This is a genomic window from Brevibacterium sp. UBA7493 (assembly GCF_002479565.1).
Classification (GTDB): Bacteria; Actinomycetota; Actinomycetes; order Actinomycetales; family Brevibacteriaceae; genus Brevibacterium; species Brevibacterium luteolum.
Window position 1 is genome coordinate 1 of sequence record NZ_DLOD01000007.1, and the last position, 56,573, is coordinate 56,573.

The 56,573-nt window shown below is 67.3% G+C and carries 53 protein-coding genes (1 of these 53 running past the window's edge); 9 read left to right on the forward strand and 44 right to left on the reverse strand.

Annotated features, from left to right (window positions below):
* Positions 1–238, forward strand: a 238-nt coding sequence (locus B4E96_RS04680; protein WP_286956578.1) for a hypothetical protein, incomplete at its 5' end; no start/stop codon positions are given.
* Positions 239–515: 277 nt separating this feature from the next.
* On the opposite strand, the gene B4E96_RS04685 is transcribed toward B4E96_RS04680, so the two are convergent.
* On the reverse strand, positions 516–1,598 hold the full coding sequence (locus B4E96_RS04685; RefSeq protein ID WP_286956579.1) for a CPBP family intramembrane glutamic endopeptidase: 1,083 nt from the start codon (positions 1,596–1,598) through the stop codon (positions 516–518).
* Between the two features lie 160 nt (positions 1,599–1,758).
* On the opposite strand from B4E96_RS04685, the gene B4E96_RS04690 reads away from it, so the two are divergent.
* Positions 1,759–2,763 carry a TAXI family TRAP transporter solute-binding subunit gene (locus tag B4E96_RS04690; protein WP_286956580.1) on the forward strand — a complete coding sequence of 335 codons (1,005 nt, stop codon included), beginning with the start codon at positions 1,759–1,761 and terminating at the stop codon, positions 2,761–2,763.
* A gap of 70 nt (positions 2,764–2,833) precedes the next feature.
* On the opposite strand, the gene tyrS is transcribed toward B4E96_RS04690, so the two are convergent.
* The 10 genes from tyrS to argC all read right to left on the reverse strand — a co-directional run bounded on the left by tyrS (position 2,834) and on the right by argC (position 15,335).
* Positions 2,834–4,120 carry a tyrosine--tRNA ligase gene (tyrS, locus tag B4E96_RS04695; RefSeq protein WP_286956581.1) on the reverse strand — a complete coding sequence of 429 codons (1,287 nt, stop codon included), beginning with the start codon at positions 4,118–4,120 and terminating at the stop codon, positions 2,834–2,836.
* Positions 4,121–4,224: 104 nt separating this feature from the next.
* Positions 4,225–6,408 carry an aminodeoxychorismate synthase component I gene (gene pabB / locus B4E96_RS04700; RefSeq protein ID WP_286956582.1) on the reverse strand — a complete coding sequence of 728 codons (2,184 nt, stop codon included), beginning with the start codon at positions 6,406–6,408 and terminating at the stop codon, positions 4,225–4,227.
* A gap of 155 nt (positions 6,409–6,563) precedes the next feature.
* Positions 6,564–8,015, reverse strand: coding sequence for an argininosuccinate lyase (argH, locus tag B4E96_RS04705; protein ID WP_286956584.1), 1,452 nt, complete (start codon positions 8,013–8,015; stop codon positions 6,564–6,566).
* Positions 8,012–9,226: an argininosuccinate synthase gene (locus B4E96_RS04710; protein ID WP_102162668.1), complete on the reverse strand. Its 1,215-nt coding sequence runs from the start codon at positions 9,224–9,226 to the stop codon at positions 8,012–8,014. The genes argH and B4E96_RS04710 overlap by 4 nt, the downstream gene beginning before the upstream one ends.
* Positions 9,227–9,319: 93 nt before the next feature.
* On the reverse strand, positions 9,320–9,826 hold the full coding sequence (locus B4E96_RS04715; protein ID WP_102162667.1) for an arginine repressor: 507 nt from the start codon (positions 9,824–9,826) through the stop codon (positions 9,320–9,322).
* The gene (argF, locus tag B4E96_RS04720; protein ID WP_286956585.1) at positions 9,823–10,791 is read right to left on the reverse strand and encodes an ornithine carbamoyltransferase; all 969 of its coding nucleotides are present in this window, start codon (positions 10,789–10,791) and stop codon (positions 9,823–9,825) included. The genes B4E96_RS04715 and argF overlap by 4 nt, the downstream gene beginning before the upstream one ends.
* Complete coding sequence (locus tag B4E96_RS04725; RefSeq protein WP_286956586.1) at positions 10,788–12,029, reverse strand: acetylornithine transaminase; 1,242 nt, start codon at positions 12,027–12,029, stop codon at positions 10,788–10,790. Before B4E96_RS04725 ends, argF begins: the two co-directional genes overlap by 4 nt.
* On the reverse strand, positions 12,026–12,952 hold the full coding sequence (gene argB, locus B4E96_RS04730) for an acetylglutamate kinase (RefSeq protein WP_286956587.1): 927 nt from the start codon (positions 12,950–12,952) through the stop codon (positions 12,026–12,028). Before argB ends, B4E96_RS04725 begins: the two co-directional genes overlap by 4 nt.
* Positions 12,949–14,109, reverse strand: a complete 1,161-nt coding sequence (gene argJ / locus B4E96_RS04735) for a bifunctional glutamate N-acetyltransferase/amino-acid acetyltransferase ArgJ (protein WP_102162686.1) — start codon at positions 14,107–14,109, stop codon at positions 12,949–12,951. Before argJ ends, argB begins: the two co-directional genes overlap by 4 nt.
* 146 nt (positions 14,110–14,255) lie before the next feature.
* On the reverse strand, positions 14,256–15,335 hold the full coding sequence (gene argC / locus B4E96_RS04740) for an N-acetyl-gamma-glutamyl-phosphate reductase (protein WP_259828599.1): 1,080 nt from the start codon (positions 15,333–15,335) through the stop codon (positions 14,256–14,258).
* Between the two features lie 44 nt (positions 15,336–15,379).
* Between argC and B4E96_RS04745 the strand changes: the two genes are divergently transcribed.
* Positions 15,380–16,354, forward strand: coding sequence for a quinone oxidoreductase family protein (locus B4E96_RS04745; RefSeq protein WP_259828600.1), 975 nt, complete (start codon positions 15,380–15,382; stop codon positions 16,352–16,354).
* A gap of 167 nt (positions 16,355–16,521) precedes the next feature.
* Here the strand turns inward: B4E96_RS04745 and B4E96_RS04750 are convergent, their stop codons facing one another.
* The 8 genes from B4E96_RS04750 to infC form a co-directional block, all read right to left on the reverse strand.
* On the reverse strand, positions 16,522–18,531 hold the full coding sequence (locus B4E96_RS04750; protein WP_286956588.1) for an ABC1 kinase family protein: 2,010 nt from the start codon (positions 18,529–18,531) through the stop codon (positions 16,522–16,524).
* Between the two features lie 31 nt (positions 18,532–18,562).
* Positions 18,563–19,396 (reverse strand): SDR family NAD(P)-dependent oxidoreductase, encoded by an 834-nt coding sequence (locus tag B4E96_RS04755; protein ID WP_286956589.1) that lies wholly within the window; start codon positions 19,394–19,396, stop codon positions 18,563–18,565.
* A 1-nt stretch (position 19,397) separates the two neighbouring features.
* A complete protein-coding gene (pheT, locus tag B4E96_RS04760) occupies positions 19,398–21,917 on the reverse strand; it encodes a phenylalanine--tRNA ligase subunit beta (protein WP_286956590.1) in 2,520 nt (839 codons plus the stop codon).
* A complete protein-coding gene (pheS, locus tag B4E96_RS04765; RefSeq protein WP_286956591.1) occupies positions 21,917–22,960 on the reverse strand; it encodes a phenylalanine--tRNA ligase subunit alpha in 1,044 nt (347 codons plus the stop codon). Before pheS ends, pheT begins: the two co-directional genes overlap by 1 nt.
* A 201-nt stretch (positions 22,961–23,161) precedes the next feature.
* Positions 23,162–24,037 carry a TrmH family RNA methyltransferase gene (locus B4E96_RS04770; protein WP_286956592.1) on the reverse strand — a complete coding sequence of 292 codons (876 nt, stop codon included), beginning with the start codon at positions 24,035–24,037 and terminating at the stop codon, positions 23,162–23,164.
* 107 nt (positions 24,038–24,144) lie between these two features.
* Positions 24,145–24,534 carry a 50S ribosomal protein L20 gene (gene rplT, locus B4E96_RS04775; protein WP_102162653.1) on the reverse strand — a complete coding sequence of 130 codons (390 nt, stop codon included), beginning with the start codon at positions 24,532–24,534 and terminating at the stop codon, positions 24,145–24,147.
* Positions 24,535–24,596: 62 nt separating this feature from the next.
* On the reverse strand, positions 24,597–24,794 hold the full coding sequence (gene rpmI, locus B4E96_RS04780) for a 50S ribosomal protein L35 (RefSeq protein ID WP_286956593.1): 198 nt from the start codon (positions 24,792–24,794) through the stop codon (positions 24,597–24,599).
* Between the two features lie 99 nt (positions 24,795–24,893).
* The gene (gene infC / locus B4E96_RS04785) at positions 24,894–25,532 is read right to left on the reverse strand and encodes a translation initiation factor IF-3 (protein ID WP_165884732.1); all 639 of its coding nucleotides are present in this window, start codon (positions 25,530–25,532) and stop codon (positions 24,894–24,896) included.
* Positions 25,533–25,872: 340 nt separating this feature from the next.
* On the opposite strand from infC, the gene B4E96_RS04790 reads away from it, so the two are divergent.
* The gene (locus B4E96_RS04790; protein WP_259828610.1) at positions 25,873–26,256 is read left to right on the forward strand and encodes a DUF1844 domain-containing protein; all 384 of its coding nucleotides are present in this window, start codon (positions 25,873–25,875) and stop codon (positions 26,254–26,256) included.
* 19 nt (positions 26,257–26,275) lie between these two features.
* Here the strand turns inward: B4E96_RS04790 and B4E96_RS04795 are convergent, their stop codons facing one another.
* Both B4E96_RS04795 and B4E96_RS04800 read right to left on the reverse strand, forming a co-directional pair.
* On the reverse strand, positions 26,276–27,628 hold the full coding sequence (locus B4E96_RS04795; RefSeq protein ID WP_286956594.1) for a M20 family metallopeptidase: 1,353 nt from the start codon (positions 27,626–27,628) through the stop codon (positions 26,276–26,278).
* A gap of 132 nt (positions 27,629–27,760) precedes the next feature.
* Positions 27,761–29,341 carry an AbgT family transporter gene (locus B4E96_RS04800; protein ID WP_286956596.1) on the reverse strand — a complete coding sequence of 527 codons (1,581 nt, stop codon included), beginning with the start codon at positions 29,339–29,341 and terminating at the stop codon, positions 27,761–27,763.
* A 234-nt stretch (positions 29,342–29,575) separates the two neighbouring features.
* Here B4E96_RS04800 and B4E96_RS04805 point away from each other — a divergent pair, with 234 nt between their 5' ends.
* Entirely contained in the window at positions 29,576–30,055 is a 480-nt protein-coding gene (locus tag B4E96_RS04805; RefSeq protein WP_102162647.1) for a Fur family transcriptional regulator, read from the forward strand.
* 75 nt (positions 30,056–30,130) lie between these two features.
* The gene (locus B4E96_RS04810) at positions 30,131–31,654 is read left to right on the forward strand and encodes a catalase (protein ID WP_286956598.1); all 1,524 of its coding nucleotides are present in this window, start codon (positions 30,131–30,133) and stop codon (positions 31,652–31,654) included.
* Between the two features lie 105 nt (positions 31,655–31,759).
* On the opposite strand, the gene udk is transcribed toward B4E96_RS04810, so the two are convergent.
* The 8 genes from udk to B4E96_RS04850 form a co-directional block, all read right to left on the reverse strand.
* Positions 31,760–32,392, reverse strand: a complete 633-nt coding sequence (gene udk, locus B4E96_RS04815) for a uridine kinase (RefSeq protein ID WP_286956600.1) — start codon at positions 32,390–32,392, stop codon at positions 31,760–31,762.
* A 77-nt stretch (positions 32,393–32,469) separates the two neighbouring features.
* Entirely contained in the window at positions 32,470–33,279 is an 810-nt protein-coding gene (locus tag B4E96_RS04820; RefSeq protein WP_286956601.1) for an SseB family protein, read from the reverse strand.
* Positions 33,279–34,022 carry a bifunctional 1-(5-phosphoribosyl)-5-((5-phosphoribosylamino)methylideneamino)imidazole-4-carboxamide isomerase/phosphoribosylanthranilate isomerase PriA gene (priA, locus tag B4E96_RS04825; RefSeq protein WP_102162643.1) on the reverse strand — a complete coding sequence of 248 codons (744 nt, stop codon included), beginning with the start codon at positions 34,020–34,022 and terminating at the stop codon, positions 33,279–33,281. Before priA ends, B4E96_RS04820 begins: the two co-directional genes overlap by 1 nt.
* A gap of 11 nt (positions 34,023–34,033) precedes the next feature.
* A complete protein-coding gene (gene hisH / locus B4E96_RS04830) occupies positions 34,034–34,657 on the reverse strand; it encodes an imidazole glycerol phosphate synthase subunit HisH (protein WP_286956602.1) in 624 nt (207 codons plus the stop codon).
* On the reverse strand, positions 34,654–35,253 hold the full coding sequence (locus B4E96_RS04835) for a hypothetical protein (protein WP_102162641.1): 600 nt from the start codon (positions 35,251–35,253) through the stop codon (positions 34,654–34,656). The genes hisH and B4E96_RS04835 overlap by 4 nt, the downstream gene beginning before the upstream one ends.
* Positions 35,250–35,852, reverse strand: coding sequence for an imidazoleglycerol-phosphate dehydratase HisB (gene hisB, locus B4E96_RS04840; RefSeq protein ID WP_259844672.1), 603 nt, complete (start codon positions 35,850–35,852; stop codon positions 35,250–35,252). The genes B4E96_RS04835 and hisB overlap by 4 nt, the downstream gene beginning before the upstream one ends.
* Complete coding sequence (locus B4E96_RS04845; RefSeq protein ID WP_286956603.1) at positions 35,849–36,994, reverse strand: histidinol-phosphate transaminase; 1,146 nt, start codon at positions 36,992–36,994, stop codon at positions 35,849–35,851. Before B4E96_RS04845 ends, hisB begins: the two co-directional genes overlap by 4 nt.
* 9 nt (positions 36,995–37,003) lie before the next feature.
* Complete coding sequence (locus B4E96_RS04850) at positions 37,004–37,366, reverse strand: LysM peptidoglycan-binding domain-containing protein (RefSeq protein WP_165882608.1); 363 nt, start codon at positions 37,364–37,366, stop codon at positions 37,004–37,006.
* Between the two features lie 367 nt (positions 37,367–37,733).
* Here B4E96_RS04850 and lexA point away from each other — a divergent pair, with 367 nt between their 5' ends.
* Positions 37,734–38,384, forward strand: coding sequence for a transcriptional repressor LexA (lexA, locus tag B4E96_RS04855; protein WP_225210908.1), 651 nt, complete (start codon positions 37,734–37,736; stop codon positions 38,382–38,384).
* A gap of 84 nt (positions 38,385–38,468) precedes the next feature.
* On the opposite strand, the gene B4E96_RS04860 is transcribed toward lexA, so the two are convergent.
* Both B4E96_RS04860 and hflX read right to left on the reverse strand, forming a co-directional pair.
* Positions 38,469–40,442: an ATP-dependent DNA helicase gene (locus B4E96_RS04860; protein WP_286956604.1), complete on the reverse strand. Its 1,974-nt coding sequence runs from the start codon at positions 40,440–40,442 to the stop codon at positions 38,469–38,471.
* Positions 40,439–42,058 carry a GTPase HflX gene (hflX, locus tag B4E96_RS04865; protein WP_414632672.1) on the reverse strand — a complete coding sequence of 540 codons (1,620 nt, stop codon included), beginning with the start codon at positions 42,056–42,058 and terminating at the stop codon, positions 40,439–40,441. Before hflX ends, B4E96_RS04860 begins: the two co-directional genes overlap by 4 nt.
* An 84-nt stretch (positions 42,059–42,142) precedes the next feature.
* Here hflX and B4E96_RS04870 point away from each other — a divergent pair, with 84 nt between their 5' ends.
* Positions 42,143–42,763: a class I SAM-dependent methyltransferase gene (locus B4E96_RS04870; RefSeq protein ID WP_259797834.1), complete on the forward strand. Its 621-nt coding sequence runs from the start codon at positions 42,143–42,145 to the stop codon at positions 42,761–42,763.
* 36 nt (positions 42,764–42,799) lie between these two features.
* On the opposite strand, the gene dapF is transcribed toward B4E96_RS04870, so the two are convergent.
* The 3 genes from dapF to miaB are packed head-to-tail and all read right to left on the reverse strand — an operon-like array spanning position 42,800 to position 46,237.
* A complete protein-coding gene (gene dapF / locus B4E96_RS04875; protein ID WP_259797836.1) occupies positions 42,800–43,756 on the reverse strand; it encodes a diaminopimelate epimerase in 957 nt (318 codons plus the stop codon).
* Complete coding sequence (miaA, locus tag B4E96_RS04880) at positions 43,753–44,733, reverse strand: tRNA (adenosine(37)-N6)-dimethylallyltransferase MiaA (RefSeq protein ID WP_259797837.1); 981 nt, start codon at positions 44,731–44,733, stop codon at positions 43,753–43,755. Before miaA ends, dapF begins: the two co-directional genes overlap by 4 nt.
* A gap of 1 nt (position 44,734) precedes the next feature.
* Entirely contained in the window at positions 44,735–46,237 is a 1,503-nt protein-coding gene (gene miaB, locus B4E96_RS04885; protein ID WP_217007524.1) for a tRNA (N6-isopentenyl adenosine(37)-C2)-methylthiotransferase MiaB, read from the reverse strand.
* A 319-nt stretch (positions 46,238–46,556) separates the two neighbouring features.
* Between miaB and B4E96_RS04890 the strand changes: the two genes are divergently transcribed.
* A complete protein-coding gene (locus B4E96_RS04890; protein ID WP_259797839.1) occupies positions 46,557–46,748 on the forward strand; it encodes a hypothetical protein in 192 nt (63 codons plus the stop codon).
* A 21-nt stretch (positions 46,749–46,769) separates the two neighbouring features.
* Here B4E96_RS04890 and B4E96_RS04895 read toward each other — a convergent pair whose 3' ends face one another.
* The 10 genes from B4E96_RS04895 to dapA form a co-directional block, all read right to left on the reverse strand.
* Complete coding sequence (locus B4E96_RS04895; protein ID WP_286956606.1) at positions 46,770–47,402, reverse strand: regulatory protein RecX; 633 nt, start codon at positions 47,400–47,402, stop codon at positions 46,770–46,772.
* Positions 47,389–48,495 carry a recombinase RecA gene (recA, locus tag B4E96_RS04900; protein WP_259835861.1) on the reverse strand — a complete coding sequence of 369 codons (1,107 nt, stop codon included), beginning with the start codon at positions 48,493–48,495 and terminating at the stop codon, positions 47,389–47,391. The genes B4E96_RS04895 and recA overlap by 14 nt, the downstream gene beginning before the upstream one ends.
* A gap of 270 nt (positions 48,496–48,765) precedes the next feature.
* Entirely contained in the window at positions 48,766–48,996 is a 231-nt protein-coding gene (locus B4E96_RS04905) for a DUF3046 domain-containing protein (RefSeq protein WP_259797842.1), read from the reverse strand.
* A complete protein-coding gene (locus tag B4E96_RS04910; RefSeq protein WP_102162627.1) occupies positions 48,996–49,310 on the reverse strand; it encodes a helix-turn-helix domain-containing protein in 315 nt (104 codons plus the stop codon). The genes B4E96_RS04905 and B4E96_RS04910 overlap by 1 nt, the downstream gene beginning before the upstream one ends.
* 114 nt (positions 49,311–49,424) lie before the next feature.
* Positions 49,425–49,910, reverse strand: a complete 486-nt coding sequence (locus B4E96_RS04915) for a CinA family protein (RefSeq protein ID WP_259835859.1) — start codon at positions 49,908–49,910, stop codon at positions 49,425–49,427.
* Positions 49,907–50,515 (reverse strand): CDP-diacylglycerol--glycerol-3-phosphate 3-phosphatidyltransferase, encoded by a 609-nt coding sequence (gene pgsA / locus B4E96_RS04920; protein WP_259797851.1) that lies wholly within the window; start codon positions 50,513–50,515, stop codon positions 49,907–49,909. Before pgsA ends, B4E96_RS04915 begins: the two co-directional genes overlap by 4 nt.
* 34 nt (positions 50,516–50,549) lie before the next feature.
* Entirely contained in the window at positions 50,550–51,662 is a 1,113-nt protein-coding gene (locus B4E96_RS04925) for an Ldh family oxidoreductase (protein ID WP_257995180.1), read from the reverse strand.
* Positions 51,641–54,484 (reverse strand): DNA translocase FtsK, encoded by a 2,844-nt coding sequence (locus tag B4E96_RS04930; RefSeq protein WP_414632673.1) that lies wholly within the window; start codon positions 54,482–54,484, stop codon positions 51,641–51,643. The genes B4E96_RS04925 and B4E96_RS04930 overlap by 22 nt, the downstream gene beginning before the upstream one ends.
* Before the next feature lie 100 nt (positions 54,485–54,584).
* Positions 54,585–56,300 (reverse strand): ribonuclease J, encoded by a 1,716-nt coding sequence (locus B4E96_RS04935; protein WP_286956615.1) that lies wholly within the window; start codon positions 56,298–56,300, stop codon positions 54,585–54,587.
* 8 nt (positions 56,301–56,308) lie between these two features.
* On the reverse strand, positions 56,309–56,573 hold the 3' end of the coding sequence (gene dapA / locus B4E96_RS04940) for a 4-hydroxy-tetrahydrodipicolinate synthase (RefSeq protein ID WP_259856038.1). 656 nt of this gene lie beyond the right edge of the window; only the last 265 of its 921 coding nucleotides appear in the window; the start codon falls outside the window, past its right edge; the stop codon is at positions 56,309–56,311.

The window sequence follows — 56,573 nt, forward strand, 5'->3', positions numbered from 1 at the left end:
GGATCAAACTCTCCATAAAAATATGAAAAACAATCCCAGCCGAAATCAAAGAAAAAGACAAGAGACAAACCAAAAATGGTCATCAAATGTCATTACATCCTTGCTTCAACCAGAAACAAAAAACATTCTGGCATCACAAAAACAAACAAACACGCTATTGAGTTCTCAAAGAACAGACGCCATCCGCAACTACCAAAGCCGTTTTCGCTTTGTTCACCGCGGCGCGATCGGTTATTAACTTTAGACTCACACTTCCGTGCTTTGCAAATCGCTTTTCCGTGATCTGCGCCACACGTTTCTTCGCTCTGGATCCGCCGTGAACGACGGTCGTCGTGAAGTTTCAGTGTCAGCTGTTCTCGACTGCCGTTCCAGTGGTAGCGAGGCATCCAGCGGTTCGTATGCGACCGGGATGGCCTGCTCTCTTCGGTGTTTCCGTCGAGCAACAGGTACTAACTTACACAGGGCCTCCAGCGCTTTGCAACTCGAGAGGGCTGTGTTCTGGCTCACCGCTGATTTTAAGCCGCAGAACGGGCCTCAGTGGTGCCTGAGGGGCTCTTTCGGCGGGTGCTGAGGAACAGCACGACGGCACCCAATCCGATGACAATCCAGCCGGAGATGCCGAGCGGGTTCGCGATGATCGGTTTCTCCCACGTCCCGCCGGCGGCCACGAGGATGCTGATGCCTGCCACGGCGTTGAACCCGCCATGACCGATAGCAGCCGGCCAGATCGAACCGGATGTCTCGCGCAGCCAGACGAAGACTGCTCCAACGCAGATGCAGCCGATCATCATGATCGGGATCGAGATCGGCGAACGGGTCTCGAAGTTGTGGCCGAGCAGCAGCACCGGTGCATGCCACGCACCCCAGATCGCACCCGAGACGACGATCATCGCTACAGTCCCCAGGCCTCGGCGACGGAGAGCTGCCGTGAGATATCCGCGCCAGCCGAGCTCCTCCCCCAGCCCGAGCACGCCATTGGGGACGAAAGCAGCGATGACGACCTGCACGATCTGCAGCAGCACGAAGAGCACCATCGGCATCGCCATGCCGGATGCCTCGAGCTGCTCGCGGGCGGCGGTCATCTGCCAGTCCGGTTCGAAACCGCCGAGCAGCATCGCAACGAGACCGGCGAGAAGCGTGAGGACGAAGACGATGCCGGTCGCCAGAATGCTGAACAGCAGCACCCGAAGTGCAGGGTGGAGACGGCCGATGCGCCCGGCAGGACTGCCGTCGGGATTGCGCAGAGGTCCGGCGCCAAGGGCAGCGAACGTCTGCCGGAAGGGCACTTTCTCGACTACCCGCATGACGACGAGCGCGCTGATCGCAGGGGTGAACATCATGAGCGACATAAGCAGCACCGGCACAATGGCGGCGATGACGGCCGCACCGGTGGGCGGGTTGTCGGCATCGGCGTTCATGAGCTGGCCGGCAGGGCTGCCGGTGCCGAAGAAGGTGTCGTAGTTCAGCCACAGCGGGAGAACGGACAGCCAGGCGAGACCGTAGGCGAGAAGGCAGAAGATGACGATGCCGTGCCAGGAGCCGAACGCCGGACCTGCCGCAGCGGCACGGGACGGGGATGCAGGATGGGGAGTCGTCACTGATTCTCCTGTTCTCGATCACTGTGTCCCTCAGCACACTATCGCGCTCTGACCATGGCGGGGGTCCCGGCGCATCCAGCTCCCGGACATGCTCTTCCCGCAGATACCCCGGCCTGGTTAGTGTTCTTCTACGCCGGATGTGCGATTCAAAGGAGAACCTATGCACCTGCCGACCACCCGCCTCATCACTGCCGCTGCAGCAGCCCTCGCTCTCGTCCTGACTGGTTGCGGTCAGGGCTCGGATTCCGGTTCAGGTTCCGGTGAGAACGAGATCACTCGCGACCTGACCTTCGCCACCGGCGGCACAGCCGGTGTCTACTATCCACTCGGCAGTGAGTTCAGCCGGCTCTTCGCCGAAGACGTCGACGGCCTCAGCGTTGTCGCCGTGGAGACCGATGGCTCTGTCGACAATCTCGGCCGGATCGCCAAGGGCGAAGCACAGCTCGCGTTCTCTCAGACGAACACCGCCAATGACGCTAGGGATGCCACTGCGGAGTTCAGTGATCTCGACAAGGGCATCGACAACATCGGCTTCATCGGCCAGATCTACCCTGAGGCTGTCCACGTCATCACCCTGGCCGACAGCGGGATCGAGAAGTTCGAAGATCTCAAGGGCAAGCGGATCGCCATCGGCGCACCGGGCTCTGCGAACAAGGCCGTGGCCGGGCTGCTCTTCGAGGCCTACGGAATCGGAGAGGGTGACTACACCCCGTTCGAGGAGAGCTTCGCCGATGCGCGTTCGAAGCTGCAGGACGGTCATGTCGATGCCTCGATCGAGATCATCGGCGTGCCCGCCGCCTCGCTGAGTGAGCTCGACGCCTCTGCCGATGTCCGGCTCATCCCCCTCGATGAGGACAAGGCCAAGGAGATCTCGGCCGACAACCACTACGAGGCCTACACGATCCCCGGCGGTTCGTACGGATTCGCCGACGACGACATCACCACCGTCGCCGTCTTCGCCTCCATCGTTGCCTCGCTCAACCAGGTCAGCGAGGACGACGCCTACGGGATCACGAAGACGATCTACGAACGCGCCGAGGACATCTCGCTGGCGCAGAAGAGGTTCATCAAGCTCGAGGATGCGCTCTTCGGTCGCGGTGATGTGCCGTTGCACCCGGGTGCCAAGCGCTACTACGAAGAACAGGGCGTCGACACCGGCGAGTGAGCCGGCGTGAATGCCGAATAGGGCCGGAGTGCAGATCTGCACTCCGGCCGTGTTCGTCGGTTTGGGTCTGTCAGCGGGTGACGGACAGTGCGCCGAGGGTCTTCTTGCCGCGGCGCAACAGCACGACGCCGTGGCCGCCGGCGTCGAGGACGTCGTCGGTGGTGATCGTCTGCTCACCGTCGCTGACCTTGACGTTGTTGACGTAGGCGCCGCCGTCCTTGATCGCACGGCGCGCCTCGCCCTTGGACTTGACGATGCCCGAGGCGGCGAAGGCGTCAGCGACCGGCATCCCGGCCGAGACCTCAGCGGCCGGCACCTGGGTGCCGGGCAGCTCGGCGGTAGCCGATCCCAGGGTTCCCGGGTCGAGAGCTGCCAGTTCGCCGGAACCGAAGAGCGCCTTGGCGGCGGCGAAGACCTGACGGGTGGTCTGCTCACCGTGGACGAGAGTCGTGACGTCCTCGGCCAGGGCCCGCTGCGCGATCCGCTTGTGCGGGGCGGCTGCGAACTCCTCACCGATCTGCTCGAGCTCCTCAAGAGAGCGGAACGAGAAGACCTTGAGGAACTTCATGACATCCCGGTCATCGGCGTTGAGCCAGAACTGGCTGAACGCGTACGGGCTGGTGAGCTCGGGATCGAGCCAGACGGTGCCCGATTCGGTCTTGCCGAACTTGGTGCCGTCGGCCTTCGTCATGAGCGGGGTGGCCATGGCGTGCACGCTTGTGCGCTCGACGCGGCGGATGAGATCAGCACCGGCGGTGAGGTTGCCCCATTGGTCGGATCCGCCGTGCTGCAGCGTGATGCCGTAGCGGCGGTAGAGCTCGAGGTAGTCGTTGCCCTGCAGGATCTGGTAGGCGAACTCGGCGAAGGAGATTCCGTGTTCGCTCTGCAGGCGGGCGGCGACGGTCTCCTTCGCCAGCATCCGGTTGACCGAGAAGTGCTTGCCGATATCGCGCAGGAAGTCGATCGTCGAGATCTCACCGGTCCAGTCGAGGTTGTTGACCAGCTGGGCCGCGTGCGGGCCGTCGACGTCGAGGAAGCGCTCGATCTGAGCGCGGATCTTCTCCACCCAGCCCTCGACGACATCGCGCTCGTTCAGAGTGCGCTCACCGGACATCCGCGGATCGCCGATGAGGCCGGTGGCCCCGCCGACAAGGGCGTATGGATTGTGGCCGGCCAGCTGCAGCCGCCGGGCGAAGAGCAACTGGACGAGGTTGCCCATGTGCAGGCTGGGCGCGGTCGGATCGAAACCGATATAGAAGCTGACCGGACCTGCGTTGAGCGCCTGCTGCAGCGCCTCCTCATCGGTGGACAGCGCCACCAGGTCGCGGGCCTTCAGCTCACGGAAGATATCAGTCACGATTCACCTTTTCTCATCGGGTCTGCGCGGCGCCGGAATCCGTGGCCGTCACCGCGCTGGTGCCGGGCGGATTCTTCCCGGCAGCACCACAATGCATATCTTACTCAGACGCGCAGGCCAGACGGGGCGGGGTCCGCATCCCGTCCCGGGAACTCCGCCCCGAGCAGTCGCAGCAGCGGTTCGGCTTTGACCGCAGTCTCTTCGAACTCGGCTGCCGGGTCCGACAGGGCGGTGATCGCACCGCCGACTCCGTAGCTGAACCCCTTGGCAGTAATGACAAGCGTGCGGATGACCATCGACAGGTCAACAGCACCCGACAGCGAGAAGTAGCCGAGCGCCCCGGAGTAGATGCCGCGCGGCCCGGATTCCAGGTCGTCGATGATCTCCATCGTCCGCAGCTTCGGCGCCCCGGTCATCGACCCACCGGGGAAGCAGGCGCGCAGGCAGTCCACGACGCTGGCGTCATCGGCCAGCTGGGAGCGCACAGTGCTGACGAGCTGATGGACGGTGGCGTAGCTTTCGACCTCTAAGAACTGCGGAACCTCGGTGCTGCCGGGCACCGCGGTGTGCGCCAGATCGTGGCGGACCAGGTCGACGATCATGAGATTCTCCGCCCGCTCCTTCTCACACGCCTGCAGCTCAGCGCGCAACCGCGCATCAGTCTGCGGGTCCGCTGCCCGCGGCCGGGTGCCCTTGATCGGCTTCGATATCGCCTGCCGGTCAGCGGTGATCGCAAGGAACCGTTCGGGAGAGGTCGAGAGCACCCCGGTCTCCCCGAAGCGCAGCAGCGCGGCACGCGGGCTGCGGCTGGCCGAGCGCAGCCGCCGGTAGGTGTCGACGATCGGCAGTCGGGCCGCACCGGTGATCTCGTTGGTCAGGCAGATCTCGTAGCTCTCCCCCGCCCAGATGTGCTCATGACACCGGTCGATGAGCCGCTCGTATTCGGCCCGGTCGTGGCGCAGCGTCAGCTCGCCGGTCGTTGGTGGAGCGCTGGCTGGTGGCACCGGGTCCGAGGTGGTGAGCGCGCGGGCCGCGGCAGCGAACCAGTCCTCGGTGCTGGCTTCGTGTTCGGGTGTCGTGAGTGCGAGCAGGTGGGCGGTGCCGGTGTGGTGGTCGACGATGAGCGCGCGGTCGGCGAAGATGAGCTGCGCATCCGGCAGCGGTGAAGGGTGGGCGGCACTGGCGCCGCATTCGGCCTTGAGCTCATAGCCGAGGCTGCCGATCCAGCCGAGGGCGAATCCGCAGCCGGTCTCCGGCAGGTCCACGGTGCTGCGGATCGCCTGCATCCCGGCTTCTTCACCGGTCAGCCAGTCGAAGATCCCGGACTCGACCGTCTGCTCCCCTGACCCTCCGAAGACGGTCAGCGTCCCCGCGGTGACATCTGCGGTGACCCGGTGTGCCAACGGCCCGGACGCGTCACCGAGGATGCTGAAGCGCCCATCGGGGTGGGCCGGGTCGCGGCTGTCGAGCCAGAAGGCATACGTGCTGGAGGCGAAGAGACCTGAGAAGACGGCCTCAGGCTGCACGGTCAGAGGATGTGTCTGATGGGCCAGGCGCAGACCAGGCGTCGCGGCGAGCACGCCGGCGACCGGCACACCGGAATCGTGTGTCGCCAGGCCGGTCAATGCCCCGAAAACCGCTGCGCGCTCAGGTGACGGCAAGGGATCCGCAGCGCGATCCGGATCGTGTGCGGGCCGGTGCGTGGCGTTCCAGTCCGAGGCGAGGGAGAGAAAGTTCGCAAGCATCTGCCGGCCGGCGGCGGTGGCGATGGATTCGGGATGGAACTGCACGCTCCAGGCCGGTTTGCTGCGGTGCGCCAAACCCATGATGGTCGCGTCTTCGGCGCGGGCGGTGACGTTCAGGCGCGGGCCCGGGTCGGTGACGGCCAGGGAGTGGTAGCGGACCACCTCGGTGTCGGCGGGCACGCCTGCGAAGAGACCGGTGGACGTGTGCTCGAGCGTTGAGATGCGGCCGTGGCGGGGTTCTGTGGCCGGGCCGATCGCACCATCGTGGGCGAGCGCGAGGGCTTCGTGGCCGAGGCAGACACCGAGCAGCGGGATCGGCACCTCAGCGAGCACCCGAGAGCTGATACCGATGTCGAAGGTGTTCTCCGGGGTGCCGGGACCCGGTGAGATGACGACGGCGTCGTAGCTGGTGAGATCATCGAGCACAGCGGGATCGCTGCGGTGGGAGATGACCGTCGGGGTGGTGCCGGTGAGGGTGGCGATGAGGTCGACGAGGTTGTAGGTGAAGGAGTCGTCGTGGTCGATGATGAGGATCCGGCTCACCGCTCACCTGCCTTCGGGTTCTGTGCCTGCTGGGCCGGTGCGGCCCGCAACTGAAGTAAAGCACATGCCGGTGCGTAGGCGTCGGGACGACGACGCCCGCCGTCTCGCCCGAGGTGTGGGCGAAGCGGCGGGCGATCCGTCGTGGTGCGCTGGGCTCAGCGGGTCGTCGCGGAGGCGAACTCGCGCAGGCGGATGAGTTCCGCCTCGGCGTTGGCCAGCTGCTGGGCGACGGCGCTGCGGGCGGTGCCGCCCTTGGCGCTGCGGGCGTCGATCGAACCGAGGGTGGTGAGCACCTCGCGCATCTCAGGCGTGAAGTGCTCGGAGATCTCGGCGTAGTCGGCATCGGATAGATCCCACAGTTCAACCCCGCGGGCCTCGGCCTTGGCCACTGCTGCCCCGGAGAGCTCGTGGGCGACGCGGAATGGCACGCCCTGGCGGACGAGCCATTCGGCGACGTCGGTGGCCAGTGCGAAGCCGCGCGGAGCAAGATGGGCCATGCGTTCGGTGTTGAACGTCAGCGTCTGCACCATCCCGGCGAAGGCCGGCAGGACGAGAGCCAGGGTGTCGACGGCGTCGAAGACCGGTTCCTTGTCCTCCTGCAGGTCGCGGTTGTAGGCCAGCGGCATCGCCTTGAGGGTGGCGAGCAGGCCGGTGAGGTCACCGATGAGGCGGCCGGCCTTGCCGCGGGCGAGCTCGGCGACGTCGGGGTTCTTCTTCTGCGGCATGATCGACGAGCCGGTCGAGAACGCGTCATCGAGGGTGATGAAGGAGAACTCGGCGGTCGCCCAGGCGATGATCTCTTCGCTCAGCCGCGACAGGTCGATGCCGGTCATCGCCGCCACGAACGTGAACTCAGCGAACACGTCACGGCTGGCGGTGCCGTCGATGGAGTTCTCGACCGAATCGGAGAACCCGAGCTCAGCGGCGACCGCCTGCGGGTCGAGCCCGAGGGAGGATCCGGCGAGGGCGCCGGAGCCGTATGCCGAGGCGTCGGCGCGGGCGACGAGATCGCGCAGCCGGTCGACGTCGCGCATGAGCGGCCAGGCGTGGGCGAGCAGGTGGTGGGCCAGCAGCACGGGCTGGGCGTGCTGCAGGTGGGTGCGCCCGGGCATCGGTGCTTCCGGGTGGGCCTTCGCCTGCGTGATGAGTGCTTCGACGACGTCGAGGACGAAACCGGCGATGATGCGGGCGGAGTCGCGGATGTACATCCGGCCCATCGTCGCGATCTGGTCGTTGCGTGAGCGCCCGGCGCGCAGCTTACCGCCGAGTTCGGGCCCGGCGATCTCCAAAAGCCCGCGTTCGAGTGCGGAGTGGACGTCCTCATCGGATTCGGCTGCGGTGAACTCACCGGAGGTCACGCGGCGTTCGAGCTCGTCGAGGGCGGCGATCATGCCTTGGAGCTCGCTCTCATCGAGCAGTCCGGCCCGGTTGAGCACGCGGGCGTGGGCCCGGGAGCCGGCGAGATCATAGGCGGCCAGCCGCCAGTCGAAGTGCGTCGACTTCGACAGCAGCGCCACGGCATCCGAGGGTCCCGAGGCGAACCGGCCGCCCCACAGGGCCAGCCGCTCAGGCGTCTCGGGACCGGGGGTGGTGTTCTCGCTGCTCACAGCCGGATTCCCTTGCCGAACTTGTGGTCGCGGGCTGCGGCCTGCTTCGAGGAAAGACCATAGATGTCGATGAAGCCGCGGGCCGAGGACTGGTCGAAGGTATCGCCTTCGTCGTAGGTGGCCAGGCCGAAGTCGTACAGCGAGGACTCCGAGCGCCGGCCGGTGACGGTGGCGCGGCCGCCGTGGAGCTCCATGCGGATCTCGCCGTTGACGTACTCCTGGGTGTCGTCGATGAACGCGTCGAGGGAGCCCTTGAGCTCGGAGAACCACTGGCCGTCGTAGACGACCTCGGTCCAGCGCTGGTCGACGGTGCGCTTGAAGCGGGCCTGTTCGCGCTCGAGCGTGATGTTCTCCAGCTCCTTGTGCGCGGCGATGAGGGTCATCGCGCCGGGGGCTTCGTAGATCTCGCGGCTCTTGATGCCCACGAGCCGGTCCTCGACGATGTCGATGCGGCCGATGCCCTGGGCGCCGGCGCGCTGGTTGAGCTCTTCGATCGCCTGCAGCGGGGTGACGTCGCGGCCGTCGATCTTGACCGGGATGCCCTTTTCGAAGGTGATGGTGACCTCGTCGGCCGGCGGCGGGAAGGTCGGGTCGTCGGTGTAGTCGTAGACGTCCTTGGTCGGGCCGTTCCAGATGTCTTCGAGGAAGCCGGTCTCAACGGCGCGGCCCCACACGTTCTGGTCGATGGAGAACGGGTTGGACTTGGTTGTGACGATCGGCAGGTCGTTGCGCTCGGCGTATTCGATGGCCTTCTCGCGGGTGAGCGCGAGGTCGCGGACCGGGGCGATGCACTTCATGTCCGGGGCCAGGGAGGTGATGCCGACTTCGAAGCGGACCTGGTCGTTGCCCTTGCCGGTGCAGCCGTGGGCGACGGTCTTCGCACCGTACTTGCGGGCGGCGGTGACGAGGTGCTTGACGATGACTGGGCGCGAGAGCGCCGAGACGTTCGGGTAGGCGTCCATGTACAGGGTGTTGGCCTTGAGCCCGGGCATGCAGTATTCGTTGGCGAACTCGTCGCGGGCGTCGGCGACATAGGCCTCGACGGCGCCGCAGTCGAGGGCGCGCTGGCGGATCGTCTCCAGGTCCTCGCCTCCTTGGCCGACGTCGACGGCCATGGCCACCACCTCGGCACCGGTCGCCTCCTGGATCCAGCCGATGGCCACCGAGGTGTCGAGGCCGCCTGAGTAGGCGAGCACAATGCGTTCAGTCATGTCGGGACTCCTTTTCGGAAAGGTCGTTACTGTTCAGAATATGGGTTCGGGTCCGCCGGGTGCACGTGTACCCGGCCGGCCCTCAGGTCTGGGTTATGCGTCGCCGGCCAGCTCGTGCAGCTTCTCGGCCAGGGCCTCCCCGCTGGTGGACTCGGCGGCGATGACGAGGACGGTGTCGTCGCCTGCGATCGTGCCGAGCACCTCGGGGATGACGGATCGGTCGAGCGCTGAGGCCAGGTACTGGGCGGCCCCAGGCGGGGTGCGCAGCACGACGAACTGGCCGGAGCTGGTGGCGGTCACGAGCAGCTCTTCGAGCAGTCGCTGCAGCTTCGCATCGAGCAGGTCGGTGGCCTGCGCGGACTGCAGGCTGCGGTCCCCTCCCTCGCCGGGCACCGCGTAGACGGAGCCCTTGGCGGTGCGCACCTTGACCGCGCCGAGATCGACGAGGTCGCGTGACAGGGTCGCCTGGGTGACGGAGAAGCCGCGGCCGGTCAGCAGCCCGGCAAGCTCGGTCTGCGAGCGGATCGTCTCCGTGCGGATGAGCTCGATGATGAGCTGCTGGCGGGCGGCCTTGGTCGTCGGGGTCAGCTGTTCGCTCATGCGCGTGCCTCCAGCCAGGCCATCAGCCCCATCTGGGCGTGCAGCCGGTTCTCGGCCTCGTCGAAGACGACCGACTGCGGCCCGTCGATGACCTCGGCGGTGATCTCCTGGCCGCGGTAGGCCGGCAGGCAGTGCATGACGAGTGCGCCCTCAGCTGCGACATCGAGGAGTGCAGCGTTGACCTGGTAGGGCATGAACGGCGAGTCGGCGCCGTCGCGGCCCTCGGCGTCCTGGCCCATCGACACCCAGGTGTCGGTCACGAGCACATCGGCGCCGGTGGCCGCCGCCTTAGCGTCATCGGTGATCTCGATCGACCCGCCGGTCTCAGCGGCCAGCGCGGTGGCGCGTTCGACGATCGCGGCGGCCGGCTGATGGCTGTCCGGTGCTGCGATGCGCACGTGCATGCCGGCGTTGGCGCCGGCGAGCAGGTAGGAGTTGGCCATGTTGTTCGCCCCATCGCCGAAATAGGCAAGCGTCGTGCCGGCCAGTCCCCCGGGTGCCTCGGTGGGTCGGTGTTCGCGGATGGTGAGCAGGTCGGCGAGCAGCTGGCACGGGTGGTAGTCATCGGACAGGGCGTTGATGACCGGCACTGAGGAGGTCGCGGCCATCTCTTCGAGACCGGCTTGCGCGTAGGTGCGCCAGACGATCATCGAGACCATCCGCGACATCACCTGGGCGGTGTCGGCGATCGACTCCTTGTGCCCGAGCTGCGCCTCGCCGGGGTTGATGATGAGCGGGCTGCCGCCGAGTGCGGCGATGCCTGCGGCGAACGACACGCGGGTGCGGGTGGAGGTCTTGTCGAAGATGACCGCCACGGTCTTGCGAGCCGCGCCCGAGGCGGCGGTTCCCGGGCCTGCGAAGGGCACCTGGGTGCCGGGATCGGCTTTGAGTTCGGCTCCCAGGTCGAGGACCTCGAGCAGTTCGGTGGGGCTGAGGTCGGTGTCGGTGAGGAAGTGTCGGGTCATGACTGTGCCTTCACGGTCTCGGCGATGAGTGCTGGCAGGGCGTCGAGGAAGTCCTGCAGCTGTGCGGGGGTGATGATGAGCGGGGGTGCCAGGCGGATCCGGTCGGGGGTGACCGGGTTGATGATGAAACCGGCCTCCTGCGCGGCTGCCGCAAGTGCTCCGGCGACCGGTAACTCGCCGGCGTCTGCCTGCTGCGGGTCGGTGATGGCGAAGGAGCGCAGCAGCCCTGCCCCGCGCGCCCCGGTGACACCGGGGACTGCAGTGAGCTGTTCGGCCAGCCAGTCGCCGGTCTCGCGGACATGGGCGAGAAGGCCGTCTGTCTCGATGGTGTCGAGCACGGCGAGTGCGGCGGCGGCGCTGACGGGGTTGCCCCCGAAGGTGGTGCCGTGCTGGCCGGCACCGAGCAGTGCGCTGACCTTCTCACCGATGGTGATGAGCCCGCCGATCGGGATGCCGCCGGCCAGTCCCTTGGCCACGGTGATCGCATCGGGCATGATGCCCTCGCCGATCTCCGGGTGCTGGAAAGCGAACCAGTGGCCGGTGCGGCCGATGCCGGTCTGCACCTCATCGAGAATCATGAGCGCCCCGGCAGCGCTCGTCGCCTCGCGCACCGCTGTGAGATAACCGTCCGGGTGCAGGCGCACGCCGCGCTCCCCCTGGATCGGTTCGATGATGACCGCGGCGACCGTCTCATCGACCGCGGCTCGCAGTGCCTCGATGTCGCCGAAGGGCACATGGGCGACCTCCGGCATGAGTGGGGCGAAGGGCGCGCGGTAGACTTCCTTGGCCGTCAGCGACAGGGCGCCGACGGTCCGGCCGTGGAAGGCCCCGTCGACGGCGATGATCTTCGACCGGCCCGGGCTGCCGGCATCAGGCGCGCCCACCCGGCGGGCCAGTTTGATGGCCGCTTCATTGGCTTCGGTGCCGGAGTTGGCGAAGAACACACGGGAGCCTGCCGGTGCTCCGGCGATCTCCAGCAGCTTCGACGCCAGGTTCAGCTGGGGGTCGGTGGTGAAGAAGTTCGAGACGTGGTCGATCGTCGACAGCTGGCCGGTCACCGCCTCGGTGATGGCCGGGTGGCCGTGGCCAAGCGTGTTGACGGCGATGCCGCCGAGCAGGTCGAGGTAGTCCTTGCCTGCATCGTCGGTGACGGTGCAGCCGTGGGCTGCGACGAGCTTGGCCTTCGGGGTGCCGAAGACCGGCAGCATCGTCTGGGCGTAGCCGTCCTGCCAGCTCATGCCTGTCCTCCCGTCGTGTGGTCGTCGTGGACCATGGTGCCGATGCCTTCGGTGGTGAAGACCTCCAGCAGCAGCGAGTGGGCCATCCGGCCGTCGATGATGTGTGCCTGCCGCACGCCGGCTTCGACTGCTTCGAGCGCTGCGGTCATCTTCGGGATCATCCCGGAGTCCAGGCGCGGCAGCAGCTCGCGCAGCTCGGCCGGGGTGATCGCTGAGAGCAGTGAGTCCTTGTCCGGCCAGTCGGCGTAGAGGCCGGGCACATCGGTGAGCATGACGAGTTTGTCGGCACCGATCTGCCGGGCGATCGCGGCGGCAGCGAGGTCGGCGTTGATGTTGAGCGGCTTGTTGACGGCTCCGCCTGCTTCGGCGGCGATCGAGCAGATGACCGGGATGCGGCCGGCGGCCAGCAGCTCGTTGATGAGCTCGGTGTTGACCGAGACGATCTCGCCGACCCGGCCGAGGTCGATCTCCTCACCGTCGACGGTGGCGGTTGTGCGCTTGGCCAGCAGCAGGTCGCCGTCCTCGCCGGAGAGACCGACGGCGGCGTCGCCGTTCTGGTTGATGCGGGCGACGACTTCGCGGTTGACCTGCCCGGAGAGCACCATACGCACGACCTCGGCGGCCTCTTCGCTGGTGACGCGCTGGCCGGCGCGGAATTCGCTTTCGATGCCGAGACGATCGAGCATCCGGGAGATGTGCGGGCCGCCGCCGTGGACGACGATCGGGCGCAGGCCGGCAAACCGCAGGAAGGCGATGTCGTCGGCGAAGGACTGCTGCAGCTCCGGGGAGACCATGGCGTTGCCGCCGTACTTGATGACGATGGTCGCGCCCTTGAAGGTCTTGATCCACGGCAGCGCCTCGGTCAGGGTCTCGGCTTTGGCCTGAGCCTGGACGAGCCGGTGGGCAGAGGATGTCTCGGTCATGATGAGTAGGCGCTGTTCTCTTCGACGTAGTCATGGGTCAGGTCCGAGGTCCACACGCTGGCTTCGAAGTTGCCTGCGTGCAGGTCGATCTCGACGACGACGCGGCGGTCGAAGAGCACCTCGGCGGGGTCGGCGGCCGGGGCGGAGCCGACGCAGACGGGCACGCCGTTGAAGGTCACGTCGATGGCCTGCGGGTCGAACTCGGCATCGGTGGTGCCGACCTGGGCGACGACGCGGCCCCAGTTGGGGTCCTCGCCGAACACGGCGGCCTTGAAGAGGTTCGAACGGGCGACTGCGCGGGAGACGTCGACGGCCTGCTGTTCGGAGAACGCTCCGCGGGTGGTGATGGTGATGTCGTGGCCGGCGCCCTCTGCGTCCGTGTGCAGCTGGGCGGTGAGCTCGCCGCACACCTCGGTGAGCAGGCGGGTGAATTCGACGAGGTCGGCCTGGTGCTCGGAGGCTCCCGAGCTCATGACGATGACGGTGTCGTTGGTCGACATGCAGCCGTCGGTGTCGAGCCGGTCGAAGGTCTTCTGGGTCGCCGCCCGCAGGGCGATGTCGAGGTCGCCCGATTCGACGACGGCATCGGTGGTGATGACGACGAGCATCGTCGCCAGTCCCGGTGCGAGCATGCCCGCACCCTTGGCCATGCCGCCGATGCGGTAGGCGGTGCCCTCGCGGGTGGCGGTCTTGGCCACGGTGTCGGTCGTCATGATCGCCTCGGCTGCTGCGGCACCTGCCTCCGGGGTCTCGGCAGCAGCCTCAAGGGCAGCGGGGAGGGTGTCGAGGATCGGTTCGCGGAACTCCGGTCCACCGACGCCGATGAGCCCAGTCGAGCACACGAGCACGTCGCTGGCATCGGTGCCGAGCAGTTCGGCGGTGCGGGTGGCGGTGAGTTCGGTGGTCTCGTAGCCGTAGTCGCCGGTGTAGCAGTTCGCACCACCGGAATTCAGCACGACCGCGCGTGCGGTGCCGTCGGCGGAGGCCTGCTGGCTCCACAGCACCGGGTTGGCCTTGCAGCGGTTGGCGGTGTAGACGGCAGCAACCGCATCGGCAGGGCCGTCGTTGACAACGACGGCGAGGTCGGTCTTGCCGCTGGGCTTGAGTCCGGCGGTGGTGCCTGAGGCGCGGAAGCCGCGCGGGTAGGTCACGCTCATGATGCGACTCCATTCGGCTGACGAGTCGGCGGTGGCAACGGCCACCGCCCTTCAATATGCATAACAATACATCAGAAGTGAACTTTATTCATCCCCTGCGATGTCATGGTGAGGGAAGTCACGACCGCCTGGCCGGGCGTCCACCCTCAGGGAGCCAGTCCCCCGGTCGGCAGCCCGGTCGCCTCAGGCAAGCCGAGGGCGAGGTGGGCCGACTGCAGCGCCTGGCCGGCGGTGCCGCGCACGAGGTTGTCGAGGGCGACGACGGTGACGATCCGGCCGGCACGCTCGTCGATGCCGAACTGGAGGTGGGCGGTATTCGACCCGGTCGCCGCCGACAGCTGCGGCCAGGTGCCTTCGGCGAGCATGTGCACAAAGGGCTCATCGGCGTACGCGGCGGCATACACCTCGGCGACGGCCTCGCGGGTCAGCCGCGCACCACCGGCCGGAACGGCTGAGAGGGTGGCGAGGATGCCGCGGCTGACGGGAATGAGGGTGGGGGTGAAGGAGATGCGCACCGGCCCCTCTGCGGGATCGGCGCCGAGGGCGAGGTTGAGGTTCTGCTCGATCTCGGGCACATGCCGATGAGTGCCGGCAACGCCGTAGGGTGAGGCGTTGCCGAGGATCTCGGCTGCCGTCAGGTGGGGTTTGAGTGCCTTGCCGGCTCCGGAGACGCCGTTGGCCAGCACGGCATTCAGCCCGGTCGGCTCGATGAGCCCGGCCTGCAGCAGCGGGCCGAGGCCAAGCGTCACCGCGGTGACGTTGCAGCCGGGCACTGCAATGCGGCGGGTGCTGCGCAACTGCTCGCGCTGTTTGGTGCCGTCGGCCAGCAGCATCTCGGGCAGCCCGTAGGTCCAGGTGCCCGGATGATCGCTGCCGTAGAAGGCCTCCCAGGCGGCTGGGCTGATGAGGCGGTGGTCGGCGGCGAGGTCGATGATGAGGGTCTCACGTGAGGTCTCGGCGAGTGCGGCTGCGATCTCGCCCGAGGCGCCGTGCGGCAGGGCGAGGACGACGACGTCGTGGCCGGCGAGCACTTCGGCGGTCGAGGGCTTGACGATCATGTCGCCGTAGGCGAGCAGATGGGGTTGGTGGACCGCCAGCCGGTCACCGACGCTCGAATGGCCGCAGGCCGTTGTAACGTGAAGTTCCGGGTGACTGCTCAGCAGCCTGAGGACCTCACCGCCGGCGTAGCCGGTGGCGCCTGAGACTGCGACTGACATTCGCGACATATGCATAATCATACCGCATCATCGAACTTTATTCAGGAGGGGTTGTGGCCCACGTTGTACAGGCGATCGAAGCCGGCGGACCGGAGGTGCTGCGCTATACCGAGATCGACGACCCGCAGGCAGGTCCCGGCGAGCTCCTCGTCGAGGTCGCCGCTGCAGGCATCAACTTCATCGACACCTACCGGCGCAGCGGCCTGTATCCGATGGAGTTCCCGCACATCGTCGGCAGCGAAGGCGCCGGACGCGTCATCGCTGTTGCCGATGATGTCACCGGATTCTCAGTCGGCGACCGGGTCGCCTGGCACAACGCGCCCGGCTCCTATGCCACCCGTGTCGCCGTTCCGGCTGACGGCGTGCTGCGGGTGCCCGAAGGTGTGTCCGATGAGGTCGCTGCCGCGATCCCGCTCCAGGGCCTGACCGCCCAGTACCTGGCGACGGGTTCGCACCGCCTCGAGCCGGGCCAGACCGCACTCATCCACGCCGGTGCCGGCGGAGTCGGACTGCTGCTCACCCAGCTGGCCAAGCACCTCGGCGCCCGTGTCATCACAACGGTCTCCACTGAGGAGAAGGCCGAGCTGTCCCGCGGTGCCGGCGCTGATGAGGTGTTCCTCTACGGTGAGGGCATCGACATCGCCGCCACCGTCCGCGAGCTCACCGACGGTGAGGGTGTCGATGTCGCCTATGACGGAGTCGGCAGGGACACCTTCGACGCATCGCTGGCCTCGCTCAAGGTGCGCGGTTCGCTCGTGCTCTTCGGCGCCGCCTCCGGGCCGGTCGAGCCCTTCGACATCCAACGGCTCAACTCCTCCGGCGGGCAGTTCCTCTCCCGCCCCTCACTGCAGTGGTTCGTCCGCAGCCCCGAGGAACTGGCCGAGCGTTCGGGCATGCTCTTCGACGGGCTCTCGACCGGCTGGCTCGACTTCCGCGTCGGCCACGAGTTCCCGCTCGCGGAGGCTGCCGAGGCGCATCGTGCGCTCGAGGGCCGCAAGACAACCGGCAAAGTCATCCTCAAGCCCTGATCCCGGCACTGTTCTTCCCGGCGGCGCGTACGCACGAGGTGCCGTCGGGAAGGGCGTCGATGATCACCTCGATCACGGTTTTCGGCTCCCGCCGCAAGATCGTGCGCTGTCCGGAGACGTTCAACCCGTCAACAGGCTGATGAGCCTGGCCTCGAACCGGGGTCGCGCTACTTGAATCTTCTCGTCGCCAGCGCCGGCGCCAACACCACTGCGGCGAGCACGAAGCCGCCGAGCAGCACCCACGCGCCGAAGTAGGTGAACAGCTTGAGATCCGGTGCCAGCGGCGGGCCGAAGTCAGCAGACATCATGACGACGCCTCCGAGGATGAGGGCGGTGGCGATGATGACCTGAACCAGCTGATCGACCGTCGTGCGCACGAGGTTCTTAATGAGGTCGATGTTGAGGCCGCTGGTGCCGATGTCGAGGGTGCCGTCCTCCAGGTGCTGGGCGATCCGGCTGATCTGGGCCGGCAGCGAGGCGAGCATCGGGGCGTTCGCGGTGAAATACAGGTCGGCATGGCCGAGGCTGTCGCGGAAGCTCACTGCCCCGCGCATGAGCGTGTCGCTGTGAGCGCGCACCAGATCGAGCAGGTCGATCGTCGGGTCGAGCTTCTTGAGGCTGCCCTCCAGCGTGGAGATCGCCCGGAATGCATCAGCAACGGCGGCTGGCAGTTCGAAGCCGTTGTCGACGACGAAGGACAGCAGTTCGGAGAACATCGCCGATGAGCTTCCGGAACCACCGTCGAACTGCAGCATGATCTGGCCGATCTCGCGCTGCAGCAGCCGGATGTCAACACCGACGGGGGCCCCGAACAGGTCGAGGATCGCGGTGGTGGCGGCCTGCGAGTTCTGCCGTTCGAAGGCCATGAGCAGCAGGGCGATGTCGCGGCGGTCGCGCATGTCGAGGCGGCCGACGTTGCCGAAGTCGATGAGCCCGAGGCGTCCGGCCGGGTCGATGAGGATGTTGCCGGCGTGCAGGTCGGCGTGGAAGACGCCCTTATGCAGCACCTGGCGGGCGACGGTCATGAAGAGCTGGTCGGCTGCCTCACGGCGGGCGATCATCGACAGCTTCTCCACCAGGTCGCCTGCCTTGGACAGCGGGATGCCGTCGACGCGTTCGAGGACGATGACGCGTTCGCTGCTGAGTTCGGGGTACACGCGCGGGACGTCGACGAGCGGCTGTCCGTCGGGGCCGTGCGGCCAGCCCTTGCCGTGGTGCTGGGCGGCCTCACGCAGCAGCTGGGTGTTGCGCACCTCGGTGCCGTAGTCGAGCTCTTCATTGAGCGATTCGATGAAGCCGCGCGCGATCGAGCGCACGCCGATCTTCTTTGCCCACCCTGTCCGGTTGTGGGCCTGGTCGGCCAACGCGCGGATGATGTCGGAATCAGCGCGGACCTGTTTGCGCAGGTGCGGGCGCTGGACCTTGACGACGACCGGGGTGCCGTCGGGCAGCTTGGCCGCGTGGACCTGGGCGACCGAGGCGGCAGCCAGCGGGGTTTCATCGAAGGAGGAGAACACCTCGTCGACGGGCCTGCCGAAGGAGCGCTCGAGCACTGGGCGGATCTGGTCGAAGTCGACCGGCGGCACATCGGACTGCAGCTTGGAGAACTCCTCGACGAACTCCTGGGGCACGACATCGGAGCGGGTGGCGATGAACTGGCCGAGCTTGACGAAGGTGACACCTGCGGCGGCGAACGCCTCGGCGGTGGTGCGCGCGATCTCGCGCATGGAGACCTTCAGGGTCGGGATTCGCGGGCGCAGGTAGCGGGCGAGTCCGTAGCGCAGCAGGATGCGCTGGATCTGGGACACGCGGCTGACCCGCCGGTAGAGCACCGGCAGGCGCACGATCTGGCGCATGACCGAGGAGAAGGTGCCGGTCGGCAGCACGAGTTCGATGGCCAGCAGCAGGAACATTTGGATGACGATGAGCCAGGCGAAGATGAGCAGGAAGACCATGACGGCCGGGAAGCTCATCTCGATCCACGGGATCTGCCCGCCCTGGGAGATGCCGAGCAGCTCGTAGCCCTGCAGGGTGATCGGCCACAGCGACATGCCCATGACGAGCGAGACGATCGTGTTGCGCAGCGTCCCGGTGCCGACGGTGATCGTCCGGCGCACGAGCACGCCGACGATGACGGCATTGAGCAGACCGAGGAGGATCGAGTAGAGCACGTTCATGTTCGTCTGCCTTCCCCGTGTCGGCCCAGCTTCAGCGGATCTCCATCTCCGTGATCAGCTTACGGGCTTGTGATCCGGCTGCGGGGATCTGCTGGCTGAGCGTTTCTGCAGTGTCGTGACCTGCGCGGATGTAGCGGCCGGTCCACCCGTCGAGCTCACCGGAGGCTGCTGCGAGCGCCAGCGCGGCGAGCTCGGCAGGCGAGGTCCAATCATCGTCGGTGCGCCAGTCGTGCATCGGCATCGAGGCGGTCATGTCCGAGCGGATGACGCCGGGTGCCAGTTCGAAGATCTTCAACCCCTTCTCGTCGCCGAAGTGGACGACGGAGTCGGCGATCCGGAACAGCGCAGCCTTCGATGCTGAGTAGGCGCCGTAGGCCGGGGTGCCCTGCGCGCCGGATCCGGAGTTGAGGTCGATGATGCGGCCCGGCTGCCCGGTCGCCTCGGCCGTGGCGATGAGGACCGGGGCGAAGGCGTTGATCATGAGCAGTGGCCCGATGACATTGGTGCCGATGACCCCGACGAGGGAGGCCGGGTCGGCTTCCCACAGCGGTCCTTCGCTCGATTCGACCCGTCCGGCGTTGTTGATGAGCACCCCGAGACGCGCTCCAGTGGCCTGGGCATGTGCCTCGATGTCACCGCGCAGCGCGGCAACGGAGTCCGGCTGGGAGACGTCGACGCCGAATCCGGTGACCGTGCCCGAGGTCTCGGCGGCGATCTCAGCGGCAGCCGCCTGGGCACGGTCGGCGTCGGTGGCGGTGATCACCACCGGGTAGCCGGCTTCAGCGAACCCGGTTGCCAGGATCCGGCCGATGCCGCGTGATCCCCCGGTGATGAGGGTCAGCGGGCGGGTGGTCTCAACAGTCATCTCAGCTCCTCACCTCGGCGCCGAAGCGCTCGGCGGCCACGGCGGTGGCGGCCTCGCGCAGCGCGGAGGCCTCGTCGGCGGTCATCGTGCGGTCCGGGGCGCGGAAGGTCAGCCGGAAGGCCAGCGACTTCTTGCCCTCGGGCACCTGGTCGCCTGCGTAGAGGTCGAAGAGCTCGACGTTCTCCAGTTCGGTTCCCGCACCTTCGCGCAGCGCGTCGGCCACCGCCGAAGCAGGGGTCGACTCGTCGACGAGCAGGGCGACGTCCTGCCGGGAGACCGGATAGGTCGAGAGCACCCCGGCCCAGGCGCGGGTGTCGGACTGGGTCAGCAGCGCATCGAGGCTGACCTCGAAGGCGACCGTGCGGGCGGGCAGGTCGAGGGTCTCGCAGACCTTCGGGTGCAGCTCCCCGGCGTGGCCGAAGTGGGTACCATCGGCGAAGTCGAAGCGTGCGCAGCGTCCCGGATGGTACGGGGCGATCTGGTCAGCGGTCACGGTGAGCTCGAGTCCACACGAGGCGGCGATCCGGTGCACCGTGTCGATGACATCGGAAACATCGGCCTTCCGGCCGGCGCCGAGCACTCCGGGGGGTTCGACGTAGCCTGCCATGACGCCGGCGAAATGGTACGGCTGGGCCGGCACCGAGGCGAAGATCGCCTCAAGCTCGTCCTCGCTCGGGTGGTAGCCCGGGGCATAAGACTCGACTGCTGAGAGCTCGGTCCTCTGCGGCTGGGTCACGAGCCCGGCTTCGAAGATCGCAATGTCCTTGAAACCGCGGCCGAGGTTGCGGGCGGCGGCATCGACAAGGGTGGCGAGCAGGTGGGTGCGCATGAGCGGCTGGTCCTCGGCCATCGGGTTGGCCAGCCGGATGTTGGCACGGCGCGCATCGCCTTCCGGGATCCGCAGGGCGTCACTGCGGGCATCCGAGGTGAACGGGTAGGTCAGCACCTCGGAGTAGCCCAGTGCGGTCAGCAGGTTCGAGATACGCCGGCGTGCCGCCTGGGCGGCGTTGAGGCCCTTGCCGCCGGGGGCCACCGGCAGCACCGACGGGATCCGGTCGTAACCGCCGGCCCGGGCGATCTCCTCGACGAGGTCGACATCGTCGGTCAGGTCGGCCCGCCACGTCGGGACAGTGACATCCAGGACCTCGGCCTCAGGGTTGGTGACCTGGCAGCCGACGGCGCCGAGCAGCCGGACGATGTCCGCGCGGCTGTCCTCGGTGCCCAGCCGCCGGTTGGGCAGATCGGCTGCAAGCCTGACGGTGCGGGCCTGCGGGGCGTCCCCGGCGATGGTGACGGCCGGTTCGAGGATGCCGCCGCCGAGTTCGACGAGCAGGTCTGCGCAGCGCTTGGCTGCGACCGGCCCGAGGGCGGGGTCGACGCCGCGTTCGAAGCGGCGGGCGGCCTCGCTCGGCAGCCGGTGTCGGCGGGCGGTGCGGGCGATCGAGATCGGGTCGAAGTGGGCGGCCTCGATGAGGATATTGCGGGTCTCGGGGCCGACTTCGAGCTCGGCCCCGCCCATGACGCCGGCCAGGCCGATGATCCGGTTCTCGCCTGCCACGCCGCCTTCGTCGGTGATGAGGAGGTCCTCGGGATCGAGGGTGCGGGTGACATCGTCGAGGGTGGTGAGCTTCTCCCCTGCCTGCGCGCGGCGCACGACGATCTTCTCACCGAGAGCGTCGCGGTCGTAGGCGTGCAGCGGCTGGCCGAGTTCGAGCATGACGTAGTTGGTGACGTCGACGCTCAGGCTGATCGGGCGCATGCCGGCTTCGGTGAGCCGGCGCTGCATCCAATACGGGGTCTGGGCGCTCGGGTCGATGCCGGTGACCTGCAGGGCAGTGAACCGGTCGCAGCCGGGCACGCCGTGGATCGGTGCGTCATCAGCCAGTTCGACCGGGTATCCGTCATCGGTGGGCTCCGGTGCCGGCTGGTCGGCTGGATCAGTGAAGTCCTGGCCTTTGAGCATCGCGAATTCGCGGGCGATGCCGCGCATCGACAGTTGGTATCCGCGGTCGGGGGTGACGTTGACGTCGAGGGTGACTCGGTCGAGGCCGAGCAGTTCCCGTGCGTCGTCACCGGGTTCGCCGGTCAGCCCGAGCCGGGTGAGGACGATGATGCCCTCGTGGTCCTCGCCGAGGCCGAGCTCCTTCGATGAGCAGATCATGCCGTCGGAGATGTGTCCGTAGGTCTTGCGGGCGCTGATGGCGAAACCGCCGGGCAGCACCGCGCCGGGCAGGGCTGCGACGATGAGGTCGCCGGCTTCGAAGTTGTGGGCACCGCAGATGATGCCGCGCGGTTCGTCCTCGCCGACGTCGACCTGGCACCAGTTGACGGTCTTGCCGTTGGAGTGGGTCTCCTTCTCCAGTTCGAGAACCCGGCCGACGACGAGCGGGCCGGTGACCTCGGGGGCGATGAAGTCCTCTTCCTCCAGGCCGATGCTGGCCAGTTCGGCAGCGAGCACCCGCGGGTTGTCGACGACGGAGAGGTCGACGTAGTCGGCGAGCCATTCGAGTGGGACGAGCATCAGGCATTCACTCCAAACCGTGCTGAGAACCGCAGGTCGCCTTCGACCATGTCGTGCATATCGTTGATGCCCTCCTGGAGCATGAGCGTGCGCTCGATGCCCATGCCGAAGGCGAAGCCCTGGTAGACGTCGGGATCGATGCCGGCTGAGCGCAGCACGTTCGGGTGCACCATGCCGCAGCCACCCCATTCGATCCAGCCGGGCCCGCCGACCTTATTGGGGAACCAGAAGTCCATCTCCGCGCTCGGCTCGGTGAACGGGAAGAAGCTCGGCCGCAGGCGGGTACGCGATTCGGGCCCGAACATCGCGCGGGCGAATTCGTCGAGGGTGCCCTTGAGGTGGGCCATCGTGAGGTTCTTGTCGATCGCGATGCCCTCGACCTGGTGGAACACCGGGGTGTGGGTGGCGTCGAGCTCATCAGTGCGGAAGGTCTTGCCCGGGCACACGACGTACAGCGGGGCGCCGCGTTCGAGCAGCGAGCGCGACTGCACCGGGGAGGTGTGGGTGCGCAGCACGAGGCCGGCCTCGGCGGGCTCGACGAAGAAGGTGTCCTGCATCTGGCGGGCCGGGTGGTCGGGGCCGAAATTCAGGGAGTCGAAGTTCAGCCACTCGGATTCGACCTCGGGGCCTTCGGCGACCTCCCAGCCGTGGCCGATGAAGTGGTCGGCGATGCGCTCCTGGATGAGCTGCAGCGGGTGGCGGGCACCGCCTCGGCGGCGGGCCGAGGGCAGGGTGACGTCGATCGCCTCGGCGACGAGCACCTCGGCGTCGCGCTGCTCTTCGAGCGCGGCCAAGCGTGCGTCGTGAGCCTTCTTCACCTGTCCGCGGGACTGGCCGACGAGCTTGCCGGCAGCGGCCTTCTCGGACTTGTCGAGCCTGCCGATCTCCCGGTTCGCCAGCGCCAGCGGCGCTTTGTCGCCCATGTGGGCCAGGCGGGCGGTCTTGAGCTCATCGAGGTTCGAGGCGGAATCGAACGCCGTCAGCGCTGCCTCGACGGCGGCGGAGACGGCGGACTCATCGCGCGGATCGACTGGCGCAGACATCTGCCTTCTTTCTGTTAGCGGACTCTCCATCGCATCCCGCGCATCCTGGCGCAGGAGCAGACCACGAGCCAGTCTAACGAACCGGGCACCGGTGCGTAGCCGCGTCCCACTGGTGTTGCCTGATCGCGCAGGCGTCAGGGATGCAGCGATCCGCCGGTGGTAGTGGACGTTGTGGTTCCGGCTGCCGGCGCCCATGCCGGCTCACAGCAGCTGGCTGCGGGCGGATTCGTAGATGCAGATGCTCGCGGCTGTGGCGAGGTTGAGGCTTTCGGCCTGACCGTAGAGCGGGATCGCGACTGCGGCGTCGCACAGTGCGCGGTCGGCCTCGGGCAGGCCGTGGGCTTCGCTGCCGAAGACCCACAGGGTCGGGCGGCTGAGGTCGAGACCGGTGTCCCAGGGCACGTGCAGGTCGTGTGCCGGCGGGTGGGCATCAGCGGCGAGCACCTGCTGGCCGCGGGCGCGGGCCAGCTCAGTGACCTCGGACAGGCCGACGCCGGTGACGATGGGCAGGTGGAAGATCGATCCGGCAGTCGAGCGGACGACCTTCGGGTTGAACGCGTCGACGCTGTTGGAGGTGATGATGACCCCGTCAGCGCCGGCGGCATCGGCGACCCGGATGACGGTGCCGGCATTGCCGGGATCGCGGACCTGGGAGAGGACGACGAGCAGCTTCGCGTCGGCATTCACCACTGAGGTGAGCTCAGCGGTGCGCTGTTCGCATACGAGCACCACGCCCTGGCTGGCGACCGTGTCGGAGATGAGCGGCAGAAGGTCGGCGGCAATCTGGCGCAGCCGCACCCGTCGCTTGCCCGCCAGTTCGATGAGATCCGGGTTGCGTTCGGCGGACTCAGCGGTCATGAAGGCGTCGACGATCGGGGCATCCCCGGCCAACGCCTCGCGCACGGTCTGGGGTCCTTCGACGAGGAAGTGGCCGGTCTTGTTCCGCCACTGGCGCTTGAGCAGCTTGCCTGCGTCCTTGATCCGCTTGGACTGCGGGGAGGTGAGCACAGGTCCGGTGAGACCGGGATGGACGGGCAGATCGGCAGGCTGCGGGGAGCCGGGGTGCGTGGGGGCCATGGCTCAACCCTACCTGCAGACAGAACTCAGCCCCGGGGGTTTCCCGGGGCTGAGTGGGTGCGGTCTGTCACCGCTGCGGCCTCAGGCGGCCGCTGAGTTCAGCTGCGTCAGGCTGCCGACGTCTTGGCGGCGTTGACGTCGGAGGGCAGAGCCTCCTTGGCGACCTTGACGAGCGAGGCGAAGGTCGCTGCGTCGTTGACCGCGAGCTCGGCGAGCATGCGGCGGTCGACCTCGACTCCAGCGGCCTTGAGGCCCTGGATGAAGCGGTTGTAGGTCATGCCGTTGGCGCGGGCACCAGCGTTGATGCGCTGGATCCAGAGGCGACGGAAGTCGCCCTTGCGGGCCCGGCGGTCACGGTAGCTGTAGACCAGCGAGTGGATGACCTGTTCTTTGGCCTTGCGGTACAGGCGCGAACGCTGACCGCGGTAGCCGGACGCACGGTCGAGAATGACCTTGCGCTTCTTCTTGGCGTTGATCGCCCTTTTCACACGTGCCACGTGTACTCCTTATGAAATCGGTGCGCGCACAGCGGTGCGCTCGGGCAGCGAGCCCGGTGTCGTCAGGCCTTGCCCAGAAGCTTGCGAGCCTTGGCTGAGTCGCCGCCGGTCATGACCTGGTCGACGGACAGGCGGCGCTTGCGCCGCGAGGACTTGTGCTCAGCCAGGTGGCGCTTGTTCACGCGCTCACGCATGACCTTGCCGCTGCCGGTGATGCGCATGCGCTTCTTGGCACCGCTGTGGGTCTTCTGCTTCGGCATAGTGCCGTCTCCTTATCGTTCTCTAGCGCAGCCGTGCCCGAGGTGGGGGCTGGCGCTGCACGGTGTGCTTCCTGGCCGTGGGGCCGGGAGGCACCAAACTTACGCGTCGGCCTCGGTGTCGCGTTTCTCTGCCTTGGCCTGTGCTTCGCGCTCGCGGCGGGACTTCACCTCGGCGCTGGCACCCTTGGCTCCGCGGGATGCCTTGCGGGATTCCGCCTTGGCATCTGCCTTGGAGCGCACGGGTGCGATGACCATCACCATGTTGCGGCCGTCCACCCGGGGGGCGGATTCGACCGTGCCGAGATCGGAAACATCCTCAGCCAGCCGGTTGAGCAGTTTGATGCCCATCTCGGGGCGGGACTGCTCACGTCCGCGGAACATGATCATGACCTTGACCTTGTCACCGCCGTTGAGGAAGCGGGAGACATGGCCCTTCTTGGTCTCATAGTCGTGCTCATCGATCTTCAGTCGGAACCGGATCTCCTTGAGAGCCGTGTTGGCCTGGTTCTTCCGGGCCTCGCGTGCCTTCTGCGCCGATTCGTACTTGAACTTGCCGTAGTCCATGAGCTTGACCACAGGCGGCTTGGCCTGGGGCGCAACCTCTACAAGGTCGAGATCGGCTTCGCGGGCGAGGTCGAGCGCCTTGCGGATGGCGACGATTCCGACCTGTTCCCCGTTGGGTCCGACGAGACGGACCTCGGGGACCCGAATCCGATCATTGATACGCGGCTCGCTGATGTGCTCGCTCCTTCTTCAGCAGATGATGATCACAACCGCTGAAAGGGAAAAGGCCCCCTTCAGCGCATGCCAAGGGAGCCCAGACGAACGAACTGCGGGTACGACGCCGCATCGGCCAGCGAAACGCCAACCGTCATTCGAACCCGATCACCAGTGATGATCCAGGTGGGAGCTGAGCTCCACTTTGCACGAAGTCCAGTGTACTACCCGATGCGGCGAAGTGCACATCGGGCTGTGGACACAGCGTGTTACATGAGCGGCTCGCGCGCGTGGGCGTGCCGGTATATCTGTGGGAGGGCTCATGTTGGCCGGCCGGTACCCGTGTGGGAAGCTGGTGGGCATGACCGACGCATCTTCGCATTTCGAGTTCCACCCCGAGTCTGCCCATGAGCAGGCTGCCCGCGACATCGCCGAGGTGCCGGCGCTGGAGATCATCTCCTCTGCCGCACTGCACCTCATGAGTGCTGCGGCGATCAAGTGCGGGCTGAGCGAGGACACCGAGACCCAGAAGGCCGCTGACCTCATCGACCTCGATGAGGCGCGCAAGCTCATCACCTCGCTGGCCGGCCTCGTCACCGCTGCCGCTCCGGAGATCGGCAACCACCATGCTCGCCCGCTGCGCGATGGACTGCGCAGCCTGCAGCTGGCCTTCCGTGAGGCCTCGGCGATTCCCGATGCGCCCGGCCAGGGACCCGGTGAGAAGTTCACCGGCCCGGTCTCCTGAGCTTCAGTCTCCCTGCGTCTCAGCCGAACATCTCTGAGACCCGCAGCACTCCCCCGGCGTCCTCGAACTCCTGCCTGACGGCCTCGGCGAGCGCGTCGTCGAACAGGTAGTCGAGCGCGACTCCGGCCAGCCCGTAGGTGCCGTCGAGCACCCCGGTCTCGGCCGCCTCGGACGCGGCTGCCTGGGCGAACCCGCGGGTGTGCAGGGCGGTCTCAGCATCTGCGATCCGCAGCATCGGGTGGATGCCGGGGACGAGATAGCTGACATTGCCGAAGTCCGTCGACGCCGCCAGGCTGTCACTGACGACCCCGCGCGGCAGGGGTGCCCGGCCGCGCTCCTGCTGGCGGACCGACCAGCGGCCGGTGAGCGCCTGATTGGCCCGCACCGGCATGCTCGGCGGGTGCTTGTCCCAGCGCACCTCGACCCCGCAGCCGGTCATGAGCGCAGCCCCGCGGGCGATGTCCTCGACCCGCTGGGAGAGGTCCATGAGCGTCGCCGGCTCTGCGGAGCGGACGTAGATGCTCACCCGGGCAGATTCGGTGATGATCGACGGCCGGTCCCCTCCCTCGGGGATCGCAGCATGCACCCGGTCGATCGGCAGCATCTGCTGACGTACGAGCCCGATGCCCTGGTACAGCAGCGAGGCGGCGTCGAGTGCATTGCGGCCCATGAACGGCTGGGCCGAGGCGTGGGCGGCCACACCGGTGAATTCGACGTCGAGGAGGCGCCGGCCGATCCACAGCACATCGGCGGCATCGTATCCGGCCGGGTGGAGCATGATCGCAGCGTCGAGGTCCTCGAACGCCCCAGCTTGGGCCATGTACTCCTTGCCGGTGTGGCCCTCCTCGGCCGGGGTGCCGAGCAGCACCACCTGGCCGGGCAGCTCGTCCTCACGCCCGGCATAGGCGCGCGCGATGGCGAGGAACGCCCCGACGCCGGTGGCGGCGATGACATTGTGCCCGCAGGCGTGGCCGATATCGGGCAGGCCATCGTATTCGGCGCAGATGCCGATCGTGCGGCCGGTGGACGGGCCGAAGCGGGCGCACAGTGCGGTGTCAAGGCCGTAGGCGCCGCGTTCGACGTCGATGCCGGCGGCCTCGATCTGGGCGGCGATGCGGCCAGCGGAGCGATACTCCTCGAAGGCGAGCTCGGCATAGCCGTAGATGTCTGAGGCCAAGCTCAGCAGCTGCGGGGCGAGCGCGTCGACGGCGGCACGCACCTCTGCGGTCGCTTCAACCGGGGCGCCGGTGAAGGCGCTGCCCGGTGGGTTGGCGGCAGCAGCGCGGGCGGCCATATCGGCTTTGAGCAGGTTGAGGTAGGTGGGGTCGGGGACGGTCGGCTGGCTGCCGGGTGCGGGGTGCGGGCCGGGCATGGGCTGTGCTTCTCCTCTTCGTGCCATCGGGGTGTGGGGCGGCAGCGGGTCGGGCAGGCGGCTGTCATCCCAGGCTACCGAGGCGGTGGTGCGGCGGCGAGGCCACCGGCACCACCGCCCCGGGACCGGGGATCAGAGCTGGATCGGGTTGCCCGGGCCCAGCGGCAGGTCAAGGAAGAACCACAGGGCGAGCATGCCGAGCCAGGCGAGCCAGAACGGGATGACGAAGGGCAGCATGCGCGACATGAGGGTGCCGATGCCGGCGTCGGGCTGGTAGCGGCGCATGAGCCCCAGCAGCACGATCATGTACGGGTTGAGCGGGGTGATGATCTGGGTGGCGGAGTCGCCGACGCGGAAGGACGCCTGGGTGAAGGCCGGTTCGTAGCCGATGAGCGCGAACATCGGGACGAAGACGGCGGCCATGAGCGTCCACAGCGAGGATCCGGAGATGATGAGCAGGTTGAGGCAGGAGGCGAGCGCGACGAAGCCGATGATCGCCACGAAGCCGGTCAGCTCCATCGCCTCGAGTGCCGCAGCGCCCTTGACGGCGGTCCAGGAGCCGATGCCGGTCCAGTTGAACAGGGCGATGAACTGGCCGAGGATGAACGCCAACACGAGGAAGGACATCATGTCCTTGAGTGCCTGGCCCATCATCGTGACGATGTCGTTCATCTTCGTGATCGCCTTCGAGACGATGCCGTAGACGACGCCGTTGGTGAAGAAGACGATGAAGACGATGAACACGATCGAGTCGAGCAGCGGCGAAGTCGGCAGGAAGCCGCCCTCCTCGTTGCGCCACGGCGAGTTCGGGATGAGGAAGGCGAAGAGCAGCAGGGCTGCCAGCAGCACAGTCGCGATGCCGGCGGCGATGAGGGCCTTCTTCTCATTCGCGTCGAGGTAGGGCGAGAGCTCGTCGTCGCGGGCGTGGACGTTGCCGTCCTCGTCGACCTCAGTCTCCTCGCGCGGAGTCTTGGTGCGCTCGAGCTGGGGTTCGAGGATCTTGTCGATGATGAAGCCGGCGATGAGCGAGAGCACGATGGCCGAGCAGACGTTGAAGAAGTAGTTCGAGACCGGGTTGACTGCCGCGTAGTCCTGGCCGGGCAGGGATTCCATCACTGCGGTGGTGATGCCGGCGAACAGGGCGTCGAGAGAGGTCGGGAAGATCGAGGTCGAGTAGCCGGCGCCGGTGGCGGCGAAGCCGCCGAGGAGGCCTGCGACCGGGTGGCGGCCGGCGGCCTTGAAGACGAGGGCGGCCAGCGGCGGGATGATGATGAACGCCGAGTCGCCCATGACAGAGAAGCTCACGCCGACGAAGGCTACGGCGTAGGGCAGCATCCAGCGCGGGGCGGAGCCGAAGGTGATGCGCACGAGCGCGGCGAGCATGCCGGTCTTCTCAGCCACGCCGACGGCCAGCAGCAGGGGCAGCACGGTGGCCAGCGGCGGGAAGCCGACGTAGTTGGCGCCGATGTTGGCGGTGAACCACGCCATGCCCTCGCCGGTGAACAGGCCCTTGATGACGACTTCCTCATCGCTGCCGGGCAGGGAGACCTTGACTCCGGAGAGGGCCATGAAGGTCGAGATGATGCCGGTGATGACGAAGAGGCCGAGGAACAGGGTGAAGGGTTCGGGCAGTTTGTTGCCGATGCGCTCGACGGTGTCGAGGAAGCGCTGGCCGATGCCCGGCTTCTCAGGCGTCTGGGTGGACGTGGACATGGGGGCTCCTGGGGTGAGCGGGTGAGCAGCGGACTGTGTTCCCAGACACGCTAAACGAGTTCATCTGCGAAGACATGTCCGAGGCGGCATATTCCGGGCCTGCCGGCTAAAACGTCCCGGTGTATCTCACACCGTGAGAGGAAACCCGGAGACCAGGCGGATTTCACGTCCTCGACACGCAGAGTTCGGCAGACCATTTCTTGAGTCATTCCAAAAAATTGTTAGACTGAGGGCATGTCTTCACCGACACCTGCTGAGACGATCCGGGCGGCTGGCCTGCGGGTGACCGCACCGCGTCAGGCGGTCTTCGAAGTGCTCGCCGAACGGACTGATCATCCTGACGTCGAACAGATCACGACGAACACCCGGGCGCGCATCGGAAAGGTCTCCCACCAGACCGTCTACGACGTGCTCTCAGCTTTCGAGCGTGCCGATCTGGTGCGCTGCATCGATCCTGCTGGGTCGGTCGCTGCCCGCTATGAGCTGCAGCGGCACGACAATCACCATCACCTCGTGTGCCGGAAGTGCCATCACATCCAGGATGTGCCGTGCCGGACCGAAGGTGTGCCGTGCATGCACCCTGCTGAGGACTTCGGCTTCTCCGTAGAGCTGGCCGAGGTTGTCTACTGGGGCCTGTGCGATCGGTGCCAGGCAGCTGCTGCGGAGTCTGATCAGCCCGCAGCGAAGGCGTCCGTCGAGCAGTCGGCTGGCTAGAACAAGCAACCACTCCACCGCAACCCCATGTGCGTCGGCGTGCACACGCGCAGGCGCTTCACTTCAGGAGGACGTGTGACTGAGAAATTCACGACCAATGACTTCGGCATCCCGGTCGGCAGCGATGAGCACTCGCTGACCGTCGGCCCGAACGGCCCGATCCTGCTGCAGGATCACTACCTCATCGAGAAGCTCGCCCACTTCAACCGCGAGCGCGTCCCGGAACGCGTTGTGCACGCCAAGGGCGGCGGTGCCTTCGGTAAGTTCACCGTGACCAACGACGTCTCGAAGTACACCCGCGCTGCTGTCTTCCAGCCGGGCACCGAGACCGAGGTGCTCACCCGCTTCTCGACCGTTGCCGGTGAGCAGGGCTCGCCTGACACCTGGCGCGATCCCCGCGGTTTCGCCGTGAAGTTCTACACCACCGAGGGCAACCTCGACATCGTCGGCAACAACACCCCGATCTTCTTCATCCGCGACGCCATCCAGTTCCCGGACTTCATCCACTCCCAGAAGCGGATGAGCGATTCGGGTCTGCGCGATCACAACATGCAGTGGGACTTCTGGACCCAGGTTCCGGCCTCGGCCCACCAGGTCACCTACCTCATGGGCGATCGCGGCATCCCGCGGTCGTGGCGCGAGCAGAACGGCTACGGCTCCCACACCTTCCAGTGGGTCAACGCCGAGGGCGAGCGCTACTGGGTGAAGTACCACTTCAAGTCCAACCAGAAGGACGAGTTCATCCAGAAGTACGGCCACGAGGGCTTCTCGGCTGAAGAAGCCGATGAGATGGCCGGCATCGATGCAGACTTCCACCGTCGCGACCTGTTCGAGGCCATCAAGGCCGGCAACTTCCCGTCGTGGCGCCTGATGGTCCAGATCATGCCGTACGAGGATGCCAAGACCTACCGCATCAACCCGTTCGACGTCACCAAGATCTGGCCGCATGAGGACTACCCGCTGACCGAGGTCGGCGTGATGGAGCTCAACCGCAACCCGGAGGACTTCTTCTCCGAGATCGAGCAGGCTGCCTTCGCACCGTCGAACCTGGTTCCCGGCACCGGCCTGAGCCCGGACAAGATGCTCATGGGACGCATCTTCGCCTACGCCGATATCCACCGCTACCGCATCGGTGCGAACTACGCACAGCTGCCGGTCAACCGTCCGAAGGCCGCTGTCAAGCACAGCTACTCCAAGGACGGCAGCATGTCCTACGAGAACTACCCGAAGGACCGGCCGGTCTACGCGCCGAACTCCTACGGCGGCCCGCACGCCGACGCCTCCCGCACCACCGAGAACAACCTTCTCGATGTCGACGGCGACGTCATGCGCTCGGCCCCGACGCTGCGGAAGGATGACGACGACTTCTCGCAGGCAGGCGCACTCGTGCGCGAGGTGATGGACGATGCCGCCCGCGACCGCATGGTCGGCAACATCTCCGGTCACCTCCTCAACGGAGTGAGCGAAGAGATCCTCGTGCGTGCCTTCCAGTACTGGAAGAACGTCGACGCTGACCTCGGCGTTCGGGTTGAGAACGTCGTGCGTGCTGCGCAGAAGGAGAACGCCGGCACCGACGGCACCATCAACAAGCCGAGCTGATCAGCTCACCGCGCAGGCGCTGACGGCCTGCGGTGAATGACGGCGGGGCCGGTGTCCAGGAGAGATCCTGGCACCGGCCCCGCTTCGTGTGTCCCGGCAGCCGCCTCAGCTGGCCGGGGCTGACGATCGGACGTTGCTGTCGATGTGCCGGATGAGCATGTCGAGGGCGACGAGGTTGTGTCCGCCTTCGGGCACGATGAGGTCAGCACGGCGCTTGGCTGGTTCGACATAGAGCTCATGCATCGGCTTGACCGTCTTGAGGTACTGCTGTTCGACCGATTCGAGGGTGCGTCCGCGTTCGATGACATCGCGCTTGATGCGGCGCAGGATCCGCACATCGGCATCGGTGTCGACGAACAGCTTGATGTCGAGCAGGTCTGCCAACTCAGGTTCGGAGAAGATGAGGATGCCTTCGACGATGAGCACCGGTGCCGGTTCGATGCGGATGGTCTCGGCCGAGCGGTTGTGGTCGGCGAAGTTGTAGACCGGGCAGTCGACGGCCTGCCCGCTGATGAGGGTGCGCAGCTGCTCGATCATGAGCGCGGTGTCGAATGCGTCGGGAGAGTCGAAGTTCAGCGCGGCCCGCTCGTCGTAGCTGAGCCCGTCATGCTGCTTGTAGTAGTTGTCGTGATAGATGACGGAAGTCTGTCCGGCGAAGCGCTCGACGAGAGCGCGTGTCAGCGTGGTCTTGCCGCTGCCGGTGCCGCCTGCAATACCGATGGTGAATGCTCGGCTCACGATTCTTCTCCCCTGGCCTGTCCGATGATCCGTCCCAGCCTATCGGCTGCTGGGTGTGCGCTTGTGTGCCGATCAGCTCAGTTCCGGCTGGGTTCGGCTTCGGCAAGTGTGATCGCCAGCGAGTCGACGAGGCTGACGAACTCCTCGTGTGCGCTCAGCTTCTGCTGGAAGGCGGCCAGCTCCGCCTGCTCGGGCCGTCGGCTGATTTTGAGGACGAGCCGGATCTCCGGGCCGGAGACATGGACGCTGCCGCTGCCGGGCTGCACGCCGATAGCCGAGATGAAGTCGCTGCCTGCAGCTGCCGCTCCTGCGGCTTTGGCCACTCGCTGATCGGCCCACGCCGGATGCCAGTCGTGTCCTTGGACGAAGGACCACAGTGCGGTGCGGCGCAGCAGGAAAGCATGCGGGCTGCCGGGGTCGATGACCACGAGCTGGGAGTCCTCTTCGATCGCGGCGACACACAGCCGTTCACTTTCGATCGGCACCGGGCGGGCTTCATCGGCCCACCGGGTCAGGGTGGGGATGTCGGTGAATGACGGGGTGCACTCCCGGCCGTCTTCGCCGGCCAGGCGCACCATCGCCATCTCCGACTTATTGTCGTGGACGAGCCCGCGCTCGTCGACGGTGTGCTCGACCGCTGCCGGCACCACGGGCGCGTAGATGCGCACCTGCGCGAGTGCTGTGAGGACATCGCGGTGACGCTGCGGATGCAAGGGCGCGGCCGCCACCGCTTTGAGCGCACGCAGCAGGCCCTCATCGGCTTCCCCGGTGTCACCGGAGAAGGGATTGGGCTTGAGGTCGCGGCCCACCCATGGGATGCCTGCTGAGTCGGCGCTGCCTGCAATGTGCGGCGGCAGCGGACGGCTGCCCGGTTGCGGATCGGTCATCAGCGTCCTGCGACTTCGAGAGCTTCCTGGAGGGTGAACTTGCCGGCATACAGCGCCTTGCCGACGATAGCTGAATCCACGCCGAGGGGCACGAGTTCGCGGATCGCGCGCAGGTCATCGAGGCTGGAGACGCCTCCAGAGGCGACGATCGGCTTGTCCGTGCGCGAGGCGATGTCGCGCAGCAGTTCAGTGTTCGGCCCCTGCAGCGTTCCGTCCTTGTTGACGTCGGTGACGACGTAGCGGCTGCAGCCTGCTTCCTCGAGCTGGACGAGGATCTCGTAGAGGTCGCCGCCCTCCTTGGTCCAGCCGCGGGCGGCCAGGGTCGTACCGCGCACGTCGAGGCCGATGGCGATCCGGTCACCGTAGGCGGCGATGACCTCAGCCGTCCAGCTCGGGTTCTCCAGGGCCGCGGTGCCGATGTTGACGCGTTCAGCACCGGTGTCGAGGGCACGCTCGAGCGTTTCGGTGTCGCGGATACCACCGGAGAGCTCGACCTTGATCGAGACGGCCTTCGTCACCTGCTTGAGCAGCGGGTAGTTGGTGCCGCGTCCGAACGCGGCATCGAGGTCGACGAGGTGGATCCATTCGGCTCCGCCGTCCTCGAACTGCTGGGCGACCTCGACGGGGTTTCCGTAGTCAGTTTCGGTGCCGGCTTCCCCCTTGACCAGGCGCACGGCGGTGCCGTTGGAGACGTCGACTGCCGGCAGCAGTGTCAGGGCGGGTTCACTTGCGAGCTGTGACATGACCTCTTCTTTCATTTCTGTGCTGCGCTCAGCGCCTGAATCCAGTTGGCCAGCAGGGCCGTGCCTGCGTGACCGGACTTCTCGGGGTGGAACTGTGTGGCCCAGGTGGTGCCGTCTTCGACGGCGGCGATGAACGGGCGGTCCAGCGTGCACGTGGTGACGGCGGCGTCGGCCGGGGCTTCGGTGGCTGCGTAGGTGTGGACGAAGTAGAACCGTTCGTCGGCGATGCCTGCGAACATCTGGCTGCCTGGGGCCGCAGAGACTGTGTTCCAGCCCATGTGCGGCAGCACGGGGGCATCGAGGCGGGTGACGTTGCCCTCCCACAGCCCGATGCCTGCAGTGGTGAGCCCGTGTTCGGTACCCGAGGTGTAGAGGACCTGCATGCCGACGCAGATCCCGAGCATCGGGCGCTGCTGGCGGTGCCGGGTGCGGATGACCTCGACGGCACCGGCAGATTCGAGAGCGTCCATGACGGCGCCGAAGGCGCCGACGCCGGGGACGAGCAGCCCATCAGCGGCCGCGGCACGGGAGAGATCGGCGGTGAGCTGCGCAGTGGCTCCTGCGCGTTCGACTGCGCGCAGGGCGGAATGGACGTTGCCTGCGCCGTAGTCGAGAACGACGATGTCGGCGCTCATGTTCGTGCGGCTCCGAGCACTCTGCTGATGCGGTGGACGGAGATGCCGAGGGTCAGGGCAGCGATGACGACGCCGGCCCAGGCGACCATGCTGCCGTTGATGACGCCGATGAAGCTGGCGACGATGCCGACGAGTGCGAGGAAGGCGACCACCATCCACAGCAGGGCCGTGCGGGCGAGTGCCTCACGGGCCGGGGTCATCGTGGCTTTGCTGGCTTCGAGCTTGGACATCTTCGAGGTGTCGAGATGGCCGTCGATGTCGCGCGGTGCGATGGTCTCCAACAGCAGCTTCTCGACCTCGGCGGGAAGGTTCGTCAGCGCCAGTCCTGCTGGCACGTCGGCTTCACGGCTGCCGCTGCGGTAGTGCCCGGCGTCGATCTGCTCGTCGTTGCGGGCGAGCATGAGGACTTCGTGCTTGCCGGAGAGCTTCGAGATCGTCGCAGCCACGTGATTGCCCTCGGCGATGCTCGTGTCGTCGAGCACGATGGCTGAGAAGCTGCCGACCGGCACGACATCGCAGCGGATGTCGGACAGGGTGCATGCGGCGGCGAGCTGTTCGGCACGGCCGAACGGGGTGACGATGACAGTGCGGCTCACAGGGCTCCCTTTGTGCTCGGCACGGCGGTGGTGCGGGGGTCGTCTTCGAGCGCGGTTCGCAGCGCGCGTGCGAAGGCCTTGAACTGGGCCTCGGCGATGTGGTGCGGGTCCCGGCCGGCGAGCAGCCGCAGGTGCGCGGTGATGCCGGCGTGGATCGACAGCGATTCGAGGGCGTGTCCGACCATTGATCCGGTGAAGTGCCCGCCGATGAGGTGGTACTGCTGACCTTCGGGTTCGCCGGTGTGGACGAAGTAGGGGCGACCGGAGATGTCGATGACGCAGTGCGCCAGGGCTTCGTCCAGCGGCACGGCGGCGTCGCCGTAGCGGCGGATGCCGGCCTTGTCCCCCAGTGCCTCGCGCATCGCGTCGCCGATGACGATGGCGGTGTCCTCGACGGTGTGGTGGACGTCAATGTGGGTGTCGCCGGAGGCGTTGACCGTCAGGTCGCACAGCGAGTGCTTGGCCAGTGCGGTGAGCATGTGGTCGAAGAACGGCACGGTCGTCGAGATGTCAGCCTGACCGGAGCCGTCGAGGTTGATGGTGACTTCGACACTCGATTCGCTGGTGCGGCGGGTGGAGGTGGCGGTGCGGCCTGTCATAGGTTCTCCAGGGTCTCAGGGTGGGCAGCGACGATGGCACTGATGGCCTCGATGAAGGCGGTGGTCTCATCAGTGGTGCCTGCGTTGACGCGCAGGTGTCCGGGAATGCCGATATCGCGGATGAGCACGCCAACATCGAGCAGACGCTGCCACAGCAGTCTAGTGTCGGACACGCCGCCGAAGAGCACGAAGTTCGCATCGGTCTCTGCGACGTCGAAGCCGAGCTCGCTCAGCGCGGTGACCATGCGGTCGCGTTCGGTGATGAGCGCATCGACGTTGTCGAGCAGCACTGGCGTGTGTTCCAGTGCGGCGCAGGCTGCGGCCTGGGTCAGGGCCGAGAGGTGATATGGCAGGCGCACGAGGCGTAGCGCGTCGGTTACGGCCGGGTGTGCGATGGCGTATCCGAGGCGCACGCCGGCGAAGGAGAAGGCCTTGCTCATGGTGCGTGAGACGACCAGGCGCGGGTTCTCGCGCAGCAGATGCACGGCGGTCGTGTATCCGGGCCGGGCGAATTCCGCGTAGGCCTCGTCGACGATGACGATGCCGGTGCTGGCTGCCAGCACCGCTTCGATGACCTCGGCGGACAGTCCCCCGCCTGTGGGGTTGTTCGGCGTGCACAGGAACACCACGTCGGGCTGGTGCTCGCGCACGGCTGCAGCCGCAGTCTCGGCGCTGAGGGTGAAGCCCTCTCCCCGGTCGACGGCGATCCAGCGGGCTCCGGTCGACTGGGTGATGAGCGGGTGCATCGAGTAGCTCGGCACGAAGCCGAGTGCTGTGCGTCCGGGACCGCCGAACGCCTGCAGGATGTGGGACAGGACCTCGTTCGAGCCGTTGGCTGCCCACAGCCAGTCGGCAGTGAGGAAGTCAGCTGGTGTCGATCCGTCGGCCGACTGGCGACGGGAGAATTCCTGCACGTAGGTCAGCAGCAGCTCGCGCAGGCGGGTGAATTCCCGGTCGGGGTAGCGGTTGAGGCCGCTCAGCTGCGCATCAACGGCACGGCGCACGGCATCGACGACGGCCGGCGGCACCGGGTGGGAGTTCTCGTTGACGTTGAGAGCGACGTCGACGGCCAGTTGCGGCGCCCCGTAGGGCTCTTTGCCGCGCAGGTCGTCTCTGAGCGGAAGATCACTGAGCGTTGGCACCGCACCAGTCTATCGAGCGGGGACTTCGAGTTCCTGCCCGGGGTGGACGACGGATGTTTCGAGTCCGTTCATCTCGATGATCGCCTGCATCGTATCGCGCGGGTCGCCGCTGCCGGTTGCCTCGGTGGCGATGGTCCACAGTGACTGGCCCTGTTCGACGACGACGGTTTCTGCCGGGACGACCGGCTCGGCGCTGCCGATGGCCTGCTGAGGACGCACCATGAGCACCAGCAGTGCTGCTGCACCGGCGATGACGGCTGCCATCGCGATGGTGCGCAGCAGACGCAGACCCTGCTTGCCCCGCGGGGTCAGCCTCCACGTGCGGTGTTCTGCACCGGTGCGGCTCCACGCGTTCATCGCTGCTGTGCTCATGGTGTCCTCCTCAGATCCTGTCTTCCCTAGCAGGCTGTTGCGCTGAGTCTCCGGCCTGGCGGCTTCCCTCCGTCAATCCGGAGACTCGAACACATGTACTATTTAAGGACATATTCGAAGAAATGTCCAGTCCCTGCGAACATCTGTGCGAAAATGGATTCGAACGGAAGTTCGCGGGTCTGATGAAAAGACTGCCAGCAGGCACTGACATCGCTCGCTGACCAGGAACGACGCTCGATTGCACACGGGAGAAGCAATGGCCGAACAGAAGAAGAGAGGGCGGGGACGTCCCCGCAACGAGGACATCATCTCCGAGATCGAGGAGTTCCGGGCTCGCCGGGGCATCGACGCCGAGGACTCGCTCAACATGGTCGGTGCCGACGACCGGCGTCTGACTCCCCGCCAGAAGATCGTCCTGCAGACCATCGAACAGGCCGTCATCGACAACGGCTACCCGCCGAGCATGCGCGAGATCGGCAAGGCCGCCGGGCTGGCCTCGCTCTCCAGCGTGGCCCATCAGCTCGCCCAGCTTGAGCGCCTCGGCTACCTGCGCCGCGACCCGCGCCGGCCGCGCGCCATTGAGATCGTCAATCCCGCCGACGAGGCTGCCAAGGCTGTCGAAGAGGCGTTCATCGAATCGTCGAACCTGGCCCAGGTGCCGGTGCTCGGCCGCATCGCTGCCGGCGGGCCCGTGCTGGCCGAGGAATCGGTCGAGGACGTCTTCTCGCTGCCGCGCCAGGTGGTCGGCAGCGGTGAGCTGTTCCTGCTCAATGTCGTCGGCGACTCGATGATCGAAGCTGCGATCTGCGACGGCGACTGGGTCGTCGTGCGCAAGCAGCCGACTGCTGAGAACGGTGAGATCGTCGCGGCCCTCCTCGACGATGAGGCTACCGTCAAGCGGCTGCAGCGCCGTGACGGTGTGCAGTGGCTGCTGCCGGAGAACAAGGACTACGACCCCATCGACGGCACCTACGCCACGATCATGGGCATCGTCGTCGCGGTCATCCGCCGCGTCTGAACCCACCTGCAACACAGCACTGCGGCGCCTGGTCTTCGGACCGGGCGCCGCAGTCGTCTGTGCCGTATCAGCTCACTGGCAGGATCAGTCCTCGCCGCTGGGTGCCAGCCGGCTGAGCGCATCGCGGACGAGAGCCGGGTTGTCGGTGCGCCACATCGGCGGCAGGGAAGCGAGCAGGAAACCTGCGTAGCCGGCAGTGCGCAGCCGGGAGTCGAGCACGGCGACAACACCCTGGTCCTGCACGGAGCGGATGAGCCGCCCGGCTCCCTGCGCCAGGCGCAGTGCGGCATGGGTGGCGCTGACCGTCATGAACCCGTTGGCGCCGCGCTGGGCTGCGGCATGGGTGCGGGCGAGTGCGAGCGGGTCGTCTGGGCGTGGGAAGGGGATCCGGTCGATGACGACGAGCCGGCAGGTCCGCCCGGGCACGTCGACGCCCTGCCACAGCGACATGGTGCCGAACAGGCAGGTGTCGGGTTCGGCTGCGAACCGGGAGACGAGGGCTGAGAGGGTGTCCTCGCCCTGCAGGAGTATCGGCATGGGCAGGTGTTCGCGCAGCTCGGTGGCGGCCTGTTCGGCTGCGCTCTTCGAGGAGAACAGTCCGAGGGTGCCACCGCCGGAGGCTGCGACGAGTTCGCGCAGCTCCTTCAGAGTCTCCTCACTCAGCCCTCCCCTGCCGGGCCGGGGCAGGTGGCCCGCGACGTAGAGGATCCCCTGTTTGTCGTAGGAGAACGGGGAGCCGACGTCGATCGCGTCGTAGGCCGGCGCCTCGGGCCCGGCGAGTCCGAGCGAGGCGGCGACAGGTTCGAACTTCCCGCCCAGGGCCAGGGTCGCCGAGGTGGCGATGACGGTGGCTTCGGAGAAGAGCCCGTTGCGCATCGTGCCGGCCACGCTGAGCGGAGCGACGACGAGCGAGGTGGTGGTGGTCTCGCGGAAGGTGCTGCGGTTGACCCAGGAGACGTCGTTGTTGTCCGGTTCAGCCATCCGCTCGGCGAGGTCGAAGACCTCCTGCACGCGGGCACGTGCCATCTGCCGGCCGGCGTCGGCGTCCTTGGCCTCGTTTCCGTTGGTGTCCGACAGCAGCCGGCTGGCGGCATCCCGGATCTGGCGCACCGCGACGGCGAGATCCTCGGGCCAACGCACGATGAGTCCCTCGTTGGCGTGTTCGAGGGCGCGTTCGAATGCACTGGCAGCACTCGTGAGGTTCTCGATGCTCGATTCCTGCGCCGAGGTGTGCTTGCGTGCCGAGGAGGCCGCCGCGTTGAGCATCGTGACGGTCAGCGAGCCGGTCAGTGCGTTCGTCACCCGGTCGCGCAGTTCGTGGGCCTCGTCTACGATGACGGCACCGTGCTCGGGCAGGACGCTGGCTTCGCCGAAGGAGTCGATGGCCAGCAGCGCATGGTTGGTCACCACGACGTCGGCCTCGCTGGCCCGGATCTTGGCGCGCTCGGCGAAGCACTCCTCGAACATCGGGCACTTGCTGCCCAGGCAGTCGAAGGAGTTGACCGACACCTGCGCCCAGGCGCGGTCGGAGACACCGGGGGTGAGGTCGTCGCGGTCCCCGGTGTCGGTGGTCCGCTCCCAGGAGCGGATGCGCTGGATCTCCTCCCCCAGCGCGGTGATTCCCGAACCGCCGCGGTGGGCGGCACCGTCGGCGCCGAGGTCGAACAGCGTGGTGTCCCCGTCGTCGGGGTAGCCGCCGTCGAGTTTGTGCTTGCACAGGTAGTTGCGCCGTCCTTTGAGCACGGCGGCACGCGGCCGTGCGTCGAGCTCGCCCTTGATCGCCTTGACCAGGCGCGGCAGGTCGCGGTCGATGATCTGGGCCTGCAGGGCCAGGGTGGCGGTGGAGACGACGACGCGCTCACCGGTGCGCACGGCGTATTCGACGGCCGGGACGAGGTAGGCCAGCGACTTGCCGGTGCCGGTGCCGGCTTGGACGAGGAGGTGGGAGCCGTTGTCGAGTGCGGCTCCGACTGCCTCGGCCATGTCCTGCTGTCCGCGGCGCGGTGATCCGCCCAGTGCTGAGACCGCGGTCTCCAGCAGCGGCGGAATCCGGCTCATGCGCGGTGGCCGGCGGCGGCTCCCGCCCCGGCTTCGGACTCAGCTCCGGTGTCGGTGTCTGCCGGGAGGTGCTCCTGGCCGGCGAACATGTCCGGCTTGCGGAACTCCTCCAAGGCTGCGAGCAGGTCGGCGTCGACCTTCGCCTGCACAGCGGTGCCTTCCGGCAGGTGCTTTTCGACGAGCACGGTGCCCTCGTCGTGGATGCGGGAGACGAGGTCGCCGCGGTCATACGGGATCAGCACCGTCACCTCGTGATCAGGTGCCGGCAGCAGCTCGGCCAGCCGCTCGCGCAGCTCACCGATCCCCTCGCCGGTCGCTGCGGAGACGGCGACGGCCTCCGGATAGCGGGCGAGCAGGCCGGTGAGCACTTCCGGGTCGGCCAGATCCGACTTGTTGAACACGATGAGCTCGGCGATGTCATCGGTGTCGGCCTCGGCGAGCACCTCGCGCACGGCTGCCAGCTGCCCGTGCGGGTCCGGGTGAGCGGCGTCAACGACGTGCATGAGCACATCAGCGAACGTCGCCTCCTCCAGTGTGGAGCGGAAGGCTTCGACGAGCTGATGCGGCAGATTGCGCACGAACCCGACGGTGTCGGTGAACGTGAACTCGCGGCCGTCCTCGGTCGTCGCCTGCCGCACCGTGGGGTCCAGGGTGGCGAAGAGCTCGTTGCGGACCATGACATCGGCGTCGGTGAGCCGGTTGAGCAGGGAGGACTTCCCGGCGTTGGTGTAGCCGACGATCGCTACGGCCGGCACCTGGTGGCGCTGCCGGTTGGCGCGCTTCGTCTCCCGTGCCGGGGTCATATCGGCGATCTGGCGGCGCAGCTTGGCCATCCGGGTGCGGATGCGGCGGCGGTCGAGTTCGATCTTCGTCTCACCGGGACCGCGGGAGCCGATGCCCTCACCGCCGGCGACCCGGCCACCGGCCTGACGGGACATCGACTCGCCCCAGCCGCGCAGGCGCGGCAGCAGGTATTCGAGCTGGGCGAGTTCGACCTGGGCTTTGCCTTCGCGGCTCTTGGCGTGCTGGGCGAAGATGTCGAGGATGAGCGCGACCCGGTCGATGACCTTGACCTTGATGACATCCTCCAGCCCGCGCCGCTGGCTAGGCGCCAGCTCGGTGTCGACGATGACGGTGTCAGCGCCGACGGCGGCGACGATGTCGGCCAGTTCCTGGGCTTTGCCGCGTCCCAGGTAGGTGCCCGGGTCCGGGTGGTCGCGGCGCTGCAGCACACCGTCGAGCACGGTCGAGCCGGCCGTCTCGGCAAGCGAGGCGAGCTCACGCAGCGATTCCTCCGCCTCGGCGGCGGTCCCGCGCGTCCAGATGCCGGCGAGCACGACCTTCTCTAGGCGCAGCTGCCGGTATTCGACCTCGGTGACGTCTTCGAGTTCGGTTGAGAGTCCAGAGACCCGGCGCAGCGCCTCGCGCTCGAGAGCATCGAACTGGCTGTCGTCCTGGTGGACGCGGTCCTCGTCGGTCAGTGCAGAGCCGCCGCGGGAGAGGATCCGGTCGATCATCGCATCTTCGCGACTGCGCTCGGTCTCTGCTGGCTGGCCGGTTCCGACGGCAGGGGTGGTCTCGTCTGCGGGGTGACGGCGATGGGTATCGCTTGGCATCGTCCTCATTTCTTCTCTGACGGTCTTCTATTGTCCCACACGGCAGCGACGTCTGCGGCCTGCGCGCCCCGTAGGATGGTGGCGATGAATGAGCACTACTTCTCCGCCCAGCCGGCCAGCGACGCGCAGCTGCGCACCATCGATGTGCGCTTGGCCGGCCGCGACCTGAGCGTCGCGACGGCTGCCGGGGTCTTCTCCCCCGGTCATCTCGACACCGGCACGCGTGTGCTGCTCGACGAGATCCCCGATCCGCCTGACGGCGATGTGCTCGATCTGGGCTGCGGCTGGGGGCCGGTCGCCATCCACACTGCCCTCACCGGCGCTGCTGCCGGCACGCACCCGCGCATCTGGGCGCTCGACGTCAATGAGCGCGCCCTCGACCTCGTCCGCCGCAATGCCGCCGACCTGGGGCTGGGCTCGATTCGTGCGGTCACCGCTGAGGAGATCCAGCCTGAGGTGCGGTTCGCTGCGATCTATTCGAATCCGCCGATCCGGGTCGGCAAGGCGGTGCTGCACGAGCTGCTGCTCACGTGGCTGCCCCGCCTAGCCGTCGGCGGTGAGGCGTGGCTCGTGGTGGCCAAGAAGCTCGGTGCCGATTCGCTGCTCACCTGGCTGCGCGGCGAGCTCGGCGATGCGTATGCCGTGGAGCGGACGACGACGTCGAAGGGCTTCCGGATCCTGCGGATCGAGCGTCTGGCCGACTGAGCGGCCGGCTGGTCGGTCGGCCGTTCCCGAGGCGGTTCAGAGCAGCCGGCGCATGCGCGCCTTGAGCTGTTCGGACAGTTCGATCGCGGCGGTGAGTTCAGCCGGTCCGGTCAGGCTGACCTGGTGGCCGTTGACGTCGATGCGCACAGTGCCGCCAGGCTGATCGACCAGCCATTGGATCGGGCCCTGGGCTCCAGCCCAGTGGTGGGCTGCCAGGGCGGCTGCGCATGCTCCGGTGCCGCAGGCCTGGGTTTCACCGACGCCGCGTTCGAACACGCGCATGCGCAGGCTGCCGGTTGTCGGGTCGCCATCGCCGTCCGGTTCGATGACGATGTATTCGATGTTGGCCCCGGCCGGCGGGTCGGGGTTGAGCTGCGGGGCTGAGGTGAGTTCGGCTGCGGCGAGCTCCTCGGCTGAGGCGAGCGCGACGACGGTGTGCGGGTTGCCCATATCGACGTCTAGGCCCGGCCGGGCGACGTCGATGCCGCGGGTGAGCACCAGCGTGTCCGCGCCTCCATTACCGGAGCCGGGCAGCTGCCACCGGCCCATGTCGACGCGGTACCAGACGTCGGTTTCGCCTGTCGGATCCGGTTCGATCGTCACAGTCTTGACGCCGGCGCGGGTGCCGACCGGCAGTGTCTGGGGGTCGGCGGCGAGATCGTAGCTGCGCAGGTAGTGGGCGAAGGCGCGCACGCCGTTGCCGCACATCTCGGCGATGGAGCCGTCGGCGTTGCGGTAGTCCATGAACCATTCGGCTCCGGCCTCAGCAGCCGTGACCGCTTCGGGGATGCCGGCTGACGTGCAGCGGATGACGCGGATGAGGCCGTCGGCGCCGATGCCGGTGTGCCGGTTGCACAGGAGTGCGACCTGGTCGGCATTGAGGTCCTGTTCGCCGGCGGGATCATAGAGGAACACGAAGTCATTGGCGGTGCCATGCCCGGTCAACAGGGCCGGCGGTGCGGCAGTGTGGTCTGCGGCGTGGGCGTCGGTCATCGGCGTGGCTCCCTTTCAGCCGGCGGCGTCTCGGCACCGTGAGCATAGCACTGCCGGTGCAGCGCTTCGGCCTTCTCAACCAGCTCGGGATAGGTGGCGTCGAGCCACTGGATGCGCTCATCGCGGCGGAACCAGGTCAGCTGACGTTTGGCGAACTGCCGCGTGCGGATGATCGTCGACTCGACTGCCGCCTCGGCGCTCATCCTGCCGTCGAGGTAGTCGATGATCTGGGCGTAGCCGATCGCCTGGGAGGCGGTGCGGCCCTCCCGCAGTCCCGCATCGAGCAGGCGGGTGACCTCGTCGACCCATCCGGCTTCCCACATCCTCTCCACGCGGGCGGCGATGCGTTCGTTGAGCACGGACCGGTCTTCGGCCAAGCCGATCTGCACGGTCGGCATGGCGTATGCGTAGCGGGGCAGGTGGGCGGTGAAGGGCTGGCCGGTCAGTTCGATGACCTCCAGGGCGCGGACGATCCGCCGGGTGTCACCGGTGGTGATCTTCGCTGCGGCGGCTGGGTCAAGTGCGGCGAGCCTGTCGTGCAGGCCTGCCGGACCGTGTGTAACGGCTTCGTCTTCGAGTCGCGCGCGAAGAGCCGGGTCGGTGCCGGGGAAGGTCATGACATCGGTGGCCGCACGCACGTACAGTCCGGAACCGCCGACGAGGATCGGCACCAGATTACGTGCCTGCAGGTCGGCGATGATCCCCCGGGCGCGGGTCTGGAAGTCTGCGACGGAGGCGTCTTCGGTGACGTCGAGGATGTCGATGAGGTGGTGTTCGATACCGCCGCGCTCAGCGACGGGCAGCTTGGCTGTGCCGATGTCCATGCCGCGGTAGAACTGCATCGCATCAGCGTTGATGATCTCCCCGCCAAGCTTCTGGGCGAGTGCGACAGCGAGGTCGGATTTGCCGGTGGCGGTGGCGCCGACGATGTTGATGACCGGCGTGACGGGCTGGGCCGTGCGGTCGGCGGGGCTCATCTCAGCTGCGGGTGCGGATCGTCGGCATGCCCAGCGAGGTCGGTCCGGCCGGCCCTGCTGCCGGGCCGGCGGTTGCACCGCAGCTGTCTGCCTGGCTGCGGTCCCAGGCGTCTCCGGAGCGGGTGCGGCGGATCGTGTAGGCGGCATCGGCGATGAGGAAGTACGGCTTGGCCTCGGTCACCGTTGTCGAGACGACGTCACCGGGGCGGACGTCCTGGGCTGCGGGGTCGATGCGCACGTGGACGAGCCGGTTGTCTTCGGCACGGCCGGTCATCCGGCCGTGCTCGGCATCGCCGGTTTTGGTGACGAGCACGTTGACGTCGGTGCCGATGAGCTTGCGGTTCTCGTCCCAGGCGATTTCGTCCTGGAGGGCGACGAGGCGTTCGAAGCGCTCCTGGACGACCTCCTTGGGCACCTGGTTGTCCATCGTCGCTGCCGGTGTACCGGGCCGGATCGAGTACTGGAAGGTGAAGGCCTGGCTGAAGCGAGCGCGGCGCACGACGTCCATCGTGGCCTGGAAGTCCTCTTCGGTCTCTCCGGGGAAGCCGACGATGATGTCGGTGGTGATGGCGGCGTGCGGGATCGCGTCGCGGACCTTGTCGAGGATGTTGAGGAACCGGCTGGTCCGGTAGGACCGGCGCATCGCTTTGAGGATGCGGTCGGAGCCGGACTGCAGCGGCATGTGCAGCTGCGGCATGACGGCTGGGGTCTCGGCCATGGCGGCGATGACGTCGTCGGAGAACGCTGCCGGGTGGGGGCTGGTGAAGCGGACCCGTTCGATGCCCTCCACGGCGCCGACGGCGCGCAGCAATTTGGCGAAGGCTCCGCGGTCGCGGAACTCAACGCCGTAGGAGTTGACGTTCTGGCCCAGCAGGGTCACCTCGGTGATGCCGTCTGCTGCGAGTGCTTCGACTTCGGCGAGGATGTCGCCGGGACGGCGGTCCTTCTCCTTGCCGCGCAGTGCCGGGACGATGCAGAAGGTGCAGGTGTTGTTGCAGCCGACCGAGATCGACACCCAGCCCGAATGCGTCGATTCGCGGGTTGTCGGCAGAGTTGAGGGGAAGACGTCAAGGCTTTCGAGGATCTCGACCTGAGCTTCCTTGTTGTGCCGTGCCCGGTCGAGCAGAGCCGGCAGTGAACCCATGTTGTGGGTGCCGAAGACGACATCGACCCACGGGGCGCGCTTGACGATGGTGTCGCGGTCCTTCTGGGCCATGCACCCGCCGACGGCGATCTGCAGATCCGGGCGCTGTTCCTTGACCTGGGCGAGCCGGCCGAGGTTTCCGTAGAGGCGGTTGTCGGCGTTCTCGCGCACAGCACAGGTGTTGAAGACGACGATGTCGGCCTGGTCGCCGGCATCGGCACGGACGTATCCGGCGTCGTCGAGGAGACCGGAGAGCCGTTCGGAATCGTGCACGTTCATCTGGCACCCATAGGTCTTGACCTCATAGGTGCGGGTGCGGTTGCCGGCTTCCGGTTCAGTCAGTGCGATTGCCTCAGTCATCGGCAGACATTCTAGCGTGTGCGCACAAGCCGGTACGCCTCGCTGTCGGTCCTCTGGCTGATAGCCTGCCCGTGCATCCCCGATACAGAAGGAGCGACGGTCACGTCACCTGCGGCCCTAACTGATTTCTGCCCTGCCACCCGTGTGCGAGAGCAGGGTCAATCATGACCGACCTCATCGCCGCGCTCACCACAGGTCTCTCCCTGGCCCTCGCCGGGGTGATCGTCGTCGCTGTCGCCTACCGAGGGCAGCGGGGAACCCTTCGGCGCAATCTATGGGTGGGCCTGCGGACAGCGACGCTGATGGAGTCCGACGAGGCGTGGACGACTGGGCATCGGCAGCAGCACGGTATATGTATGTGGCCGGTGCCGGGCTCATCGTCGCTGGCGTGGCGAGCGTGTTCCTCACCGAGGCAGCGTTGGCGATCGTCGCTCTTGCCGGCTGCGTGTGGGTGCTGGCGTGGGTGCTCATCGCCTCACGCGTTGCTACCACAGCAGCAGCACGCGAATAGACCCTGCTTGGCCTGAGTCTGTCAGTCGGTGTCGAGCACCTGCCGGGCGACAGCGAACGACAGGCCGGAGGGGAAGCCGCGGCGGGCGAGCATACTGAGGATGCGGCGCTGGCGGGTCTCATACGGAAGAGCGCGAGTCGAGGCTGCCTTCTTCTCCGCCACGGCGTAGGCGAGATCCCATTCATCGTCGATCTCACCGAGCGCGTCATCGGCGATCGGCCCGTCGATGCCCTTCTTCTTCAGCTCCCGGCGCAGTGCTGACTGTGAGAGCTTGCGCTGTTCGCGTTTGGCCCGCACGAAGCTGTGGGCGAAGTTCGCGTCATCGAGCAACTTCGAACGCTGCAGGCGTTCGATGAGGGCATCGACGATGTCCTCAGGGTGCCCTCGGCCGAGTAGCTTCTCCCGCAGCTCTGACGAGGAGTGATCGCGGGCAGCGAGCATGTTGAGCGCACGTTTCTTCGCCCGCTTGTACTCCGGGTCGTCAGCGATCGGATCCGGCTGCTCGTCTGCGACGGACTCAGTGAGCGATGCAGACGAGTGTGCACCGTGGATCCGCCCGTCAGTGCCGACGGAGTCGATCGCCTGCTGCAGAGCGGCCAGGACGTCCGCGGTGCTGCGGACGTCCTGGCCGGTTGCGTCATCAGCTCGGGACATTGTCCAGGGAGTCGGCTGCCGGTGCCGGAGCCTCAGGGGCTGCCTCGGCTTCTGCTGCCTCTTCCTCGACCTTGATGAGGCCCATCTTGTGCTTGATCTTCAGCTCGATCTCCTCAGCCAGGCCGGGATTGTCGCGCAGGAAGTTGCGCACGTTCTCCTTGCCCTGGCCGAGCTGGTCGCCGTCGTAGGTGAACCAGGAGCCGGACTTGCGGATGATGCCGTTGTCGACGCCCATGTCGATGAGGCTGCCCTCTCGCGAGATGCCCTGGCCGTAGATGATGTCGAACTCGGCCTGCTTGAACGGCGGGGCGACCTTGTTCTTCACGACCTTGACGCGGGTGCGGTTGCCCACGGCGTTGCCGGCTTCCTTGAGTGTTTCGATGCGGCGGACGTCCATCCGGACCGAGGAGTAGAACTTCAGTGCCTTACCGCCCGAGGTGGTCTCCGGGGAGCCGAAGAACACGCCGACCTTCTCACGCAGCTGGTTGATGAAGATCGCGGTTGTGCCGGAGTTGGCCAGGGCGCCGGTGAGCTTGCGCAGTGCCTGGGACATGAGGCGGGCCTGCAGGCCGACGTGCGAGTCGCCCATCTCGCCTTCGATCTCGGCCTTGGGTACGAGTGCGGCGACCGAGTCGATGACGATGACATCGAGTGCCCCGGAGCGGATGAGCATGTCGGCGATCTCAAGAGCCTGCTCACCGGTGTCCGGCTGCGAGACGAGCAGCTGGTCGGTGTCGACGCCGAGGGCCTTGGCGTATTCGGGGTCGAGTGCGTGCTCAGCGTCGATGAAGGCGGCGATGCCGCCGTTCTTCTGCGCATTGGCCACCGCGTGCAGGGCCACGGTCGTCTTACCCGAGGATTCCGGGCCGTAGACCTCGACGATGCGCCCGCGTGGGATGCCGCCGACGCCGAGGGCGATATCGAGGGCGATCGATCCGGTCGGGATCGCCGCGATGGGCTGGCGGGTCTCTTCGCCCAGGCGCATGACAGCGCCCTTGCCGAACTGGCGGTCGATCTGTGAGACGGTCGCTTCGAGCGCCTTCTCCCGGTTGCCGGCGGCCGGTGCGGCGCCGCGCGTGTTCTTCGCTGCCATGGATTCCTCCTTGAGGTGGTTCATCGATCTGCCAGCAACTCTAGGCTCCGGCACTGACATCGACTCGATTCACGATGTGAAGCTGTGGACAACCCGCGCGCTGCGCACCTGTGGTCACAGCCGGGCGGCGTATCTGGGCACCACTATAGCGGCTCATGCGAACATCAGTTCGAAATGTGCGGCGTGTCGTCGATGTTGGCCTCTGGTCGAAGCTCGCCTCTGCATGCGTGCCGCAGCGCCTTCGCTCGACGCCAGCGTCCCCGCACCTGCTCAGAACGGGTTGGCCCGCGGCTTCCTGTCCTGACCGAGCCAGCGCTCTTCGGGAACTCCTGCGGCAGCGCAGACAGCCAGCCAGATCTCACGCGCCTCGAATCCGGCTTCGAACGCCTCAGCCGGCGTGCGTGAGCCCAGTGTTGAGAGTGCCAGGTCTGTGTGCAGGGAGGCTGCGCGGATGGAGCCGAACTCGTCGTTCATCAGCTCCCAGTAGGCGGTATGGCGCATCAGGCCTGTCCGGCGAGCGCTTCGTCTGCGAGCACGCGCTCGGACAGCTCGGCGGGAACGGTGTCGGGAATGTCGACGCCTTCGCTGATCGCGAAGCGGTCGCTGACCTCGCGCAGCAGCAGGGAGACCGGCATATCGAGGGCTTCGCAGATGGCGGCGAGCAGCTCGGAGGAGGCCTCCTTCTGGCCGCGTTCGATCTCACTCAGGTAGCCCAGGGACACGCTGGCCCCGGTGGAGACGTCGCGCAGGGTTCGGTTCTGCCGGCGACGTGCGGTCCTCAGCGTGTCACCGATCTCGGTCCGCAGAAGAGTCATGTGCGTCCTTTCTCAGCGACAGGGTTCATGTGAAACCTTCAACACCGCGGTGCTGTGGTTTGTTCCATCCAATCTACCGTTTCCGTCAATCCGGCGCCGCCTCAGGGCCGCTGTTTAAGACAATGCCCAGCGATCTTGCACCCAGGCGGCCAGCTGGGACAGGCAGGCCTCGACGGTCGCCTGCCGGATCTGGGCGCGGTCGCCGGAGAAATCGTGGCCCACCACCTCGGGTTCGGCCATCTGCGGAACGAGCAGGGCGGTGAAGACCCGGCCGACCGGCTGGCCGTCCTGCGGGTCCGGTCCGGCGACCCCGGTGCAGGCCAATGCGATATCGGCCTGGCAGGCGCGGGCCGCGCCGGTGGCCATCTGGGCGGCGACCTGCGGGTGGACCGCTCCCGAGGTGGTGAGCAGGTCGGCGTCGACGCCGGCCAGTGCGGTTTTGAGGTCGGTGGCATAGGTGACCAGTCCCCCGCGCAGCACGGCCGAGGCGCCGGGCACGTCGGCGATCGTGGCCGCGAGCTTCCCGGCGGTCAGCGATTCGCAGGTGGCCACGGTCAGCCCGGCGGTGGTGAGGCGGCGGATGATCTCGGCGACGGTCACGGGGTGACCTTGAGCCGCTTGTAGATCTGGACGAGGTAGTCCACGCCGGTGACGATCGTGACGATGACCGCGGCGGTGAGCACGACCCAGGCGAGGATGACGAGCCAGAACGTCACGATGGCCGGCAGCACGGCGTGCAGCGGAGCGATGGCGATGAACAGCGCCAGCGCAACGGTCTGCAGCACGGTCTTGAGCTTGCCGCCCTTCGAGGCCGGCAGCACGATCCGCTTGACGATGAGGAGTCTGAGGATGGTGATGCCGAACTCGCGGATGAGGATGATGACCGGGATCCAGATCGGCAGCACGCCGATCCACCACAGGCCCAGCAGGGCGGCGGACATGAGGGCCTTGTCGGCGATCGGGTCGGCGATCTTGCCGAAGTCGGTGATGAGGTTGTAGCGGCGGGCGATGTCACCGTCGATCTTGTCGGTGATCATCGCAAGCAGGAAGATGATGAGGGCCCACAGCCGCCACACCGGGTCGAGGCCGTCGTGGGCGAGCAGCACGAAGAGGAAGACGGGGACGAGCAGGATCCGCACCGTCGTGAGGACGTTCGGGACGTTGAAGTTGCTCGGCTTCTGGGCAGCCGCATCGTGTGAAGTCATCACCGGCCAGTCTAGCCGCTCACTCACCCCCTGTTCAGGCCGGTGGCTGGGCCTCCAGCAGGTATCGGCAGCCGAGGTCGGCGCACAGTGCTGCGAGCTGATCGGTCAGCCGTGCGGCCAGTGGGATGCCGTGGGCTGAGCGGTCGGCGCGGTGGGCGATCTGCGGGTCTCCTGCGACCTGGACGGGCACGGCCGGGTCCAGCGGTGCGGCTGCCCGCAGGTCCTCCCGCAGCTGCGCGGTGTAGCCGGCTGCCGGGTTGGCGGGATTGACGAGACCGGGGTCGATGGCGATGAAGGTGTAGCCGACGTCGTGGAAGCCGTCCCTGTTGCCCGGCTGGTCGGCTCCGCCGAGTGCTGCAGACAGGATCTGCACCATGGTCGCCAGTCCGTAGCCTTTGTGCCCGGCGGCCTGCGGGCCGGGCCCGCCGAGCGGGCTGAGGCCGTAATTGCCGGATTCGTCGGTCAGCCCGGCATAGGCGGCTGCGGCGTTCCGGACCGGTGCGCCGGTGGTGTCGGTGACCCAGTCGGCGCCGAGCTGGCGGCCGGTGAGCTCGTGGACCTTCACCTTGTTCAGCGGCACGGTCGTGGTGGCCATGTCGAGGACGACGGGTTCGTCGTCACCGGCCGGGGCTGCGAAGCCGATCGGGTTGGTGCCCATGAACGGGTGCTTTGCGCCCGTCGGGGTCTGCAGCGCGCCGCGGGTCGAGCACATCGACAGGCCGATGAGGCCCTCGCGGGCGGCCATGATCGCGTAGTAGCCGGCGGCGCCGTAGTGGTTGGCGCGGTGCACGGTGGCCAGCCCGATGCCGTATTCCCGGGCCTTAGCCATCGCCTGGCGCATCCCCGCGTGCCCGGCCAGGTGCCCGAATCCGGCGCGGGCGTCGATGAGGACGCTGGCCCTGTGGTCGTGTTCGACGACCGGTGCGGCGGCCGGGTCGATGGAGCCCTCGGCGATCTCCTGGTGGTAGATCGGCAGCATCGAGATGCCGTGGGAGTCGATGCCGGAGAGGTCGGTGTGGAACATCACCTCGGTGCAGATCTCAGCGGCCCGCGCATCGGCCCCGAACGCGCGCATGATCTCCAGGATCTGCTCCCGGGTCGAGGCGGCGGTGAAGCGCTGTTCGCTCACCGGTTCGTCAGCTGCCAAGCGTCTTCACCGGAGGCCTCGACGATCTCCAGGCCGGTGTCCGGGTCGATGTCGCCGGGCTGGAAGCCGGCGGCGTCGTCGTCGGAGGTCACCGGCGAGTCATAGGCCTGGTCGGTCTCCGGCATGCCAGCTGCGTCATCCGTGCCCGAGGCGGCCGGCGCCTCGGGTGCGGCTGGCGGGTCTTCGCCGCGCAGGCGGGCGATGACCTCGGGCAGCTGTTCGGGGGTGATGAGCACGTCGCGGGCCTTCGGGCCCTCTGAGGGGCCGACGATGCCGCGGGATTCGAGCAGGTCCATGAGCCGGCCGCCCTTGGCGAAGCCGACCCGCAGCTTGCGCTGCAGCATCGACGTCGACCCGAACTGGGTGGTGACGACCTGCTCGGCTGCCTGGATGAGCAGCTCGAGGTCATCGCCGATCTCCTCGTCGATGACCTTCTTGGGCTCGTCGACGGCGACGTCCTCGCGGTAGACCGGGGTGAGCTCGCCCTTGACGTGCTCGACGACGGTGTGGATCTCCGATTCGTTGACCCACGCGCCCTGCACGCGCATCGGCTTGGCTGCGCCCATCGGCAGGAACAGCGCATCGCCCTGGCCGATGAGCTTCTCCGCGCCCGGCTGGTCGAGCACGACGCGCGAGTCGGCCAGCGAGGAGGTCGCGAACGCCAGGCGGGAGGGCACATTGGCCTTGATGAGGCCGGTGACGACGTCGACCGAGGGCCGCTGGGTGGCGAGCACGAGGTGGATGCCGGCGGCGCGGGCGAGCTGCGTGATCCGCTGGACGGAGGCCTCGACATCGCGGGGGGCGACCATCATGAGGTCGGCGAGCTCGTCGATGACGACGAGCAGGTACGGGTACGGGTGGAGTTCGCGCTCCGAGCCGGGAGGCGCGGTGACGGTGCCCTCGCGGACGGCCTTGTTGAACTCCTTGACGTGTTTGAACCCGAAGTGGGCCAGGTCGTCGTACCGGGTGTCCATCTCCCGCACCACCCAGTCGAGAGCCTCGGCGGCCTTCTTCGGGTCGGTGATGATCGGGGTGATGAGGTGCGGGATGCCGGCGTAGATGGTGAGCTCGACGCGTTTGGGGTCGACGAGGATCATGCGCACCTCGTCGGGGGTCGCGCGCATCATGATCGAGGTGATCATCGAGTTGACGAAGCTCGACTTGCCCGAACCGGTCGCACCAGCGACGAGCAGGTGCGGCATCTTCGCCAGATCGGCGACGACGAAGCCGCCTTCGACGTCCTTGCCGAGCCCGACGACCATCGGGTTCTCCGTCTGCCGGGCGGCCTGCGAGCGCAGGACATCGCCGAGCGCGACGGTTTCGCGGTCGGTGTTGGGGATCTCGATGCCGATCGCCCGCTTGCCCGGGATCGGCGAGATGATGCGGACATCCGGGCTGGCGACGGCGTAGGCGATGTTCTTCGACAGCGCGGTGACCTTCTCGACCTTGACACCGGTGCCGAGCTCGACGATGTAGCGGGTGACGGTCGGGCCGCGGGAGAAGCCGGTGACGTGGGCGTCGATGCCGAATTGGTCGAACACCTCGCGCAGGGATTCGACGACCCGGTCGTTGGCCTCGGAGCGCTCCTTGGCCGGCGGGCCGGCGACGAGCGCGTCGGATGAGGGCAGCGTGTAGGTGACGTCGCCTGCCAGGGTCAGCTGTTCGGTGCGCTCCGGCAGCTCGCCGGTGGCCTGCGGGGCAGGCGTGGAGACATTGGGCACCGTGCCTGCCGCCGCACCGGCGCGTCCAGCCGCAGCGGCGGCGCTGTCAGCCGCTCCCGAGGCGCCGAGCACGCGGGTGGCGGCATCCTCCTTGATCTTCGCGGCGTCCTGTTCGGCCTTGGTGGGGCGGCGCTCACCGGGCTTGGGGCCGACGGCGTCGACATCGTAGAGCTCATCGTGGGCCGGTGTGTCGCCGGCGATGTCGTTCTCGTGGATATAGGCCTTGTCATAGGCCGGGTCGGCTTCTGGGTCGGCAGCGGCCTTGGCGAGTTCGGCTTCGACGTCGAGCTTCTTCTTCCGCGACCGGCGCTTGGAGCCCATCGGCTTGAGCGTGTTCGTCTGCCGGCCTTCGCTGACGAGGTCATCGGCGGCCGGGGTCTCGTCCTCATCGGCGTGGGCCGGCTGAGTGTGGCCGGTCAGGGCGCAGTAGGCGTCGTAGATGCGCTGCGGGATCCGGTTGACCGGGGTGGCGGTGATGACGAGGACGGAGAAGAGTCCGAGCAGTACGAGCAGAGGCACGGCGACATACGAGGTGGTGGCGGCGACCAGCGGTGAGGAGATGATGAACCCGAGCGCGCCGCCGCCGTTGATGAGTGCGGCGTGCGAATTGGCGAACGTCGGGGTGCCCACGGCGATGTGCGCCAGGCCTGCAGCGGCGAAGGTGAAGCCGATGAGGCCGATGAGGATGCGGTTGTTGCCGCGGGTTTCGCGGCCGCGCAGGAACAGCCGCAGCGCGTAGCCGAGCAGCAGCACCGGCAAGGCGAGGGCGACCCGGCCGAAGGTGCCTTCGACGACGGCGCGCACGCCGTCACCGAACGGGCCGGGAATGTGCCACCATTCGAAGGCGGCGAAGACGATGGCGAGGCCGACGAGGAAGAAAGCCGTGCCGTCGCGGCGGTTGGGATTGTCGTCGTCGGGTGTCTCGGTGAACACGGTGCGGGCGCGGTTGCCTGCCATATGTGCCACTCCCATCCATGCCCCAGTGAACACGCTGGGTCCCTGGGTGTCGTGAGTCCCCTTGGGGCCGCGCGCAGCGGGAGCGGCCTGCGTGCCGCGCCTCTTGCGTCCGGTACCAGCGGGGGAAGTCGTACTGGTCGCCATGATGCCTATCGTAGGGGCGAGGTGGCGGGCCGGGCCGAATTTGGCTCGGCGTGTAGGGAAATGGCGCGGCGGCTGCCGACTGTCCGGCAGCCGCCCCCGGTCACTGCACGGCGGCCTCGGCTCCGGGGACGACGACGACCATCGGCACGATCATCGGCCGGCGGCGCAGCCGTGAGGAGATCCAGCGGCCGATGGTGCGGCGGATGATCTGCTGGAGCTTGTACTGGTCCTTGACCCCGTCGGTGAGCGCTTCGGCCACTGCGTCGGCGATCTTGGGTTTGATGTGGTCGAACACATTGTCGTCTTCGGCCATGCCGCGGGAGTTGATGACCGGCCCGGTGATGATTTTCTGCGCCTGTGTGTCGACGGTCATGAAGATCGACACGAAGCCCTCGCCGGCGAGGATGCGCCGGTCCTTGAGGTCGGCTTCGGTGATCTCGCCGACCGAAGAGCCGTCGACGAAGACGTATTCGCAGTCGACAGCTCCGACCACCCGGGCGCGGCCGTCCTTGAGGTCGACGACCCAGCCGTCATCGGCGATGACGATGTTCTCCTCCGGCACGCCGGTCTGGGCGGCGAGCTTGCCGTTGGCGAGCATGTGCCGCCATTCGCCGTGGACGGGCATGACGCCCTTGGGCTTGACGATGTTGTAGCAGTACAGCAGCTCCCCGGCCGAGGCGTGGCCCGAGACGTGCACTTTGGCGTTGCCCTTGTGCACGACACGGGCGCCGAGCTTCATGAGCCCGTTGATGACGCGGTAGACCGAGGTCTCATTGCCGGGGATGAGCGAGGAGGCGAGGATGATCGTGTCATCGGCGCTCACCTCGACCTTCGGATGCGCGCCGTTGGCCATCCGCGACAGCGCTGCCATCGGCTCGCCCTGCGAACCGGTGCACATGAGCACGATCTGGTCATCGGGATACTTGTCGAGGTCCTTGAGGTCGATGATGACTCCGCGGGGGGCGTGGAGGAAGCCGAGATCCTGCGCGATCTTCATATTGCGCACCATCGACCGGCCGATGAGCACGACCTTGCGGCCGTGCGCCTGGGCGGCTTCGAGGACCTGCTGGACGCGGTGGACGTGGGAGGCGAAGGAGGCGACGATGACCCGCCCGGTGGCGGTGGAGACGACGGAGTCGAGGACCGGCCCGATGTCCTTCTCCGGGGCGGTGAAGCCGGGAACCTCGGCGTTGGTCGAGTCAGTGAGGAACAGGTCGACGCCCTCTTCGCCGAGGCGGGCGAAAGCACGCAGATCGGTGATCCGGCGGTCGAGCGGCAGCTGGTCCATCTTGAAATCGCCGGTGTGCAGCACGGTGCCCGCACCGGTGCGGATGAACACGGCCAGGGCGTCGGGGATCGAATGGTTGACGGCGACGAACTCCAGGTCGAAGGGCCCGAGCTGGTCGGCTTCGTTCTCGCGCACCACGCGGGTGACGGTCTTGCGCAGGCGGTGCTCCTTGAGCTTGGCCTCCACCAGCGCGAGAGTCAGCGAAGAGCCGAGGACGGGGATGTCCTCGCGGCGCTTGAGCAGGTAGGGCACCGCGCCGATGTGGTCTTCGTGACCGTGGGTGAGGACCAGGCCGACGATGTCGTCCATCCGGTCGTCGAGGTAGCTGAAGTCAGGCAGGATGAGGTCGATGCCAGGCTGCTCCTCTTCGGGGAAGAGGACACCGCAGTCGACGATGAGCAGCTTGCCGCGGTACTCGAAGACGGTCATGTTCCTGCCGACCTCGCCGAGGCCGCCGAGGGCGACGATGCGCATCGCCTCGGGGTCTGCCTTCGGTGGGTCGCCGGGATCGATCGCGTAGTTCGTCATCTGGTTGGTCACGTGAGGTAACCGCTCCTTGTCATTTCGCGGCGCAGGAACTCCACCTGGTCCTCCGATGCTTCAAGCAGCGGCAGGCGGGTTGCGCGGGTGGGAAGCACACCCTGGAGCTGAAGCGCCGCCTTGGCGGAGATCGCTCCCGGCATGTGGTTCATGATGGCGTCGATGAGGCTGACGAGGCCCGCTGCCACGTCGCGGGCAGCGTTGAGATCGTTGGTGCCGACATACTCGGTCATCTGGGCGAGGCGGTCGGCGCAGATGTGC

What these genes read in the sequence shown, in the direction of transcription:
- B4E96_RS04690 (WP_286956580.1), top strand. Translation starts at nt 1,759, where the DNA reads ATGCACCTGCCGACCACCCGCCTCATCACTGCCGCTGCAGCAGCCCTC.
- B4E96_RS04710 (WP_102162668.1), bottom strand. Translation starts at nt 9,226, where the DNA reads ATGACTGAACGCATTGTGCTCGCCTACTCAGGCGGCCTCGACACCTCG.
- B4E96_RS04715 (WP_102162667.1), bottom strand. Translation starts at nt 9,826, where the DNA reads ATGAGCGAACAGCTGACCCCGACGACCAAGGCCGCCCGCCAGCAGCTC.
- argF (WP_286956585.1), bottom strand. Translation starts at nt 10,791, where the DNA reads ATGACCCGACACTTCCTCACCGACACCGACCTCAGCCCCACCGAACTG.
- B4E96_RS04725 (WP_286956586.1), bottom strand. Translation starts at nt 12,029, where the DNA reads ATGAGCTGGCAGGACGGCTACGCCCAGACGATGCTGCCGGTCTTCGGC.
- argB (WP_286956587.1), bottom strand. Translation starts at nt 12,952, where the DNA reads ATGACCGAGACATCCTCTGCCCACCGGCTCGTCCAGGCTCAGGCCAAA.
- argJ (WP_102162686.1), bottom strand. Translation starts at nt 14,109, where the DNA reads ATGAGCGTGACCTACCCGCGCGGCTTCCGCGCCTCAGGCACCACCGCC.
- argC (WP_259828599.1), bottom strand. Translation starts at nt 15,335, where the DNA reads ATGTCGCGAATGTCAGTCGCAGTCTCAGGCGCCACCGGCTACGCCGGC.
- B4E96_RS04750 (WP_286956588.1), bottom strand. Translation starts at nt 18,531, where the DNA reads ATGAACGTGCTCTACTCGATCCTCCTCGGTCTGCTCAATGCCGTCATC.
- B4E96_RS04755 (WP_286956589.1), bottom strand. Translation starts at nt 19,396, where the DNA reads ATGACTGTTGAGACCACCCGCCCGCTGACCCTCATCACCGGGGGATCA.
- pheT (WP_286956590.1), bottom strand. Translation starts at nt 21,917, where the DNA reads ATGCTCGTCCCACTCGAATGGCTCGCCGACTACGTCGACCTCTCCGTC.
- pheS (WP_286956591.1), bottom strand. Translation starts at nt 22,960, where the DNA reads ATGTCTGCGCCAGTCGATCCGCGCGATGAGTCCGCCGTCTCCGCCGCC.
- B4E96_RS04770 (WP_286956592.1), bottom strand. Translation starts at nt 24,037, where the DNA reads ATGGCCCCCACGCACCCCGGCTCCCCGCAGCCTGCCGATCTGCCCGTC.
- rpmI (WP_286956593.1), bottom strand. Translation starts at nt 24,794, where the DNA reads ATGCCGAAGCAGAAGACCCACAGCGGTGCCAAGAAGCGCATGCGCATC.
- B4E96_RS04790 (WP_259828610.1), top strand. Translation starts at nt 25,873, where the DNA reads ATGACCGACGCATCTTCGCATTTCGAGTTCCACCCCGAGTCTGCCCAT.
- B4E96_RS04795 (WP_286956594.1), bottom strand. Translation starts at nt 27,628, where the DNA reads ATGCCCGGCCCGCACCCCGCACCCGGCAGCCAGCCGACCGTCCCCGAC.
- B4E96_RS04800 (WP_286956596.1), bottom strand. Translation starts at nt 29,341, where the DNA reads ATGTCCACGTCCACCCAGACGCCTGAGAAGCCGGGCATCGGCCAGCGC.
- B4E96_RS04805 (WP_102162647.1), top strand. Translation starts at nt 29,576, where the DNA reads ATGTCTTCACCGACACCTGCTGAGACGATCCGGGCGGCTGGCCTGCGG.
- B4E96_RS04820 (WP_286956601.1), bottom strand. Translation starts at nt 33,279, where the DNA reads ATGACCGATCCGCAACCGGGCAGCCGTCCGCTGCCGCCGCACATTGCA.
- priA (WP_102162643.1), bottom strand. Translation starts at nt 34,022, where the DNA reads ATGTCACAGCTCGCAAGTGAACCCGCCCTGACACTGCTGCCGGCAGTC.
- hisH (WP_286956602.1), bottom strand. Translation starts at nt 34,657, where the DNA reads ATGAGCGCCGACATCGTCGTTCTCGACTACGGCGCAGGCAACGTCCAT.
- hisB (WP_259844672.1), bottom strand. Translation starts at nt 35,852, where the DNA reads ATGACAGGCCGCACCGCCACCTCCACCCGCCGCACCAGCGAATCGAGT.
- B4E96_RS04850 (WP_165882608.1), bottom strand. Translation starts at nt 37,366, where the DNA reads ATGAGCACAGCAGCGATGAACGCGTGGAGCCGCACCGGTGCAGAACAC.
- lexA (WP_225210908.1), top strand. Translation starts at nt 37,734, where the DNA reads ATGGTCGGTGCCGACGACCGGCGTCTGACTCCCCGCCAGAAGATCGTC.
- B4E96_RS04860 (WP_286956604.1), bottom strand. Translation starts at nt 40,442, where the DNA reads ATGAGCCGGATTCCGCCGCTGCTGGAGACCGCGGTCTCAGCACTGGGC.
- hflX (WP_414632672.1), bottom strand. Translation starts at nt 42,058, where the DNA reads ATGCCAAGCGATACCCATCGCCGTCACCCCGCAGACGAGACCACCCCT.
- B4E96_RS04870 (WP_259797834.1), top strand. Translation starts at nt 42,143, where the DNA reads ATGAATGAGCACTACTTCTCCGCCCAGCCGGCCAGCGACGCGCAGCTG.
- dapF (WP_259797836.1), bottom strand. Translation starts at nt 43,756, where the DNA reads ATGACCGACGCCCACGCCGCAGACCACACTGCCGCACCGCCGGCCCTG.
- miaA (WP_259797837.1), bottom strand. Translation starts at nt 44,733, where the DNA reads ATGAGCCCCGCCGACCGCACGGCCCAGCCCGTCACGCCGGTCATCAAC.
- miaB (WP_217007524.1), bottom strand. Translation starts at nt 46,237, where the DNA reads ATGACTGAGGCAATCGCACTGACTGAACCGGAAGCCGGCAACCGCACC.
- B4E96_RS04895 (WP_286956606.1), bottom strand. Translation starts at nt 47,402, where the DNA reads ATGTCCCGAGCTGATGACGCAACCGGCCAGGACGTCCGCAGCACCGCG.
- recA (WP_259835861.1), bottom strand. Translation starts at nt 48,495, where the DNA reads ATGGCAGCGAAGAACACGCGCGGCGCCGCACCGGCCGCCGGCAACCGG.
- B4E96_RS04905 (WP_259797842.1), bottom strand. Translation starts at nt 48,996, where the DNA reads ATGCGCCATACCGCCTACTGGGAGCTGATGAACGACGAGTTCGGCTCC.
- B4E96_RS04910 (WP_102162627.1), bottom strand. Translation starts at nt 49,310, where the DNA reads ATGACTCTTCTGCGGACCGAGATCGGTGACACGCTGAGGACCGCACGT.
- pgsA (WP_259797851.1), bottom strand. Translation starts at nt 50,515, where the DNA reads ATGACTTCACACGATGCGGCTGCCCAGAAGCCGAGCAACTTCAACGTC.
- B4E96_RS04930 (WP_414632673.1), bottom strand. Translation starts at nt 54,484, where the DNA reads ATGGCGACCAGTACGACTTCCCCCGCTGGTACCGGACGCAAGAGGCGC.
- B4E96_RS04935 (WP_286956615.1), bottom strand. Translation starts at nt 56,300, where the DNA reads ATGACGAACTACGCGATCGATCCCGGCGACCCACCGAAGGCAGACCCC.